Here is a 56,452-nt window from a genome sequence, read left to right as displayed (position 1 = left end):
TGGATTTCCTCAAACGCACCACGCTCAGCCAGATGACGCCGGAAGCGCTGCGGTCGATTGGACCCGCAGCCGAGCAACTGGCCCAGTCGGAAAGCCTGGAAGCGCATGGCCTGTCGGTCACTGCGCGGCTTAAACGTTTGAATGGCTGAACCACATATGGCCTGCCGGCCACAGCATCCTTCAATCTGATGTCTGGCGCGCCTAAAAGGCTTGAACCGTATCGCCGACCTGCGGCGCAGTCGCAGGGGCAATCTGGTGGAAGGAGTTGAACTTGGAGCGCGTGGCAACCCTCTGGATCGGCAAGAGGTTCAGTTTTCTTGAGCACCTGTGCCTGAAATCCTTTGCGGATGTCGATCAAAAGCTGATCGTCTACCACTATGGGGACCTTGAGGATATTCCGGACTATATCGATGTCCGGGACGCCCGAGAAATATACGATGCGCCAGAGATTTACCGCGATCCGATCAATCGATCCGTGGCGGTGCACGCAGACTTGTTCCGGCTGAAACTGCTTCAGAAAACCGACTATATCTGGGTGGATGCGGACATCTATGCCCTTCGCCCACTGACAGCAAAGGACGGCTACCTTTTCCCGCTTGGAAACAAAAAGAACCAGCGACTGATCAACAGCGTCATGGCCTTTCCAAACGACAGCCCTTCGCTTCAGGCCATGTGCGATTTTGCTTTTGACAGTGATCTGGTACCACCTTGGTGGCCGGACGCGCACAAACAGGCCTATCTGAAGCTATATGGAAAATCCACGTATTGGAGCTTGCCCCTGTTCAGCCTGGGGCCGCCTATGCTGTATTACTTCATTAGCCAGAGCGGTGAAATGTCACGAGGGGTCCCACGCGCGGAATTGTATGCTTTGCCTCCACGATTCCGGCATCTTTGGAATGACCCGGACATGTCCAAGCTGGATTTCCTGGATTGGCAGAACAAGATGTCGATCCACTTTCATGGATCGTGGTTTCGAAAAATATTTGCTGATGCTCAAAGCCTGAACCGTGGCGCGCTGGTGGATCACTTGTTGCGAAAGCACCAGATCGATCCGAATATGCACCCGATTTAGGTTATTCCCGCGTTGTTCATGGTTTTCAGTTGCGATAAGTCTGTCTCGACCCGAACGGACCTGACGCAAATGACCCGCATTTCGCATATCGAACTGGATGACCGAAACCTGCCCCCGCCGACCCCCGAGATCGAGCAGGAGCGCAAGGTTGCCATCTATGACCTGCTGGAAGACAACCGTTTTGCGCTGCCCCAGCGGGACGAGCGCGAGGTGCCCGAAGGGCCTTATCACGTCCAGCTGTCGATCCGGGACAAGCGGCTGGTGTTCGATGTCGCCACCGAGGCCGAGGAGAAAGCGGCCGAATTCCACCTGTCGCTGGGGCCGTTCAAACAGGTGGTCAAAGACTATTTCCAGATTTGCGAAAGCTATTTCAACGCGGTCAAGACCCTGCCGCCCAGCCAGATTGAAACCATCGATATGGCCCGGCGGGGCATCCACAATGAAGGCAGTCGCGTGCTGCAGGAGCGGCTGGAAGGAAAAGCGGATATCGATACCGACACCGCCCGCCGCCTGTTCACGCTGATCTGCGTGCTGCACTTCGGGGGCTGACGGGTGACGCCTCTGCCGCAGTCGGTCCTGTTTTGTTGCGACCACAACTCGGTCCGGTCTCCGATGGCCGAAGGCATCATGAAGAAATTCTATGGTACCGGCACCTATGTTCAGTCCGCCGGCGTCCATAACGACCTTGAGATCGACGGGTTTTGCATTTCCGTTTGTCACGAGATCGGCGTCGAGCTGTCCCGTCATCGCTCGCGGTCCTTTGATGAGATGCAGGAATGGGGCGATGACCTCAGTTCCTTTGACCTGGTGGTTGCCCTGTCGCCCGCAAGTCAGCGAAAAGCGCTGGAACTGACCCGGATTTTTCACCTGGATGTCGATTATTGGCCAATAATGGACCCTACCGGGCTGGGCGAGAATCGCGAAGAAAAGCTACATCACTACCGACAGACCCGCGATCAGATCATCGGGCATCTGAGAGAACGCTGGGGCGAACCAACGGAGTGACCATGAACCAGACCGTCAAGACCTATTTCGAGGCTTTCAACGCGGGCGATGTGGATGGCATGCTGGCCTGCCTGTCCGATGACGTGGCCCATCATGTAAACGAAGGCCAGATCCGTGTCGGCAAAGAGAAATTCGCCGCCTTCTGCGATCACATGAACCGCTGCTACCGCGAGAACCTGACCGATATCGTGGTGTTCGACGCCCAAGGCGGCACCCGCGCCGCGGCCGAGTTCATCGTCAACGGCACTTATCTGGAAACCGACGAGGGCCTTCCGCAAGCGCATGGCCAGACCTACCGTCTGCCCGCAGGGTCGTTTTTTGACCTGAAGGACGGCAAGATCACCCGCGTCACCACCTTCTACAACCTCGCCGACTGGACCAAGCAGGTCTCGAATGGCTGAGGTCACTGCCGTCCGCCCCCTGACCGGAGCGGCGCTTGAGGCCGCTCTGGATGACGTGGCACGTCTGCGGATCGAAGTGTTTCGGGCGTGGCCGTATCTGTATGACGGTGACCTGGACTATGAACGCAAGTACCTGCAATCCTACCGCGACAGCGACAAGGCGATTGTGGTCGGTGCCTTTGACGGCGACCGCCTGATCGGGGCCTCGACCGGGGCACCTTTGACCGAACACGCCGATGATTTTGCCGCGGCCTTCGATGGGTCCGGGCTGGATCTGTCCGAAATCTTCTACTGCGCCGAATCCGTACTGCTGTCGGACTATCGGGGGCAGGGTGTTGGCCACAAATTCTTCGACCTGCGCGAAGGGCATGCCCGCGCGATGGGGTTCAGCAAATGCGCTTTCTGCAGCGTGCAACGCCCGACGGATCACCCAATGCGACCAGAGAATTACCGGTCGCTGGATGCCTTCTGGCGCGCGCGGGGCTATGCGCCTCTGCCGGGTGCGGTGGCGCAGTTTTCGTGGAAGGATCTCGAGCAAGAGGATGAAACCCAGAAACCGTTGCAGTTCTGGATTCGGGATTTGTCGACGTAGCCCGTGCTAGCGTTTCAAGCCTGTCGCTTTCGGCTGAGCAGACCGTATTTGACGGCCCACCCTCTGAGGGACCGGATTTTGCGCTTTTCCTGTTTCACTGGCTTTTTGGTCTGTGCGCCGCCCTTTCGATTGAATTCGAATGCGTCGATAACGCGTTCCGCACAGCCACAGGCTTCGCCCATGCCAACTTTGGCGAAATAGAACTTTTCGAAGCTTTCCGGGTTTTTCATGGCCTTCCTCGCAGTCGCATTGAAACATTTCGGGTGTGTTCTGCCAATTCACTTTTCCGTCGATGAGGTCGGGGACGAACAATGAATCTGTACAGTTCGAGACATGCTCAATTAATCTCCCGCCAATCCAGGCCTGAGGAGCCCGCGAAATGAAAGTCGCAACCGCCGCCTATGACCTCGACTGGCTCGATAGCTGGGCACAGTATGAGGACAAGCTGAACCGCTGGGTCTCGGACGCCGCCGGGCAAGGGGCCGAGCTTCTGGTGTTCCCGGAATACGGTGCGATGGAGCTTTCCACGCTCGATGGCGCTGAGGTGGCCGGTGATCTGGAACGCTCGATCCGTGCGGTGTCAGATCGGATGGAGGATGCTCAGGCCCTGCATCAGCGTCTTGCGCGGGAATATAACACGTACATTTTGGGCGCATCGGCTCCGGTCGTGGATGGCCCGGGTCGCCCGGTAAATCGCGCTGCGTTCTATGCCCCCGATGGCCGGCAGGATCATCAGGACAAACAGATCATGACCCGGTTCGAGCGCGAGGATTGGGATATCGCACCCGGCGGTCCGCTGAAACTGTTCGATACCGCCTTGGGCAAAATCGGCGTTCTGATCTGCTATGACAGCGAGTTTCCCCTGTTGGGCCGCGCCCTGCACGAGGCCGACCTGATCCTCGTCCCCTCCTGTACCGAGGCACTGGCAGGCTATTGGCGCGTCCGGATCGGTGCGATGTCACGGGCGCTGGAAAATCAATGCGTTACGGTGATGGCGTCCTTGGTTGGCAACAATAACTGGTCCGAGGCGGTGGACATGAACACCGGCACTGGCGGCATTTTCGGTCCGCCGGATAAAGGCTTCCCAGCGACAGGCGTGCTGTCCGAGGGACCTCTGAACCGGCCCGGTTGGACCTATGCTGAGATCGATCAGTCGGCCATTGCCGAAGTCCGCGCCGACGGAAATGTCCTGAACCGCACCCACTGGGAAGAGCAGGCGCCCCGAGTCGATTCAGTCACAATATCGCGCCTTTAGGTGATTCCGCCCTTGAAATAGGGTAAAATTAGGCTCATCTAGGCGCATCCCCGCAGATTCTGCGAGTGCAACGTAATGATGGAGACAACATGGCCAAGGAAGATACGCTCGAATTTCCCGGTGTCGTGAAGGAACTCCTGCCTAATGCGACGTTTCGGGTCGAGCTGGAAAACGGCCATGAGATCATCGCACATACGGCAGGCAAGATGCGCAAGAACCGCATCCGCGTTCTGGCCGGCGACAAGGTTCAGGTCGAGATGACCCCCTATGATCTGACCAAGGGTCGGATCAACTACCGCTTCAAGTAACGCCTGCCGCAATGGCGTTTATCTTAGGATCGGGCAGCCCAAGGCGGCTGGACCTGCTGTCCCAGCTTGGCGTGCAGCCCGATGCCATCCGCGCCCCCGACATCGACGAAACGCCCCTGAAGGGCGAGTTGCCGTTGCCCTATTGCAGCCGCATCACGCGGGAAAAAGTGCAGGCGGTTCAGGCGGGTAATGACGATATCACCCTCTGTGCAGATACCACTGTGGCGCTGGGCCGTCGCATTCTGGGCAAGCCCGAAGACGCAGGGCAAGCGGCTGAATTCCTGCACGCTCTGTCCGGTCGGCGGCACCGTGTGATCACCTCGGTCGCTGTGCGGCGCGGAGACCGGGTGCTGCAGCGCGACGTGGTTTCTCAGGTCAAGGTCAAACGCCTGTCGGACGTAGAGATCAACGCTTATCTGGCCACCGGTGATTGGCAAGGCAAGGCAGGCGCCTATGCCATCCAAGGTCCGGCTGGCGCGTTCATCCCGTGGATTTCGGGTTCGTTCACCGGCATCGTCGGTCTACCCCTTTCCGAAACAGCCGCCCTTTTGCAAGGCATCGGCTATCCCCTGTATCGTGAGGCATCATGAAGGGTCGCACCATCGTTCTGGACCACATCGACAACCGCGAAGCCGCTGCTTTAATGGTAGACGGGAAACTGGATGATTTCCTGATTGCCGCAGACGCGCCCGCGCCGGGTACGATCTATCGCGCCCGTGCCGACCGCCCTGTGAAAGGGCAGGGCGGCATGTTCCTGACAACACCCGATGGCCCGGCCTTCCTGCGGCAGGTCAAGGGGCTTGCCCCCGGTGCGCTGATGCTGGTGCAGGTGACGGGTTACGCCGAGCCGGGCAAGGCGCTGCCTGTAACCGACCGGATCCTGTTCAAAAGTCGCTATGCGATTGTCACACCCGATGCACCGGGCCTGAATATCTCGCGTTCCATCCGCGATGAGGACGAACGCGACCGCCTGCTCGAGATCGCGCATGAGTGCATGGAGGGCAGCGATTATGGTCTGATCCTGCGGTCCTGTTGCGCGGGAGAGGACGCGGGCGAGATCGCTGAAGATATTAGCGCCATGCTGGCCCATGCCGATCAGGTAATGAACGATCCCGGAACCGAGCCCGAACTGCTGCTGGAAGGGGACGGCCCCCACGTTCTGGCCTGGCGTGACTGGACCGACCCGGCAGAGGTCGTGACCCAAGCCGGAGGGTTCGAGTCGCATGGTGTACTGGATGCTCTGGACGTGGCGCGCGGAATTTCCGAGCCGCTGCCGGGCGGAGGGCATCTCTATGTCCAGCCCACACGCGCGCTGGTCGCCGTGGATGTGAACACCGGCTCCGATACGTCTATGGCCGCCGGTACCAAGGTTAACTTTGCCTGTGCCAAGGCGCTGCCCCGCGCGCTGCGCGTGCGCGGTCTCGGCGGGCAAATCACCCTGGATCTTGCTCCCATGCCTAAGAAAGACCGCCGGGGATTTGAATCGACCCTGCGCGCTGCGTTCAAGGCGGATGGGATCGAGACCACTCTGGCCGGTTGGACCCCGCTGGGTCACTATGAACTGCAGCGCAAACGTGGCCGTATTCCCCTGACTGAGGTGCTGAAATGAGCTGTCCGATCTGTGGCGAAGACACGGTGATCAGATTCCGCCCGTTCTGTTCCAAACGCTGCGCTGACGTCGATTTGGCCAAGTGGCTGAACGGGTCATATGCCGTTCCGTCGCAGCGCGAAGAGGATCTGGATGCAGATGTCACCGAAGGTGAAACAGAGCAATCGCGCCCACATTGAAAAAATGTCAAAAAGCCTCTGGACACTGCCTGTGGCAAGTCATAGAAGGCCTCCACCCAACGATAAACATCGTTCCCGTGCCCGGGTAGCTCAGGGGTAGAGCAGTGGATTGAAAATCCTCGTGTCGGTGGTTCGATTCCGCCCCCGGGCACCACGTTCTCATGCGAACCCATTGATTGCCCTTAATTTTTGTGAAAACTGCGTGCACATGAAAATTTGGGCCCCTTTTCGTTCAAAAAGAACGGCAACTACTGCTTCGAGCGGCTAGTATGGCCGCGGTGGCGGCTTTCGGACAGTTTGGCGGGATTTCCCGGAAACAAATCAGGGTTGCGCGTTGGGTAACAGGCTATGGAAAAGAACAAGACTGCAAAATTGCACTTAGCTCAACTGGAAGGGTAGTGTCCGACCGTAAAGTGTGTTGCCTCGTTCTAGCGCTGCTCGGATGCGAAAAAGACCGAGGTGTTACTTTCGCCCCGGTCTTGCTGAAAATCGCTAGTAAAGAGTTAAGCGGCCGACAGATTATGTTCGTTTTCAATCACCGATGACGGATCGTTTCTCCATTCAGCAATTAAGTCTCTGATGCTGACTGCCTGCTGTTCGGTCAGACATTCGTGCACAATTGAAATCCTTTCCGCGCCATAGTCGGCAGTTACTGAAAAGCCGATCTTACCTTCCTTTTCAGCAGCCTGCTTTTTTGATTTGTAGTCAGAGGTGTATCTTCCAGTTTTGTAAGTGAAAGAGGTGTCGGGCGCTTGGGAATAGATCGTCTCCAAATCCGCGCGGTCATATGAGGTGTGCTTGGGCCAGCCGGGGGCGTCAATTCTGTCTCGGTGCAGAATAATTGTTGAGGCTGGAGAGCCTCTCTGAGTTCGGTTGTTCCAGACTTTTGCGCCCCAAATGAGCAATGCGATGACAGGTATGATCCAAACGGCCCAGAAAATTGGCCAGTTATATGAAGTTCCGCCATATGGTTTTTTTGTAACCGCGAAAAGAAAGCCTGGTATCCATCCGCCAAATACCCACAAAGCTGCAATCAGCCCAACAAACTGAGTAAGCCCTGTTTGAAAGCGGTTGCTTGGCTTGAAGTGGATAATAGCGTGATCGTCTTTTTTCTCGAGCTCAAACGCCTTCTTTGCCTTAACTGTTTCCATCTTATGCCCTTCGTTTTCCTACATCTTGAAAAACAAATTTTGGGTCGTAGGTCAATTAAATCAATGTGTTAAAAGTATGTCGACCTTGGCTGGTGCAACTGGATCTGACAGGCCTCGAAGCTGGGTTCAAATAACAGCTTCAACGACTGGCCCGCATAGCCCCCGCCATAGTTTTGCCGGTGTGTTTTCGGGCTGTCATATCATGCCAAAGAACTGGCGAATAAATAGATCGCTCAACATGTTCCAAATCGCATACAGCGCTTGCCGCTGGCGTGGGCCTAGCCGGTCATTCCACCAATAGTGCCGGGCATGGGCGTGCGGGTCGTATTTCATCGCCGTTCCTGCCAGAACGACCCAGTATTCCGGCACTGTTTTGGGTGCGGACGGCCATATCTCCTGCATCGGCGCGGAGTTTCAAAAGATGCCTCGATTTGCAAAAAAGCGAAATTAAATTACGATAATATCGCATAGCACGGATTGTCGCATGTAGTTCTTGAAGGGCGGCGTGCTGGCATGGTTCAATTTTCTGGCCAACCCGGCGCAGCAAGCCGCTGGCCAAGAAAACGGGGAAGTTTTGCGTTCCCGCTAATGTTCGCAAGGTGCGCCAACGTCCAACCAGGACATAAAAAAGCACCACGGACAACCAACATGGAGATTTCAGATGAAAAAACTTGCAACGCTTTTGGGAGGCGCATCGATGGCGGTCGCCGCACCGGCGATGGCTGCAGATATCGTGATCGGCGTGCCGAACTGGCCGTCGGTGAATGCCACGGCGCATATTCTGAAGGTGGCGATCGAACAGAACCTCGGGCTTGAGGTCGAGCTGCAGAATGGGACCAATCCGATCGTGTTCGAGGCGATGGATTCCGGCGCCATGCATGTTCACCCCGAGGTCTGGATGCCGAACCAGAAAAACCTGCATGATACCTATGTCACCGACAAAGGTACTGTTGCCTTCAATCCCAACGGTGTTGAGGCGTTCCAGGGCATGTGCGTCGACAAGGCGACTGCGGATGCCAACGACATCCGTTCAATCGAAGACCTGACCAACCCCGACGTTGCCGCGCTGTTCGACAGCAATGGCGACGGTCAGGGCGAGGTTTGGATCGGTGCGCCGGGTTGGGCCTCGACCAATGTCGAGAAAATCCGCGCCAAGTCCTATGGTTATGATCAGGTGATGGAGTTGACCGAGATCGACGAGACGGTGGCTTATGCCAACCTCGATAACGCCATCAAGGCGGGCGATCCGTGGGTCGGGTTCTGCTATACGCCGCACTACGTCTTTGCCCTGCATGACATGCAGATTCTGGAAGAGCCGGCCTATGACGCGTCCAAGTGGAACGTGTTGCAGCCCACCGACGACCCGGATTGGCTTGAGAAATCCGAAGCCGGTGTGGCCTGGGACTTGGCATATCTGCACCTGCACTATGCAAAATCCCTTGAGGATGAGTTCCCCGAAGTTGCCCAGTTGCTGGCGAACATGAAACTGGACACCGACACGGTCTCGGCCATGACCTATGCGCTGGTGATCGAAGGCAAAGAGCCCGCGGCCTATGCCGAGGAATGGGTGGCAGCTAACGAAGATGCTGTTCTGGATTGGATGTCTCAGTGATTGACGCCAACCGGATTTGAAAACCGGACAGGCCGTCGGACATGTCCGGCGGCCTGTTTTGCATCAAAGGGACAGGTATGACCGAAACAGTCGTAAAACTGACGGATGTATGGAAGATATTTGGCGCGCGCGCCGAAGAAGCCATGGATGCCGTGCGGAACGAAGGCATTGGAAAGCCCGAAGTTCTGGAAAGATTCAATTGCGTCGTGGGCGTCCAGGGGGCCACCTTCGATGTGCCGCGGGGCGAGATTTTCTGCATCATGGGCCTGTCGGGTTCGGGTAAATCGACGCTGGTGCGGCACGTGAACCGACTGATCGAACCGACCTCGGGCAAAATCGAGATTCTGGGCCATGACGTGTCGCAGATTTCCGAGGCCGAGCTGCGTCGCATCCGGGCACAGCAGATCGGGATGGTATTTCAACACATGGCGCTGATGCCGCACCGCTCGGTGCGCGATAACGTGGCTTATCCGCTGGAAATTCGCAAAGTGTCCAAGTCCAAGCGCTGGGCGGTCTCGGATCACGCGCTGGGTCTGGTGGACCTGACCGGCTATGAAGACCGCCTGCCCAAAGAGTTGTCGGGCGGGATGCAGCAACGGGTCGGGATTGCCCGCGCGCTGGCATCGGACCCGGAAATCCTGCTGATGGACGAGCCGTTCTCGGCCCTTGACCCGCTGATCCGTCTGCAACTGCAGGACCAGTTCAAGGCGCTGGTGGCGCAGTTGCAGAAGACGACGCTGTTCATCACCCACGATCTGGACGAGGCCATTCGCATCGGCCACCGCATCGCCATCATGAAAGACGGGGTGATCGTGCAGATCGGAACGCCCGAGGACATCGTCATGAACCCGGCGGATGATTATGTGCGCGAGTTCGTGCAGGGCATCTCGAAACTGAAACTGGTCAAGGCGCATTCGATTATGGAGCCGATGGGCAGCTATTCCGGCCCGCTCGACGGGGCGCCGCGCGCCGATGAGGGCGCGGATCTGGACCAGCTGATCGATCTGGCCGTGAACACGGACATGCCGGTCGTCATAACCGATTCCGGCAGCGACGTAGGTATCGTGACCAAACCGCGTCTGCTGCGCGGAATTCAGGGAGGCAAAAATGACTGATGCAGCAATGGAAATGAAAGTCACGGCCGCCTCCGATATCGAGGTCGACCGCGAGGCACTGGACCAGTCCATTCACGAATTCGTCGGTCCGAATGGTGACTACTACGTCACCGCGTTTCACAAGATCCACGATGCCACCAGCGCATTGCCCAATACGTTCAATGTCTGGGCGGCGGTGCTGGGGCCGTTCTGGTCGGCGTCTCGGGCGATCTGGGGCATGTTCTGGACCTTCCTGATCCTTGAGATCATCGCCTGGGTTCAGATTGGGCGCGGCGCCTGGGGGAACCCCGGTGCCGATCTGGCCGAACGGGCCGAACGTCAGCAGACACGCGCCAACGAGTTGTTGGACCGAGCAGCGGCCGCAACCGAACAAGCGGATATCGACCGATTCAACCGTCTGGCTGAAAACATCCAAAAGGCGGCAGACAGCAGTCTGGCGCAAGCTCAGGCGGCTCAGGCCGAGGCATCGGGGATCCTGATCACCGGGCTTCTGATGCTGCTCGTGTTCAAGCTGGCACAGGGGTTCTACGCGGACCGGGTCTATGAAAAGCAGTACTCGAAATGGCGGATCGATCCGACCAGTACGGAAAGTGGTCGGTCGACGCGGAACACGGTGCTGGGCGCGGTTCTGGTGGCCGCGATTGCGCCGCTGATCATCTACAAGTTTACGGTGAATGCCTCGCTGGCGATGCTGGATGCTTTCCCGGAACAAGAGGTGTCTGCGTTGATACTGGGTGAGGGCGAGGGCACGATCTTCTCGAACCTTGCCAATTGGATGGAGGCGCAGATCGACGCTGCTGCCGCCGCAGGGGGCGATGTGTTTGACGGCATTGTCGCTGGTGTCCGCTCGGTTCTGGATGCTTTGACGATCGCTCTGATCGGATCGCCGTGGCCGGTGGTGATGCTTGTCATCTGCGTGACCGCGTGGCGCGCGGCTGGGCCGCGCGTGGCGATCTTCACCGCGTCCTCGCTCGCCTATATCGCCCTGTTGGGCTATTGGGATGTGGCGATGGAGACAGTAGCCCTGGTCGGTGCAGCGGTGTTGCTGTGTGTGGTGTTCGGCATCCCGCTGGGCATCTGGTTCGGCAAATCCCAGCGAGCCTATCGCGCGGCGGAACCGGTGCTGGACCTGATGCAGACACTACCGGCCTTCGTCTACCTGATCCCGATCATCGCCTTCTTTGGCACCGGTAACCCGCCGGGCATTCTGGCCACGATCATCTTTGGGATGCCGCCGGTGATCCGCCTGACCGCGCTGGGGATGCGAGGTGTACCGGAAAGCATCAAAGAGGCAGCGGTCGCCTTTGGGGCCTCCAAATGGCAGTTGCTGAAGGATGTGGAGATTCCGCTGGCCCTGCCATCGATCATGACCGGCGTGAACCAGACCATCCTGATGTGTCTGTCGATGGTGGTGATCATCTCGCTGATCGGCGGCGGCGGTCTGGGCAAGGAAATCCTTGAGGCGCTGCAATATGCGGCCAAGGGTCCGGGTCTGTTGGGTGGATTTGCCATCCTGTTCTGCGCGATGGTCATCGACCGGATCGTGCAGGGCGCCTTCCGGCGAGAAGACGAGAAAATCTAAAGCACACGCCCCCGGTTGCCGCCGGGGGCGTTTTTCTTGGACCGGGGAAGTCAATGACCGATCGCTATGAACAGTCCATGATGGACAATCTCTATTGGTGGGGCGTGCCCACCTTGTTCCGCTGTCCTAATGAGGGGCCCGAGGGGAAAGACATCGCGCTGGTGGGCGTGCCTCATTCAACCGGTAACGGCACGACCGAGCGGGATCAGCATCTGGGCCCCCGCGCCTTGCGCCATGTCTCGGCGGTGCAGCGCAGGGTGCATTCGGTGTTCGGGATCGATCCGTGGAACAGCGCGCGGATTGCCGATGTGGGCGATGTGCCGTTTCCGCGTGCGAACGACAACGAAGACTGCATCGAACGCATCACGGCCTTTTACAACGATATCGACGCGGCAGGTGCGCGGCCGGTATCTGTCGGAGGTGACCATTCGATCACTGGAGGGATCGTGCAGGCGCTGGGCAATGGCAAGCTGGCGGGTGGAGAGCCGGTCAGTTTCCTGCATCTGGACGCGCATACGGATGTGTTCACCAAAGTTGACCACTTTCTGGGCGCCAAGAAATCGGCGGCCCATTGGGGAGCCTATCTGGCCGATCAGGGCCAGGTCGACCCGACGCGTTCAATGCAGATCGGACTGCGGGGGCATCCGCGCAGTCTGGACTGGCTGCAGCCCTCCTATGACTATGGCTATAACATCGTCACCATGCGCGAGTTCCGTCAGCGCGGGCTAAAGGACGTGGTGGCGCAGACGCGCGAGGTTCTGGGTGACCGGCCGGTCTATATCACCTTCGATCTGGATTGCCTCGACCCAACCGTCGCGCCTGCCGTGTCCAATCTGGAACCCGGCGAGAAAGGGTTCGACATTGACGAGGCGGTCGGCATTCTGCGGGCTGCGCGGGGTCTGAATATCGTGGGCGGAGATGTCGTCTGCATGATGCCCACCAAGGACAGCCCGAACAACATCACCGCCCTGACGGCGGCGGCGGTGATGTTCGAGATGATCTCGATGATCGCGGAAAACGTCAGTTAGCGCCGCGCATCCACGGCCTGCGCCAACACGCAGAGCAGTTCGAACATCAGCGAGATGCCCAGCCACGCTGTGCCGCCCTCGGGATCGAAGGGCGGCGCGACCTCGACCAGATCGGCCCCAACTAGATTGATGCCCGCCATCTGGCGAATGACCTGCTGCGCCTGAAAGCTGTTAGGCCCGCCTATTTCGGGCGTGCCGGTGCCGGGGGCGTAGGTCGGGTCCACAAAGTCGATGTCATAGGTGCAATAGGTGGGCGCGGTGCCAACGATGTTGCGCACTTCGGCCATCACGTCATTGATACCGCGGTCGAACAGCTCCTCGATCCGGATGACGCGGATGCCCTGTGCCTCGCCCCATGCTATGTCTTCGGTGTTGTAGGCGGTGCCGCGAATGCCGACCTGCACAAAGCGTTTGGGATCCACCAGCCCTTCCTCGACCGCGCGGCGGAAGGGGGTGCCGTGGGTGAATTTGTGGCCTCCGAAATAGGTGTCGAAAAGATCGGTGTGGCTGTCGAACTGGATCAACCCCAGCGGGCCGGATTTGGCCAGTGCGCGCAGGACGGGCAAAGTTGTTAGGTGGTCGCCCCCAGCGGTCAGCGGAGTGATGCCGCGCGCTGTCAGGTCAGTGTAGAAGCTGGTCACCCGCTCCAACGTATCCTGAATATCCACCGGGTTCGGCGCCACATCCCCCAGATCGGCGCAATTGAGCAGCGAAAAGGGCGCAACCCCGGTCACCGGGTTCATCGCGCGGATCATCGTCGAGTAATCCCGCAACTGGCGCGGCCCGTGCCGGGCGCCGGGGCGGTTGGTGGTGCCACCGTCCCATGGGATGCCGACCAGACCCAGATCAACCTCGGCAATGCGGTCGTGATCCAGTGTCATGCTGGGCAGGCGCATGAAGGTGGGGATGCCGGCGAAGCGGGCCAGCTCCATCGCCGAGACCGGTTGAAAAAACGAATTGGTCATGTGGTTCCCCCTTCTGGTTCTGGCGCAAGCCTAGTGGCAGTTTCGAGACTTGGGAATGGGTCGGCGCCGTCAGATCAGGATGCGAAAGCGTTTGCGGATTTCGACGTCCTGTTCAGGTGTCAGGTATGCCGGGTGATGGGTGGCCAGAACCTCTTTGGCCTTTGCGCGCGCGGCGGACCACGCGTCGATTGCACCTTCCTCTTCCCATGTGCGCGGCTCGTTCCTGTCGGCGAGGGAAGGGTAGAAGTAATCCCGCTCCATCGCCTCATAAGTATGGGTGCTGCCAAGGAAATGGCCGTCCCCCAGAACCGACTGGCAGATCGCGTCAAAGCCCAGATTCTCTTGGGTCACTTCGATCCCTCGCAAGACCCGATAGGTGTGAGAGTGCATTTCGTCGTCCAGAACAAACGCTTCGAAACTGGCCCCCAGCAGCGACGCCGTCATGCCCGAGCTTTCATAGATCAGGTTGCCCCCGGCCAGCGCGGCGGCCAGAGAGGTCATCGCCTTCTCGGCCCCGTATTGCGCGTCTATGGCTTTGGCGTCGGTCATCGACGCGGCCACGCCCGAGGGCAGGCCCAGCCAGTTGGTAATCTGCGCCGAGGCGGCGTTCAGGATGGCGGTTTCCCCGCTGCCCCCGGCAAAGGACCCCGTGCGTAGGTCCACGATGAACGGCCAGTTGGAAAACACCATCGGAAAACCGGGCTGGATCGCGTTGACCATGACAAGGCTGGCCAGCGTTTCGGCCAGAGACTGCGCCAGAAACCCGGCCAGGGTCGCCGGGGCAGTGGCCCCGGCCTGCGCTGCGGTAATGCAGGACATGGGAATGTTGTGGGCAACGCATTCATAGACCACGTCCACCGCATCTTCACCATAGCGCAGCGGAGAAATAACCGGGCTGATATGGGCCTTCAGAAAGGGCCGCTTGGCAAACTCGCCCGGTCCCCCGGCCACGATATCCAGCATTTCGACAATGGGCGCGACGTTTTCGGCCAGCGTGAACGAGGAGGCCACCGGTTTGGTCGTGTTGCGCACCAGCGCATAGGCCGTGTTGATGTCCAGATCGCGCACATCGGGCACATCGGTCGCCACGCAGCAACGGGTAAACCAGCTGACATTGGCCAGCGTATCCTGCAATCGGGTGAAGTCATGCAGATCGACCAGTGTGGACGGCCGGTAAAGCCCGCTGTCGAGGTCCAGCGTCTGCACGGCCGCGCCTCCGGTACCAAAAAAGACGCGATCACCGCCAACCTCGATCGAACGGGTTTCGTCGCGGCCGTGGAACGTGAATGTCTTGGCAGCGGACCTGATCAACCGTTCCACCATTTCGCGTGGGAAAACCAGCCGGTCCTGTTCTCCCGGCTGGGCGCCCGACGCCCGCAAGTCAGCGGCCAAACGGTCGGGCACATTGCCCATGCCCAGCGTCTGGAGCAGGCGCAGGGCGGTGTCGTAGATTTGCTCAAGTTCAGTTGGGGACAGAGGATTGAGCGCCCCCCCTTTCTGGCCGGGCGGGCAGGGGTCGACTACAGGTTTGGCCGCGCGCTGGGCGTGCCTGGCCTGCCGACCGCTTCGTTTGCCACCTTCCAAGGACATGCCGCTCCTTTCCCGCTCTCCCTTCGGGCACACTAAGCGGCGACTCTGCCCCGCGGCAAAGGGGAACTGCGAATTTCAGAAACCTCAAAAGCAGTTTCGATTTTTCCATACAGTCATTGCCCCTATTGTCGGCTCAACCCGTTCTTACGCAAGACTTGTTCCGGACCAAACGGAGCAGAGCCAATGAAATCGCGCACCAAAGTTGTTGTTATCGGGGGCGGGATTGCTGGGTGTTCAACGCTGTATCACCTGACGCAGGAGGGGTGGTCAGATGTGGTTCTGGTCGAGCGCAACGAGCTGACCTCGGGCACGACATGGCATTCTGCGGCGCAGGTGACGAATTTCGGCATGAACCAGACGATGGTCGGTTTGAAATCGCACTCGATCCAACTGTACAAGGACCTGGCCGAAGACCCGGACTATCCGATCAATTACCACCACGGAGACGGCGGAATCCGTCTGGCGAATACCGAGGCGCAGATGCAGGGGTATCGCCATTTTGCCTCGATGGCGCGCGGGATGGATGTGCAGTTCGAGGTGATCGACGCCGAAGAATGCGCCCGCCGCCATCCGCTGATCTCGACCGAGAACCTGATCGGCGGGCTGTGGGACCCGATGGATGGCGACATCGACCCGGCGCAGCTGTGTCAGGCGCTGGCGCGTCGGGCGCGCAAGGCCGGGGCTGAGGTTTACCGAAATACACCGGTCGTCGGTCTGAGCCAGTACAGCGACGATACCTGGACTGTTCGCACCGAACATGGCGATATCGACTGCGATATCGTTGTGAATGCCTGCGGGTACCGGGTGAACGAGGTCGGCGCGATGATGGGGGTGCACCATCCGGTCGCGTCCATGGAGCACCAGTATTTTCTGACCGAAGAGATCCCTGCCATTCGGGATGCGGGCCACAGGATGCCTCTGCTGCGGTGCCCGATCAGCGACTACTATTGCCGACAGGAAAAGAACGGTTTGCTGCTGGGGTTCTATGAACAGGACTGCAAGACATGGGGTATGGACGGGATTGACCCGAATTTCGTCAACGCCCTGTGCCCGGATGATCTGGACCGGGTGACCGATGTGCTGGAGGGCGCATTTGCCCGCATGCCCGCGCTGATGGAGGTCGGGGTCCACACGGTCGTCAACGGGCCTATCACTTATACGATCGACGGTGCGCCTTTGGTCGGGCCAATCCCCGGCAAGCGCAATGCGTTCTGCATTATTGGCCTGCGCGCCGGGTTGGGCGAGGGCGGCGGTCACGGCTGGCTGCTGGCCCAGCAGATTGTGCATGGTGAGGCGTGCTATGACACGTGGTGCCTCGATCCGCGGCGGTTCACCGGCCATGCGAATGTGGAGCTGACGTCGCTGAAGGCCATCGAAGACTATCAGAACGAATTTCGCTTTCACTTCCCGCACGAACACCGCCCTGCAGGACGACCGGCGAAGACAACGCCTCTGACCCCCGTTCTGGCCGCTGAGGGTGCGGAGTTCACCGTGGTCAATGGGTGGGAGAGGGTGGAATACATCAAGCCCACCCCTGATTTCTCGCCGTCCCTCAGTTTCGATTTTGACGAAACATTCGATCTGGTCGCGGCTGAGGTCGCCAATGTTCAGAACGGCGTCGGGCTGGCCGAGGTGAACGGGTTCAACCGGATTGAGATCACAGGCGCGGACCGGCACACCTTTTTGGATCGGATGTTCTGCGGCATGGTCACGCGGCGCGATGGTCGGGTCGGGCTGGGCTATCTGCTGAACCATCACGGTATGGTCAAGGCCGAGGCGACTGTCGCCAACCTGCCCGCCAGCGACCGGGGTCCGCATCGGCTGTGGTACGGGTCCGCCGCGGCCAGCGAGTTCCATGACATGGACTGGCTGACCCAGCACTTGCGGGCCGACGAAGACGTGCACCTGCGCAGTCTGACCAACGACCAGACCATTCTGGTGCTGGCCGGGCCCAACGCGCGCAATGTCTTGTCCGCCTGTGCGCGCGGCGACTGGTCGGCTGAGGCTTTCCCGTGGCTCAGTGTGCGCGAGTGTTTCGTCGGGATCGCTCCGGCGACAGTGATGGGCGTCAGTTTCTCGGGTGAGCTGGCCTATGAAATCCATGTCCCCAACGCCTCGCTTTACGCTGCTTATCTGGCGTTGCGGCAGGCCGGAGAGGTCCTTGGGCTGAAACTGTTCGGTTCGCGGGCGGTGGAATCCATGCGCATGGAGAAGAGTTTTCTGCATTGGAAAGCAGACCTGATTACTGAATTTGATCCTTTCGAAACCGGTCTCGACCGCTTTGTGAAGCTGGAAAAGGGCGATTTCATCGGACGGGATGCCGTGTTGAAGCGACAGGCCGTAGGGGCACGCAAAAAGCTGGTCGTGTTGCAAGTCCACGCTACGCAGCAACCTGCCCATCCCGGGGCGTCGTTGATGCAGAGTGAACGAGTTGTGGGCACGATTACCTCGGGGGACTGGGGGCATCGTACCGGCCTGAACCTTGCGCATGGCTTTGTGCAGCCCGGTCTGGCCGATATCGGAACTGAAATGGAATTGGATTGTTGCGGTCAGGGCGTGCGCGTGACGGTTATCCCTCGGTCACCTTATGATCCGGGTTTTGAACGTATAAGAGCGTAATCCCCTGGCTAACTTCCCCATTGCCGTTTGCTCCATTCTTTGCTTGGGTTGTTTCGAGGAAACCGAAACAACGGGTGCACGGTGTCCAAATCTCTGAGCCTTCGCTGGCTGGAAGTCTTTCGGTTGGTTGCCAAGTCGGGTTCGATCCAACAGGTCGCGTCGGAAACGGGGCTGTCGATCAGCACAGTCTCGAACCATTTGCGCAGTCTTGAGGGCGCGCTGGGCGTTGACCTGGTTGACCACGGGCGCCGCCCGATGGGGTTGACCCCGGCGGGCGAGGTGTTTGCGCGCTATGTCCGTGACGGGTTGACGGTGCTGAAACGGGGCGAGGCCGAAATCCGTTCCGGCAACTGGAAGCACGCGACAGACTTGCGGCTGGCCCTGATCGACGATTTCGACAATCAGATCGCGCCTGACCTGTTCCGCTTTCTGGCGCACGCTCTTCCGCGTTGCAGCTTTCGCCACTACACGCGCCCCAGCCACGAGATCCTCACCAATCTGCAGGAACATAAGCTGGATGCCGGGGTCGCCACGCGCCCCTCGGAACGGACTGACGGCCTGATCGAATACCCGCTGATGCGCGATCCGTTTATCGTGATCCTGCCCAGCACGTTCAGCGGCGAACCCGAAGACCTGCTGAAACCGGATGCGGAATTGCCCCTGCTGCGCTATTCGCGGGACTTCATGATCGGCAAGCAGGTCGAAATTCAACTGACCCGCAGCAAGTACAACCTGCCCAACCGCTTTGAGATGGAGTGCAACCACTCGATCATCGGTCTGGTCGCCGAGGGCAGCGGCTGGGCGATCACGACCGCCGCCTGTTTCCATCGCGCGCAGAGGTTCCATGACAGCGTCCGGGCGCTTCCGTTCCCGGGGCGCAACTTTGTGCGAACAGTGTCCCTGTTCACGACCGAGGTGTACCCCGAGACGACTTCGAAGCTGATCCAGAAGGTGATGACAAAGCTGATCCGGCAGCATTTCACCGACCCGATGTGCGAGGCGCATCCCTGGTTAAGGGATGACTTTCGCACCATGGAGGCTGAGGCCGCCTAGGCGCTGGACGGTGGTCCGAGGGATTGACGCTCGACAATATGCGTGTTCAGCCGCGTGCCGGTGCCTGGGGTCTGGTTTTCCAGCATATCGACCAGTTCCAATGCGGCCCGGCGGCCCATTTCCCGGTGCGGCACATGCACGGTGGTCAGCGCAGGGGTGGCGACCTGGGCCAGCTCGATATCGTCAAACCCGGTGACTGAAACATCCTTGGGCACATTTAATCCCATCTCACGCGCCCGATGCAGCGCGCCGACCGCCAGAACGTCGTTGCCGCACAGTATCGCTGTGGGGCGAGCGTCCTGCGACATCAGCTTGGAAAAGGTATTGGCGCCGTTTTCGATCTGATAGGGGGTTTCGAGGATCGTCAGATCCGACGGGGAAAGCCCGCTGTGCTGGACCGCGTCCCGTATTCCTTCGACCCGCAGACGTGCGCGATCATTGCCTGCGGTGATGCCGGAAATCACTCCGATCCGCTGATGGCCCAGCCCGATCACGCGGTTTGCCAGTTCCGCCATCGCCGCGCGATTGTCGAAACCGACCGAGGCAACCTGCGCATCCGCCAGAAAGGACCATGCGGTCATTACCGGGATGTTGCGGCGCGCGAGGTCCTTGCAAATCTTGGGGCTTCGGTCATGCCCGATCAGCAGCAGCCCATCTGCACCGCGCGCGACCAGAGTCCGTATCTGATCTTGTTCAAGGTCGGGGTCGTAGGCCGAGCTGGAAACCAGCAGCGTATAACCGCGTTGATGCAGTTCTTCCTGAAAAGCTTGCAGGCCGCGTGCGAAAATTGCGTTCTCCATGGTGGGAATGATCGCGCCGATCGTCCAGCTCCGCTTGGCTGCCATCACCCGCGCGGCAAAGTTCGGCGTGTATCCCAGCCTGTCCACCGCCGACAGAACGCGCTGACGCGTCGCCTCGACCACCCGGTCGGGATCATTCAGACAGCGCGACACGGTCGCTGTCGAAACGCCTGCCAGCCTGGCGACATCATCCAGTGTGGGCGCGGATCGAAGTTTCGGCATTTTCAAACCTGAGATTTGCTTTTGTCAATAAGTCTAAGCTCAAGTGAAACTTAAGAAAAGTGAAAATGTAAGCGCTTGCATTTTTGATGTAAGCGCTTACAAATCTCGGTGAGTCGATTCCGGGAAAAAGGCCAGAGAATAGGAACCGCTGCCCATGCCTCGTGACTATTTGAAAAAAGCGACTTTGACGGCGCAATCCCATGCCTCAGAGGTGCATGATACGGTCAGGACCATCCTTGCCGATATCGAGGCGGGCGGCGATGCCAAGGCGCTGGAATATGCTGCCAAGTTTGACAAGTTCGACGGCAATGTCCTGATGACGCAGGACGAGATTTGCGCCGCCATCGCAAAGGTTCCGGAAAAGCTGAAGGCCGATATCCGCTTTGCCCATGACAATGTGCGCCGCTTTGCCGAAACACAGAAGGCAACCGTGGCCGATGTGCAGACCGAGATTGTTCCGGGGTTCGTTGCCGGTCAAAAGGCAATCCCGGTGGGCGCGGCGGGCTGCTATGTGCCCGGAGGGCGTTATAGCCACATCGCCAGCGCGATCATGACAGTCACAACCGCCAAGGTCGCCGGGTGCCGCCACATCACCGCCTGTTCCCCGCCGCGCCCGGGCGAGGGGGTTGCGCCCGCGATTGTCTATGCCGCGCATATTTGCGGGGCCGACAGCATTCTGGCCATAGGTGGGGTGCAGGGTGTGGCGGCGATGACCTATGGCCTGTTCGGCCTGCCGCGCGCCAATATTCTTGTGGGGCCGGGCAATCAGTTTGTGGCCGAAGCCAAACGCATTCTCTACGGCAAGGTTGGCATCGACATGATCGCGGGCCCCACCGATAGCTTGATCCTTGCCGACAGGAGTGCGGATGCGCATGTGGTGGCCACCGATTTGGTCAGTCAGGCCGAGCATGGGTATAACTCGCCTGTCTGGCTGGTGACTGATGACAGGGGGCTGGCGCAAAATGTGTTGAACCTGGTGCCAGTGCTCATCGACGATCTGCCCGAGTTGAACCGCGAAAACGCCGCCGCCGCGTGGCGCGACTATGCCGAGGTGATCGTCTGTTCGGATCGTGAGGAAATGGCCGCCTGTTCCGATGAATACGCGCCCGAGCATCTGACCGTTCAGGCCGAGGACCTGGATTGGTGGCTGGGCCGGCTGACCTGTTATGGGTCGTTGTTTCTGGGGGAAGAGACCACCGTATCTTATGGTGACAAGGCGACCGGCACCAACCACGTTCTGCCGACCTCGGGCGCGGCCAGCTATACCGGAGGGTTGAGTGTGCACAAATACATGAAGATCGTCACCTGGCAGCGGGCCACGCGGGAAGGATCGAAACCCGTCGCTGTTGCCACCGCCCGCATTTCCCGGCTTGAGGGGATGGAAGGTCACGCCCGCGCCGCGGATGTGCGTCTGGCCAAGTATTTCCCGGATGAGCAGTTTGACCTGCGCGCAGATGGGTGAGCACCGGATGCCCTTCAGCCAGACTGCAGGGGTGCTTTGGGCCAGAATCATGCCGCAATATCTTGCGGGAAATCACTTTTTTCGGCACCGTATACACTTACGGTCGAGAATTTCCGGCAGACAGCACAGGCCATTTTAACGGCCGTCTGTGGGCCATGGCCCGGCAGAAACGGAGGGACCCATGTATAAGAAAATTCTTGTTCCCATGGCGCTGGATCACGGCATTTCGCAGCACACGCTGGAAGTGGCCCGGGCGCTTTCGGCAGAGGACAGCGAAATTATTGCGCTGCATGTCTACGAGATGCCGCAGGGCTCGGTCAGTGCCTATCTGGATAAGGGCGCAGTGGCCGACGGGTTTCGCGCGGCGACCAATTTACTGCGCAAAAAGACCGAGGAACTGGAGGGCATTCAACCCGAGATCGTCAAGGGTCATACCGCCCGGACCATCATCGACTTTGCCAACCACAACGATTTTGACTGCATCGTTATCGGCTCGCACAAGCCGGGCCTCAGCGACTATTTCCTGGGCTCGACCGCGTCGCGTGTGGTCCGCCACGCCGGATGCGCCGTGCATGTGCATCGCAGGATCTGAACCCAAAATCGCGCCCTAGGCGCCCCAAGCAGGACGGACTGACGGTTTATGAACATAGACAGGAAGATCACCGATGATCTGGTCGCAAACGAAATCTCGTTTGTCACCACTGTGCCGTGCAAACAACTGGCCGGGGTCATCGATGAAATCGACAATCGCGATGGTATCTATCACATCCCCTCGAACAAGGAAGACGAGGGCATGGGTCTGTGTGCGGGGGCATGGATGGGTGGCAAGCGCCCCGCCATCATCATGCAGAACACCGCCATCGGTGTGACGATCAACGCGCTGGCGACGCTGATCCAGTATTACCGGATGCCGCTGCCCATGCTGATTTCCTATCGCGGAGAGCTGCGCGAACCCATCGCCTGTCAGGTGGAAATGGCGGTGCACACCAAGGCCCTGCTGGCGCAGCTGAACATCCCGACCTACCATTTTCATCACCAATCGGATGTCGCCGAGCTGGATGCGATCCTGAAATACACCTTCATGTGCAACAAGCCGGTTGCCATCCTGACCGACGCCAATTTCTGGGGAGGCTATGGCGACCAATGATCCGTTCTGAAATCCTTAAGGAAATCGCCCCGATCCTGCGTGATCAACTGGTTGTCTGCAATATCGGCATCCCCAGTCAGGAACTGCACGCCATCGATGACCGGCCCACTAATTTCTACATGCTGGGTACGATGGGTCTGGCCTCGTCTATCGGGCTTGGGCTGGCCTTGTCGCAGCCGAAGCCGGTGATCGTGATCGACGGGGATGGATCCATTCTGACCAACCTGGGCACACTGCCGACCATAGCGAACAACGTGGCCGACAATTATATCCTGCTGATCATCGACAACGGCTCTTACGGGTCGACCGGGGATCAGCCGACCTATGCGGGGCGGAAAACCTCGCTGGCGAAAATGGCTGAGGCTGCGGGCTGCGACCGGGTGATCGAATGCCCCGCCGAAGACACTGGCCGCGTGCTGCAAAAGGCGCTGGATGCCAGGCAGATGACCGTGATCGTCAGCAAGTGCGAAGGCGGCAACGCCAAGATGCCACCGATCACCATGGACCCGGTGGTGATCCGCGACCGGTTTATGAAGGCCGTTCAGGCGTGAGGGATTCGAGGCGCGGATTTGGGACTCCTTAACCGCGCCTTCAGGGACGTTTTACCTCGGCCTTTCCAACAGTTGCCCGAACCCTGAGACGGGCTCTTTGATATCCAACAGTTGCAGCGCCTGAAACAGCATCGCCTGATTTGAGCTGATCACGGGTTTGCCGACCGTCTCCTCAAGCTGGGCCAGAGCCTCGACACTGCGCATGTCAGTGCAAGACAGAACCAGCGCGTCGGCCTCGGGGTGATCCGCCGCGCGGCCCAACTCGAAAACCGCCTCGGGGCCCAATGCGCCCTGGCCTTCGTTGTCCAGTGCCTCGTTCACCTCGGAGCGCTGGATGGTCTCGAACCCCAGCTTGGCCAGAAATCCGATCGCCATGTCGTTGATTGCTGGAACATAGGGCGAGGCGAACCCGATACGCCGGGCGCCGAGCGTGGTCAGAGCATGAACCAAAGCCCCGGCCGCAGTGACCGTTCTGGCACCGATTGCGGCGCTGATCCGGATGGCCAGTTCGCGGTCGAATTCCGGACCGTGGGTCAGGGTGGCCGAGGTGCATCCGTATAGGACCACATCCGGCTTTGCACCCATCAGCAGGCGCAGGGGGGCGTCAAGATCGGTGGCCCCAAGATCGTGCATTTGGGCCTCGTCCGGGATCTCATCTTCATCATACCCGCCCATTCGGGCCACGTGCAGCGAAACACCCGGCGGGGCCATCAACGCCAGATCGGGTTCAAGATTGGTATTGGTAAAAGGGACAAGTACCCCGAACCGGGCGCGGCCTCGGGACGTGCTCATAGCTGACCCTCCTGTTTCCATTGTGTCAGGATGTCTATTGCTGTGTTCATTGCATCCAGTGACCCGACGGTCATGCGCAGTGTATGCGGCAGGCCCGCGCCGCCCTGCGGGCGCAGGAAGACGCCTTCGGAGCGCAGCTTTCGGTCGGCACTTGCCGCGGCCTTGGGGCTGTCCATGTTCAACAGCAGGAAGTTGGTAAAACTGGGGTAAGGGGCGAATCCTGCGTCCCTCAGGCTGGTTGCCGCCTGTTCGCGCAGAGCAGCCGTAATCTCGCAAGTCTCCCGCATATAGGCGTCGTCTCGCACCGCCGCCGTTGCAGCGATTTGCGCGCTGGCGGGAATGTTGTTCGGGTTCATAACTTTACGCAGTTGCCCTGCTATGCCCGGCGGGAACAGCCCCCAACCGACGCGGAACCCGGCCATGCCATAGGCCTTTGAAAAGGTGCGCAAAACGACCGTGTTGCCCTCGGCGACCATATCGAAACACCGCTCGCCCAGGTGGTCTGAAAATTCACCATAGGCCTCGTCGATCACCAGCAGGATGTCGGGCCGCAGACCTTGCCGCAGGCGGATGAGGTCGGATTTCGGGATGCGCGTTCCGGTCGGGTTGCCCGGGTTCGCGACAAAGACGATCCCGGTGTCCGGTTGGACCGCCGCCAACAGAGCATCAACGCTGACGGTGACATCCCTTTCCCGGGCGGTATCTAACCGCGCATCGGCCATGCGCGCCGCCGTCTGAAAGAACGGGTAGGCATGGGCCGGGGCCAGCACCGCCCGTTCAGGCCCCGAAAACACGCGGGCAAGGCAGCCGATCAGGTCAAGCGATCCGTTGCCGCACAAAATCCCATCCGCATCGATCCCGTGCAGATCTGCCAAGGTGTTTCGCAGGTCCGTCCAGTCCGGATCGGGATACAGCATCGACGTCCCCATGGCCTGCGCCGCCGCCCCGATCGCCTTGGGGCTGGGCGGGCGAAGGCTCTCGTTCTGGGAAAGCGAAATCAGGGATTTGCCCTCGGGCGTGCTCAGGTCAGCCAGCGCATAGGGCGACATGCGCGCGATATGTGGGTGCGGGCGGGTCATGTCTGCCTCCGGTATTGGGTCCGGGCCATGTCCTGAGTGATCAGGCCTGCGCGAAGGTCGTTTTGCACCGCGTCGTCCGAGCGTTCCTCAGGCCGACCGAACCCACCGCCACCGGGCGTTTCGAACATCAGCGTTTCACCGGCTTTGATCCGAACCTCACCTTTGCCGGGCAGTTGGCGGTTGCCGGGCTGCACGGTGATACGTCCGGGCGCGCCGTCCGACCCGCCGTCACGGCCCTTGGCGGGGTTCTTGATCCGCTCGACCGACAGGAACAGCATCAAGTCCTGATCCTTGGATGCGCTGAGTTCAATCTGCTGCCCCAAACCGCCCCGCTGACGCCCGGCACCGCCCGAATCCGGTCGTAACTCGCGACGGTGAAACAGCACCGGCGCGACGGCCTCGGTGATTTCGACCTGACTGCCCCAGACGCCGCTGGGAAAAGCCGTGGCCGACAGACCATCCAGCCGGGGTCGAGCGCCGGTGCCGCCGTTGAACACAAGCTCCAGCGCAAACAGGTCATCGCCGCGGTCAACCGCCTCGGGCGCGTGGCGCAGGGGCAGGTCGTACATGCACGAGGACCCCTCGGCCGGGACCCTGTCGGGCAGGGCCTGCGACAGGCAGCCATAAACCAGATCAGGTGTCATCTGCCCCAGCGTGTGTCGCATTGCGACTGGGGCAGGGGGCTGCGCGTTCAGAATACAGCCCTCGGGGCCGGTCACCCGAAACGGATTGAGCGAGCCCGCATTGTTCGGGATATCCGCCCCGATGATGCAGCGCAGGGCAAAAACGGAATAGGCCGTGGCATAGTTCAGCGGCACGTTGATTCCCTTGCCGATACAGGCCGCGGTGCCGTCGAAATCCAACAGCAGGTGGTCATCTGCGATGGTAAGAGCGGCGTGCAGTTCGATCTCTTCATCATAGCCATCGACCTTCAGCACATGGTGCCACGTGCCCTTGGGCAGAGCAGCGATGGCGTCCAGAGTGCCGCGATTGGAAGTGTCGATGATGTAGTCGGCCAGCGCATTCAGATCAGTGAGATCGAATTCCTGCAGCATCTGCACCAGCCGCGTGGACCCGGCCTCGCAACAGGCGATCAGGGCATAGATGTCGCCTTCGTTGGCGATAGGCTCACGTGAGTTGGCTTTGACGATGTCCAGCAGCAGCGCGTTGACTTCGCCTTGACTGACCAGTTTGCAGGGCGGGATCAGCAGGCCTTCGTCATAGATGTCCGAGCCTTCGGGTCCCATGCCCAACCCGCCCAGATCGACCAGATGCGAGGTGCAGGCGGTGTAGCCGATCACCGTGTCCTGAAAAAACACCGGCATCATCAGCAGAAAGTCGTTCAGGTGCCCCGAGGCGATCCACGGGTCGTTGGTCATGTAGATGTCGCCGGGTTTCATGTCGCTTTGGGCAAAGCGCGCGCACAGGGTTTTGACCGCCTCCGCCATGGTGTTGATATGCCCGGGGGTGCCGGTGACGGCCTGCGCCAGCATCCGGCCTTGCGCATCGAATATCCCGGCCGAGATATCGCCGCATTCGCGCACGATCGGGCTGAAGGCGGCGCGGATCAGCGCTTGTCCCTGTTCCTCGACCACGGCCAGAAGGCGGTTCCACATCACCTGCAGGCGTGTATCTGATTGGATCATGGCTGGACCTCCTCTTGCCGTGTCAGCCAGATGTTGCCTTGGCCGTCCAGGGTGGCGCTGAAATCGGCGCTGACGAATGTGGTCGTTTGGGCCTCGACGATCAGCGCCGGTCCGTTGAGGGCTGCGCCGGGTGCCAGGTCAGAGCGGTTGAACACGCCCGCAGGACGCCACGCGCCGGTGACGTCGCACAGGACCTGGCGGTGTTCGGTTGCCATGGCGGCGTGTTCCGCCGGGCTGTCAGGACAGCGCTCAGGTGCGGGGGCAGGGGATGAGACGGACAGCCCCCAATTCAGGATTTCGATGGTCATGCCGGGCACGATCCGGCTGAACTGGTGGCTGTATTCCGTTTCAAAGGCCCCGCGCAAAGCGTCAAGGTCCGTAGCGGCCAAAGCCCGGTCGGGCAGGCGGATTTCGATCTCGTGACCTTGCCCGTGATACCGCATGTATGCGACCCGACGTTGCAGCAACGCGCCTTCAGGTGCGCCGGCGCGGACGACCTGTTCCGCCTCGGTCTGCATGGCGCCGAAGAACCGGTTCAGCCCGTCGATATCCAGACCGTCCAGCCGGGCATAGCGTGAACGGATGACCTCATACGATACGGGCGCAAACAGGAAGCCGACCGCCGAACCCACACCCGGATCACGCGGGATCAGCACCCGCCGCATCTGGGCGCGTCGGGCCACGCGGGTGGCGTGCAGCGGGCCGTTGCCGCCAAACGCGATCATCAACCGATTGCTTAGGTCCTTGCCGGCTTCGACCGCGTGCATCCGGCCTGCGCTGGCCATGCTTTCATCGACAATCTCACTGACCGCAAAAGCGGCCAGACCGGGGCTGAGGCTCAGCGGGTCACCCACATCCTGCACCATCGCTTGCGTGGCGGCATCCGGATCAATCCGCAGCCGCCCTTCGGCAAAACGCCCCGGCTCGATCAGGCCCAGCGTCAGATCGGCATCCGTGACCGTGGGTTTGTCACCACCCTTGCCAAAAGCTGCGGGGCCGGGGTCTGATCCCGCGCTGTGCGGCCCAACCTGAATGCGGCCCAGACGATCCACGCTGGCGATCGAGCCGCCCCCCGCTCCGATCTCGATCATCTCGATCACTGGGATGCGCACCGGCATCCCTGATCCCTTGATGAAACGCTCGGCCCGCGAGATTTCGAACTTGCGCGCGGTCTGCGGGCGATAGTCGTCGATCAGGCACAGCTTGGCGGTGGTGCCGCCCATATCGAAGGACAGCACTTCGGCCTCACCCGTGGCCTCGGCGATGCGGGCGGCCAGAACGGCCCCCCCGGCCGGGCCGGATTCCACCAGACGGATGGGCAGCCGGGCCGCGGTATCCAGCGTGGTCATGCCGCCCCCCGCCGTCATCATCAGGATCGGGCAGGTCAGTCCCATCTGCCGGAACCGAGTCTCAAAATCCTGCAGATACCCGGCCATCAAGGGCTGCACATAGGCGTTGGCAATCGTGGTACAAAGCCGGTCGAACTCGCGCGCCTCGGGGCTGACCTCGTGGCTGAGCGAGATGACCAGGTCTGGCATGTGCTGCGCCAGCAGTTCGCGCAGCGCCAGCTCATGCGCCGGGTTGGCATAAGCGTGCAACAGGCAGATGGCGACGGCCTTAACCTCAAGCGCCCTCAGTTCAGCGACCAAAGGCGCGATGCCGGCTTTGTCCAGCGGCTCCAGCTCTTGCCCGCTGGCGTCCATGCGCCCGCCGATGGTCAGCGATCGGGTGCGCGGCACGATCAGGTCGGGTTTGACCAGATCGATGGCATACTGGCTGTAGCGCCGCTCATACGCGATTTCGAGGATATCGCGGAATCCGCGTGTGGTGATCGTGGCCGTGTCGGCCCCGCGGCGTTCGATCAGGGCATTGGTGGCCAGCGTGGTGCCGTGGATGAACCCGGTCACCTGATGCCAGTCGGCACCAGCGGCCTTTAACACATGCGAGGCGCCAGCAACCGCGCCAAGGGCGGGGCGATGCGGCGTGGTGGGCGTTTTGGTTGTCGCCACCACCCGAGACGCGTTGTCCAGCAGGACGGTATCGGTGAACGTACCGCCGATGTCGATTGCCATGCGCAATCCAACTGTTTGATTCATAAGGGTATCAGCCTGCAAGGGTGGAACAGACCCGAAGGCGGGTCAGGTGAAAACGGACTGTTCCCCGCAGGTCAGGCGACCAGATCGCACCCGGTTTCGCGACGCATCATCGGTTGTCGAAGGTTGGCTGTCACAGCTTCAGTTCCCCATCGTCTGAGTGCCACGACATTGGGTGAGGAAAGCCCCCTCCGTCAACACTTCATTCGGAGGAGGCGCAGGTTTGGTGCAATACCCGGAAAATGATAAAACGATGAGCGCGGCGCATCCCATTTTGAAATGTCACTCAGTTTCATCATAAGGGGGTAAGTCATAAAACTCATTCGTTAAAAACAAAGCATTCTGATCGCCACGGGCCTGATCCTGGCGGGCCTGTCTCCGGTGCTGGCACAGGACCGCGAGGAAAGTCAGGGCATGGTGCTATTGCGCGGGCTGCCGACGCTGGACACCAGCCACAGCATTGCAGTCATCGAACTGGACCCGGAATCGGAGCGGTTCGGAGAGATCCTCAGTGAGGTAGAACAGCCCGAGATGGTGCATCCGCTGCACCATCTTTATTACAGCCCCAGCGGCCGACTTTATGCCACGGGGCTGGATCCGTCCTGCAGCCTAGCCGAGGTCGGGCTGTCCCCCGATGCGGGCGGTGCGCCGGTGATGTCGGGCTTTACTTGTCTGGACACGCAGGGGCAGATGGTTGGTGAAGACATCATGTGGACCAACTCGAACGGGCAGGAATATATGTTCGTGACCTTCCTGGGTGGCACCGGCGGGGATGACGGTGGTTCGGTGAGTGTGTTCGACGCGCAAACCAACGAAGTCGTCAAGGTCATCGAAGCGCGCAAAAGTCAGGTTGGCGAGGCGCACCATGTATCACCATATATCATGTACCCGCACGGCATCACGGCTTTTGACGACCGTATGGTGGTGACGACGACGGTGCATCCGGACCTGACCACCGGTGTTGGCAATGTGCTGACGATCATTGATCTGAACACGCTGGAGCCCATCGAAAACATCACCGTCGAGAAGGAAAAGCCGCTGAACTTCCCGTCTTCTCCGGTCGAAGTGCTGTTTGCACGCCCCGACATGCACCCGGATATCGAACCCGCCATTCTGGCCAACACAATGTTCGGGTTCGAGACATGGAAAGTACTCTACGATGCCAGTTCCAAGACCTTTGGTGAGGCCGAGGTGATCTATAGCGGCGTTGCCAATGAAACCGCCGTGCCGCTGGAATTCTACGGCACCGAGGATGAGCTGTTCATCTCACATGCTCTGCACGGTGTGGTAAAACGCTATGATCTGGCCTCCCTGCCCGAGCTGGTCTCCAGCGGGCCGGATATCGTGGCCGATCCGGGGGCGCATCACATGATCTTTTTCACCTCGGCTTCGGGGCGTGATCTGATCGCGGTGCAGAACAGTCTGCTGAACTTGGGCAATGGCGCTGACAATGACCCGACGGATGTGGATTTCATTGCAGGTCTGAACAGCCATACGATCTCGGTCCACGATCTTGAAACCGGTGAGCGTTTGGCCACGGTCGATATCAAAGATCGTTACAACAAGGGGATTGAGAACCTGGAAGGCCTGTTCGGATCGGGCTTTGTCCATCACCATTAGCGGCCCGGAGGGGGTTATGCGCTGGGTGCTTTGATCCTCGCTACCGCAGGGCTTTCGGTGGCGGGGTGGGTCGTCTGGGATCGCACGCGCGACCCGGTGGCAACGCCGATTGCCGATTTCTCGGCACCGTTTGTGTTCGGGCGCTTTGCCATTCCGTCCGACAATCCGCTGACCGAAGAGGCCTTCGCGCTGGGTCGGCACCTGTTCTATGACCCGATCCTGTCGGGCAACAATCAGGTGTCCTGCGCCACCTGTCACGTGCAGGCGCTGGCCTTTACAGACGGGCGCGCGAGATCGCCGTCCTTGTCGGGCGGTGAACTGGATTTCAGCGCCATGAGCCTTGCCAACCTTCTGTGGGGGCAAGAGCGGTTTTTCTGGGATGGCCGCGTGACTTCTCTTGACGAACAGGCGTTGCTGCCGATCCAGCACCCGGATGAGATGGGGCAGGATATCGACGCCCTGATGGTCGAGCTTGAGGCATCAGGCCCTTATCGCGGGATGTTTCGTCAGGCCTATGGCGCGGTCGCGCCGGAAAACACCGCCAAGGCGCTGGCCACCTTCATGCGGATGCTGATTTCGTCCGAGTCGAAATACGATAAATACCTGCGCGGCGAAGCCCGTTTGACAGTGCAAGAGGAACACGGGCGCAAACTGTTCATGGCGCATCCCGACACCAAGGTTTTGCTGCGCGGCGGCAATTGCATCGACTGCCACAGCCAGTTCCTGACCTCGGGGTTCCGCGATGCGCTGGACGGGTTCGCCAATAACGGTCTGGACCCGGATGAAACCCTGCCTGATGGCCTGATGGCCGTGACGGGAAACCCGGCGCAAAAGGGGTTCTTCAAGGTTCCGACCCTGCGCAACATTGCCGTCACCACGCCCTACATGCATGACGGCCGGTTTGAAACGCTTGAGGACGTCATGGCCCGCTACAATGACGGCATCGTGGTCAGTGACACGCTCAGCTCCCTGATCCTTGAAGCCGATAATGCCCCTGAGGTTGCAAAGGGCACGGTCGGGCTGCGTATGACACCCGAGGAAATGCAGGCCATTATCGCCTTTCTGCACACGTTGACGGATGAGGCGTTTCTGACCAACCCGAAGTTTTCCGACTCGTTTGACGGAGGTTCCTGATGAGAGCGATCCTTGGACTATTGGCCGCCGCAGCCGTGATCGCAGGGTGGTTCATTCTGACGTCCGGACAGCGAAAAACCACGCCGGTCACACGGACATTTCATGCGCAAATGGGGGATGAGCCTCTGGTCTGTGATCAGTTGGTCTATGACAACCCGGGTGGGGACGGGCAGTTCAGGGTTCGGGATTTCAGGTTCTACCTCAGCAACCTTTCTCTGGGGCAGGGTGATGAAACCTTTGCCGAACCGGACAGCTATCACCTGTTGCGCTTTGATAATGAGGACAGGACGCACTCGATCACGCTGCCCGAGGTGCCCCTGAAATCCGTCGATACCGTGCAAATCCTGATCGGGGTTGATCCCGCGGCGAATGGCTCGATCGAGGTGCGCGGGGATTTGGACCCCAACAGCCAGATGGCGTGGAACTGGGAGGTCGGGTATAAATTCGTGGTCGTGGAAGGCGCGCTGAAACTGGGGGAAGACGTAGTCCCGCTGGTTTACCATGTCGGGTTCTCGGAAAATGCCCGCGAGGTCGAGTTCATGTTGCCGCCGGATGTTTTCGCGGATGGAGACCATGAGGTGCACCTGATCGTCGATCTGGCGAAGTTCTTCGACGGGACGGCGCAGATCGACATGCAAGCGCTGCCGTCGGTCAAGTTCAACCGAGCAGATGCCGAGATACTGGCCGACAACTACGCCATCATGATCACTCTGGCCTTCTGAGGCGGCTCATTTTTTGGGGAAATTCAGCGGTTCAGGTCGAAATCGCCCTCGACGGCGGGGGTGTGATCGGTGATTGTTTGGACGATTGACCGGGGGAAAAGGCCGCTCAGTCAAAGAAATAGACTAAACGCCGTGAAGGCGGGCATAAGTTGCGTCGAAAAGACCAGTGAGGGGAGATGAAGATGAAGAAGTTTTTAGCAGCCGCTGCGGTTTCCGCGCTGTGCGCCACCGGTGCGCTGGCCGAGGTCAAGGTCGGGATGATCACCACGCTGTCTGGTGGTGGTGCCGGGCTGGGTATCGACGTGCGTGACGGGTTCATGCTGGCCATCGCGCAATCGGGCAGGGATGATATCGAGGTCGTGATCGAGGACGACCAGCGCAAGCCGGACGTCGCCGTGCAACTGTCCGACAAGATGATCCAGTCCGAACGTGTCGATGTACTGACGGGCATCATCTGGTCCAACCTGGCGATGGCGGTTGTGCCGGCTGCTGTGAACCAGAATGTGTTTTACCTGTCGCCCAACGCGGGCCCGTCGCCGCTGGCCGGAAAAGGCTGTCACAAAAACTACTTCAACGTCGCCTGGCAGAACGACAACCTGCACGAGGCCGCAGGTGCCTATGCCAACGGCGCGGGCTACAAGAACAGCTTCATCCTGTCGCCGAACTACCCGGCGGGTGTGGATGCGCTGACCGGCTACAAGCGGTACTTCGAGGGTGATCTGGCCGGTGAGGTCTATACCGAACTGGGACAGACCGACTATGCCGCCGAGATCGCGCAGATCCGGGCCAGCGACGCGGACAGCGTGTTCTTCTTCCTGCCCGGTGGCATGGGGATTTCCTTCCTCAAGCAATATGCCGACAGTGGCATCGACAAGCCCGTGATCGGCCCGGCCTTCAGCTTTGATCAGGGCATTCTGCAGGCGGTTGGCGATGCGGCGATGGGAGTGGTGAACACTTCGCAATGGAACAAGGACATCGACAACCCGACCAACGCGGCGTTTGTGGAAAGTTTCCAGGCCGAATATGGTCGTCTGCCCTCGCTCTACGCCAGCCAGGGGTTCGATACTGCCAATCTGCTGCTGTCTGCGCTGGACAAGGCCGATCCTTCAGATGCGAGGGCCTTCCGCGATGCGCTGCGTCTGGCCGAGTTCGACAGCACCCGCGGCGATTTCAGATTTGGCCCGAACCATCACCCTGTTCAGACCATCTATGCCCGCGAAGTGATCAAGGAAGGCGATGTCTTCACCAATAAGATCATCGGCGTCGCGCTGGAAGAACACTTTGACGCCTACGGGGCCGAGTGTAAAATGTAACGACCTTCTGCCTGCCCCGGTCAAAGGGGCGGGCAGACCACCGGAGTTTCCATGTCCTCGATCCTGATTATCGAGCAGATCCTCAACGGGCTGCAGTTCGGCGTCATGCTGTTCCTGATGGCGGCTGGCCTGACGCTGATTTTTGGCGTCATGGGGCTGATCAACCTCGCGCATGGCTCGCTGTATATGGTGGGGGCCTTTGCGGCCGCCGCTGTGGCAGGGGCCACAGGGTCTTTCCTGTTGGCTTTGGTTGCTGCATTGGCGGCAGCGGCGCTGGCCGGGGCGATTGTCGAGATGGTGGTGATCCGACGATTGTATAACGCGCCGCATCTGGATCAGGTGCTTGCCACGTTTGCGTTGATCCTGATCTTTTCGGAAGGCACACGCTGGGTTTTCGGGTCTTTCCCGCTGTTTCTGGACATTCCCGACGCGCTGTCGGGGCCGGTTACTTTGCCCGGCGGCATCGAATACCCGCTGTATCGCCTGACCCTGATCGGCGTCGGGCTGGCCGTGGCCGTTGGTCTCTGGGCGCTGATCGAGCGCACCCGGCTGGGCATCCAGATCCGCGCCGGGGAAAATGACCGGGAAATGATCGCGGCGCTGGGTGTCGATATCTCTAAACTCTACACGCTGGTCTTTGCGCTGGGCGCGGCGCTGGCCGGGCTGGCGGGTGCCCTGGTCGGCGCGATCCAGTCGGTTCAGGTCGGGATGGGAGAGCCGGTTCTGATCCTCGCCTTCGTGGTCATCGTTATCGGCGGCATCGGCTCGGTACGCGGAGCCTTCATCGGCGCGCTGTTGGTCGGGCTGACGGACACGCTGGGCGGGGTGTTCCTGCCCGAGATGTTCAAGCTGTTCATGGACAATGGCGCGGCGCAGAAAACCGGCTCGGCGCTGGCGTCTATGGGGATTTACGTGCTGATGGGGCTGGTGCTGATCTGGCGGCCAACCGGCCTGTTCGGAGCACGCGCATGAGGTTGAATGAAAGGTATCTGAACGCGCTGGTGATCGCGGGCTTGCTGGCGTTGCCGCTTTGGGCGGTTGTGGCGGACCAGCCGTTCACGATCACGCTGGTGACGCGGGCGGTGATCCTTGCGCTGGCGGCGGTGGGGCTGAACATCATCCTCGGGATCGGTGGCATGGTCAGCTTTGGCCACGCCGTGTTCTTCGGGATCGGAGGCTACGCGATGGGCATCCTTGCCTACCACGCACAGACCTATACGGCGCTTGATCTTGGGCTATTCAGCACCGATGGGACCAAGTCCATGCCGGTGATCTGGCTGGTTGCCATGATCCTGTCGGCACTGGTGGCGTTCTTTATCGGCTTGCTGTCGCTGCGGACGTCCGGCGTGTATTTCATCATGATTACGCTCGCCTTTGGGCAGATGTTCTTCTACTTCGCCATCTCCTGGTCGCAGTACGGCGGAGAGGACGGGCTGTCGATCTATGTCCGCAACGGCTTTCCCGGCCTGAATACGCTGATCCCGATCCAGTTCTACGCTGTCTGTTTCACGCTGCTGTGCATCGTGCTGTTCCTGTTCGCGCGTCTTCAGGCCTCACCCTTCGGGCTGGCGCTAAACGCTGCGCGTCAGGCAGCCACTCGGGTCGAAACCGTAGGGCTGAACCCGATGCGGTTGAAGCTGCTGGCCTTTGTGATCTCGGGCGCGGTCACCGGGCTGGCGGGGGCGTTGTTTGCCGACCTGAACCGCTTTGTCTCGCCCTCGATGTTCAGCTGGCAACTGTCGGGGGAATTGATCGTGCTGATTATCATCGGAGGGGTTGGCCGCCTGATGGGGCCGGTGATCGGGGCCTGTGTCTTTGTCGCGCTGGAGCATTTTCTGGGCGAACTTACCGATTTCTGGCACGTCTATCTGGGTGTGGCCCTGTTGTGCATCGTGCTGTTCGCTCGAGGCGGCCTGATCGGTCTGCTGACCGGGAAGGAAGGCGCGCATGTCTGATCCCGTTCTTGCTACGCTGAACCTGAACAAGAGCTTTGGGGCGCTCAAGGCCACCGACGATGTCTCCATCGATTTGAGGCCCGGAGAAATCCACGCCATCATCGGCCCGAACGGTGCCGGTAAGTCGACATTGATCCAGCAGGTATGCGGCGGGCTGGTCCCCGATTTTGGGCAGGTTCTGCTGAATGGTCAGGATGTCTCGGGCCATTCTACACAGGCACGGGCGCAGGCCGGGCTGGGGCGCACTTTCCAGATTTCTCAGCTTTGTATGGAAGATACGGTGCTGGAAAACGTGGTGCTGGGTGCAATGGGTGCAGAACGCATGGCATGGCGGTTCTGGCGTCCCGCCCTGAAACGGCCTGAACTGCGTGACCGAGCCGAGGCCGCGCTGGAACGCGTGGGCCTCAGCGATGAACGCGACACGCGCTGCGCCAACCTTAGCCACGGCCAACGGCGGCAGTTGGAGGTCGCGGTGGCGCTGACACTATCGCCAAAAGCCTTTGTCATGGACGAGCCGATGGCGGGGCTTGGCGCCGAAGGATCAAAACGGCTGACCGGCTTTCTTGATGGTTTGCGGCAGGAAGCGCCAATCCTGTTGGTGGAACATGACATGGACGCGGTATTTGCGCTGGCCGACCGGATCAGCGTGCTGGTCTACGGCAAGGTCATCGCCACCGGTACGGCCGACGAAATCCGCTCCAGCGCCGAAGTGCGCGACGCCTATCTGGGGGATGAGGCATGACCCTGCTGCGGCTTGAAAATCTGACTGCCAGTTATGGCGACAGTCAGGCGCTGTTCGGCGTCGACCTGCAGGTGGCACAGGGCGAAGTGACCGCCCTGATGGGGCGTAACGGCATGGGCAAATCGACCACAGTAAAAGCGATTTGCCGGATGATCCGGTCGCAGGGCGCGCTGAAGCTGAACGGGCAGGACCTGCACGCGCTGCCCAGCCACAAGGTGGCCCGCAAGGGGGTGGGGCTGGTTCCCGAAGGCCGCCGCTGTTTTGCCGATCTGACCGTGCGCGAAAACCTGATTGCGGCGGCACGACCCGGCGACTGGACCCTGCGCCGCGTGACCGAGCTGTTCCCCCGGTTGGGCGAGCGGAAGGGCCAGCGCGCCGCCTCGCTGTCAGGGGGCGAACAACAGATGCTGGCGATTGGCCGGGCGCTGATGACCAACCCACGCCTGCTGATACTGGACGAGGCCACCGAGGGCCTTGCCCCTATTGTCCGGCAGGAGATCTGGGCCGCTCTTCATCGTCTCAAGCAAGAGACGAATGTGGCGATCCTGTTGATCGATAAATCGCTGAAAGAACTGGCGGCGGTGTCTGACCGCGCAGTCATTCTGGAACGGGGCCGCACGGTCTGGTCCGGTGCAATGGCGGAACTGACCCCGGAGGTTTCCGAGAAATACATGGGGGTCTGATCGCCCCTTTCAGAACCTGTAGGTGGCGCCCAGCACAGGCCCGGATTGATCGAATGTGTAGTCGTTGCCGTCAATGTTGTGATCGAACGAGATATAGCGATACCCGCCGCGCAGCAGCCATCTGTCGTTGATGGCGTAATCGGCCGTCAACAGGACAGACCAGGTCTGGCTGCCGCTGCGAAACCCTCCGTAGTCCACATAGGCCGTGCTGGTCCATGCGTCGGACAGGGTGAACCGGGCGCGGACACCGACCACCGGATCGAACCAGCTGGCATCGGCAGAACTGGTCTGCGATGGCGCTGCGCCCGGGGTCAGAGTGAATTCCGTGTCGGTGCTGTACCACCTGAAGCCACCCGCCAGATCAACCTTTGCGGACGGGTCATTACGCACCCGGTATCCCAACAAAGCAGTCAGAAACTGCGTCTTGACCGAGGTCTCCAATTCTGAACCCGCTGGACCGGGCGCGGTATTTCCAAAGGTCAGGTTTGTGTAATTATAGTCGGCCAGCACGCTCCATTGACCGTTTGTTGCGGCCAGTGCGCCCATGAAGGCAAAATCCAGATTCTCCAGCGCATCGGAGAAGCTGAGCGTCCCGTCAAGCGTGCCGGACGGGGTTTGAATGCTGGTCTCGGTCTCGGGCATGAACAGATAGATCGTGGCCTCGTAGGACCATTCGGATTGCTGCGCCGAAGCCATCGGTGCCACTGAGGCAAGCAGGGCCGCTGCCGTGCTGCCGCTCAACTTTTGTTTCAGTGCCATTCTTTCCCTTCCTTTTGTTATCGTCGGTGTTGTCCGGTGCGTGTGGGGTTACGCGGCCACGGTACCAGCTGTTTCCGCGCGCTTGCCCACACGATTGATGTCAGTGTTCGGGAAAAACTCGGACCAGACATGCCAGAACACACCGGCGCGCAGGGTCTCGACCCGGCGCAATTGCCCCTGATCCGACATACCCCAGAAATCGCAGCAGGTGACGGGTTGGCCGTTGTCATTGTACCAGACCCAGAGGCTTTCGTAATCCGGGTCCAGACTGACAGCGACATCGCGCCCGCCAACGGTGGCGTTGACGATCCAGTTGTTGTCCACGACGAAATCATCGGTCCAGCAGGCAGTGTCGGTGCCGATGGTGATCCCTCAGACATGGGTCTTGTTCGGCAACCGGTCGTCCGAGCGATCCATGTTGTCCATCAAGGGCGCGCCTTCCTGATGCTGGCGGCCGATGCCCCAGTCAAAGGTGATTTCAGTCACCATGTCCAAAAGTCGCAGCAGAGGGTTGGTCGAAGACATGTTCAGAAACACCTCACCATCGGGAAAGGCCTTTTGGCACCCACGGAACGTCATCCGATAGGTCGGCCAAGGCTTCAACTGCGCCACACGGGTCGGGGTGCAGGACGGCTCGATATACATCCGCACCATCCGCATGGCCTGATCTGAGAAAACGTTGATGTTCGGCGTCGCATAGCTCCGTACGGCATTGAACTCGGGGATGCCCATGTCGCCGAACCCCATATCGTCAATCAGCACAATGACGATGTTCAGAGGCTTGCCCCCGTTGCTGTCCCGAAACGCGGCCAAGGCCTCATCGACGGCGGCGTCATCCTGCGCCCATTGCTCACCGTTTTGGGCCTGAAGGATGTAAAACTCGGCATCGTGTTGGATGGGATTTTCCTGTGCCAAAGCCGGTGCGGCCGCAAGACCCGTAGAAAGTGCAATCAACCAGTTCAAATTCATTTCATGTCCCCCCTAGCCAAATGCGCCCTGTCGCCGGTGATGAAGGGTGATCTCATATTGAAACATTATGATGTTTGCGCTGAAATTTCTACGGACCTGCGTTTCTGCCGTTACCCAGGCATGTTGCGGGTCAGCGCAGGGCCACAGCCGCGCAGAAAAGCCGCGCGGCTGTGGGAAGGTTGGGGGCAGAGAGGTCGCTTAAGCGGCGACTTCTTCCATCGGCAGTTTGCGCGGGTACGGATCACCGCGCTTGTACGAGCCAGCCGCCGTAAACAGCACGTCGGTGGACGAATTCAGCCCGGTTTCCGCGGAATCCTGCAGGACGCCGATGATAAAGCCGATGCTGACCACCTGCATGGCGGTTGCGTTGTCGATGCCGAACAAGCTGGCCGCCATCGGGATCAGCAACAGAGACCCGCCTGCCACGCCCGAGGCTCCGGTCGCGGCAATCGATGCAATGACGCTCAGGAGCAGGGCCGACAGGAAATCGACCTGAATACCCATGGTGTGCACGGTCGCCAGCGTCATCACCGTGATGGTGATCGCGGCACCGGCCATGTTGATCGTGGCACCGATGGGAATGGTGACCGAGTATGTCTCCTCATCCAGGTTCATGCGGCGGCACAGTTCCATGTTGACCGGAATGTTGGCGGCCGAGCTGCGCATGAAGAACGCGGTGATGCCGGATTCCCGCAGGCAGGTGAAGACCAGCGGATAGGGGTTCTTGCGGATGCGCAGGAACACGATCAGCGGGTTCACGACCAGCGCCATGAAGGCCATACAACCAATCAAGACCAACAGCAGGTGACCATAGCTGGCAAGCGTCTCAAAGCCGGTCTCGGCAATGGTCGAGGCCACGATGCCAAAGATACCGATGGGGGCCACGCGGATGATGGCAGCCACGATCTTGGTGATCGCGCCATCCAGATCCGACATCAGCGTTTTGGTCGAGTCGCTTGCATGGCGGAACACCAGCCCAAGGCCGACGGCCCAGGCCAGAATGCCGATATAGTTGGCCTGCGCCAGCGCATTCACCGGGTTGTCCACGATTTTCAGCAAGATGTTCTTTACCACTTCGGCCAGACCGTCCGGGGCGTCCATCAGGTGGGGGGTGCCGGTCAGATGCAGAGTGACCGGGAACATGAAGCTGGCCACCACCGCAATCAGTGCGGCCGCGAAAGTGCCGAGGATATACAGCAGAACCACAGGCCCCATGCGGGCCTGACTGTCTTTCTTGTGGTTGGTGATTGCGGCGCAGACAAGGATCAGCACCAGTACGGGCGCGACGGCTTTCAGCGCGTCGACAAAGAAGTCACCCAATAGACCAGCAGCCGAACCAGCGGCGGGCCAGAGGGTGGCAAGTAAGGCACCGGCCACAAGGCCGATGATGATCTGAGTAACCAGGCTACTGCGTAGAATAAAATTCATCGGGACCATCCTGTTTGACTGGGGCCTGCCGGGGATTGGATGCTCCGGATCAGGCGCGGTTAAGTTTCAAGATTGGGCGCAATATGGGCGCTTTGGATCCAATTTAAACATCTGGACTTAACAAATAAGTCCAGATGGAGTTTTGCGCTTAACGTTCGGGTGTCTCACATGGTCTGACTTCGGGGGTATCCGTGGACACCCGTCTAAGGCTCCATGTGCAGGTCTGAACGGTCAGGCCGGGAAGATTCGGCACCTGATCCGAGGCCCAGACGCTGGTGATTGAAAAGCTGAACGGCGTATCTGTGGCGGCAGGGAACAATCGGGCGAGTTCTTTTGATGGAAAAGTGCCGCCGCAGGATTCAAAATACCCGCTGACCAGCTTACCATCAGGCGCCAGAGCAACCGAGCCGGTATAAAGCGAATACTCGGCCCCAAGCTCTTGTTTGTCGGTGTAAAGCAAGTCGATGGACATGCGATCGCCGTCCTGAACAATTCCGGCACGCATCGGGTCAGCCCAGCTTGACGGCACGCCGCCCGTGGTGCTGTCGCAGGCATACATGCCTTCATACTGGCCGGTCAGTGAAAAGCTTTCTGCGTGCGCTGGTGCGAGACCACCGGCCAGTGCAAGAGTAATGGCCGTACTTAAAGGAATGTGTTTCGAGGTCATAATGGGCTTTCCTCTCCAATGCGGACAGGGATTGCGCCGTCACAAAATATCCGAGTGCTTCTCAATCACCTGGCCAAAATGATGCCGCCAGAGGTCCACGCCCAACGCGCCGCTGCGATCCAGCGAAGACCCGACGACCGTATCCGCAATTATGGCCGGTTGCAGGCCCACGTCAAACAGGGCGAATCCCGCGGCCAGAACGCAGGTATCGGCCTGAATGCCGCAGACCAGAACCCGGTCGACCTTCCAGGCGTGGAACTGGTCGATCACCTCGGGCGGCGGGCCGTAGCCGTATTTCAGAATGGTGCGGTCGGCGTGAACAAGGCTGTCATCGACCGATCGGGGTTTCCATCCCAGTTGACGGAAAAAGGGAACTTTCGCCTCGTCATGGCGTTCGACCGTGGCAATTGACGGGAAATGCGACGCCAGTAACTGGCTGCGCTCGATCAGCCAATCCGGCGGATCAAAGCTGGGCTGGACATCGACAACCAGTACGGCCTGTTTCAATACGCGCCTCCGACGTTATTCATACCGCCTGATGGACCTCGATGATATTGCCCTCGGGGTCGTGAAAGAACAACTGATGCCATTCTTTTGCGAAGGCGGTGCCATAGTCCGAATAGGGAATACCGTTATCATCCAGCAGAGTCTTGAATGCCTCGATATCGTCGGTGCGAAAGGCGATATGGCCACGCTCGACCGGGTTGATCGCCTCGCCATGTTTGAACGCGACGTCGAGGTTTCTTTCGGCCAGATGCATCTGCATCCCGCCATCGGTCGCGAACCGGATCTTGCCGCTGTAGCCTTTGTCGTCGGTCTCGTCGGGCCGGGGGAAGTTCTCAATCGGGATATCGTCCAGCCCAAGGACCTGCGTGTAGAACCGGTGCAGCCGGTCAACATCATCGGACACAAAGTTGATGTGGTGGAATTCAAGCTTCATGCAGGGCCGGCCCTTTTGGTTGGTGCGCGGCGCCAGAAAATCGCAAGAACCGGCAACTGGCAAGCCCTTCGTCAAAGGGTTTGATATGGCAGGAAAATGCGCAAGCGGGCGTGCCCAGAAAACCGTTGCGCCAGCGTGGGGATGCGGGGATAGTTAGGAAATTACAAACTCCCGAGGGTCTCATGAAACCTTCTGCCCTGTTTGTTTGCGTATTGATCCCCCTGTTTCTGCCCGACCCGGCAGCGGCCCAGTCCGATGCGCCGCCCAGTGTGATGGTCGCGCCGGCCACTCTGGAAAACCTGCAGAAACAGGACAGGTTCGTTGGTCGGGTTGTGGCGGATCAAAGTGTCGACCTGCAGGCCCGCGTCGAGGGGTTTCTGGAAGAGGTCAACTTTACCGAGGGCGGGACGGTCGCCAAAGGTGACATGCTGTTCCGGATCGAGAAGAAGAAATACGCTGCCAGTGTGGCCAGCGCGCAAGCGGCACTGAAAAGTGCACAGGCCAGTGCGCAGTTGGACAAGGCGGCGTTGGACCGGCAGCAGGAGTTATTCGACAAGGGCGATATTCCGCAGGCCGTTCTGGACACGGCTTTGGCGACCTACGCCGCGGGACAGGCCGCTGTGGATGAGGCACAGGCGGATCTGAACATCGCGCAGATTGAATTGGACTATACGGAAATCCTCAGCCCGCTTGATGGGCGTATCGGGTTGTCAGCAGTGGATGCGGGCAATCTGGTCAGCTCGGATACCGGCGTTCTGGCGACCGTCACCAACGTTGATCCGATACTGGTCAGCTTTTACGTCAGCGAGCCGGTTCTGCTGCGCGAACGGCGCAAAGGTCGGATCACGCCGGGTGACATCAAGCTGACCACAGATATCAAACTGGCGGACGGTGCGACCTATTCCACCCCGGGCAACGTGATTTTTGTCGGCGACAGCGTCAGTCAGGACACCGACACGATCGAACTGCGCGCCAGTTTCGCCAACCCCGACGGGGTGCTGATCCCCGGCCAGTTTGTGACTGTCAGCCTGACGGGGTCCGAAGACCCCAAGGTGCTGACGGTACCGCGCAATGCGGTGCAGTTCGACAAACAGGGGTATTTTGTGTTTTCGGTCGACGGCGACAGCAAGGTCCACCGGCAGGATATCGAGATTGGTACCCAGACCGCGACCCGCACGCAGGTCACATCCGGTCTGTCCGAGGGCGACCGCGTGGTGGTGCAAGGGCTTCAGAAAATACATGACGGGCTGGTCGTGAAAGCGGTCGACAGTCAGGGATAGGCCGGTTTGATCGCGCGCTATTTCATCAACAGGCCGCATTTCGCAGCCGTCATCGCAATCCTGATGCTGCTGTTTGGTGCGGTCTGCGTGCGTCTGATCCCGATCACCGAATACCCCCACATTACGCCGCCGCAAATCTATGTCGACACCTCGTACCCGGGGGCGGACGCGCAGGTCATTCTGGAATCCGTCGCCACCCCCATCGAAGAACGTGTGAACGGCATTCCGGGCATGTTGTCCCTGTCCTCCAAAAGCTCGAATGACGGCAGCTATATGCTGAACGTGTCGTTCGAACTGGGCACCGATCCCGATGTAGCCGCCGTTGAAGTGCAGAACCGGATCGCGCTGGCCAGTTCCGAATTGCCCTCGGCCGTGTTGCAGCAGGGGGTCGAGGTGACCAAGCGGTCGGGCAACATGATCATGGTGATCAACCTGACCTCGCCCGACGGATCGCGGGATGAGCTGTACCTGAGCAATTTTGCCGCCGATTTCCTGCATGACCCGTTGCAGAGGCTACCGGGGGTGGGGTCGGTCTCGCAATTCGGTCAGTTGGAATACAGCATGCGGGTCTGGATCAACCCGGTCCGGATGGCGGCGCTGAACATCACCGCAGCCGAGGTGGCCGACGCGATCAAGGATCAGAATGTTATTGCCGCCGCGGGGCAGGTCGGGGCGCCCCCGTTCGCGAAAGGGCAAACCGATTTCCAATTCAAACTCCGAGCCGAAGGGCTACTACGCGATGCCGAGGAGTTCGGGCGGATCATCGTCGCTTCGGACCCCAGCGGTTCGGTCACCCGGCTTGAGGATATCGCCCGAATTGAACTCGGCGCGGCGACCTATTCCGGCACGACCACGCTGAACGGCAAGGACTCGGCCACTGTTGCGGTCTATCAGGAAAGCACCGCCAACGCGCTTGAGATTTCCGACACTCTGCGCGCGCTGATGAAGCGGCTTTCAGCAAAGTTTCCCGGCGGTGTCTCGTATGAGGTTACCTATGACGTCACCGATGCGGTGCGTGTGTCGATCCGCGATATCATGACCACGCTGGCGCTGACGGCGGGGCTGGTGATCGGCGTGACCTTCCTGTTTCTGGCCAGCCTGCGCGCGACTATCGTACCCGCCATCGCCATACCGGTGTCGCTGCTGGGCGCGGTAGCGCTGATCTATGCCATCGGGTTCAGCGCCAACATGATTACCCTCTTTGCGCTGGTTCTGGCGATTACTCTGGTGGTGGATGACGCGATCATCATCATCGAAAACGCCGAACGTATTCTGCGGGACGAAGGGCTGGACTCGCGCGATGCGACGCTGAAGGCGATGTCGCAGGTCAACCGGCCGATCATCGCCACGACCTTTGTTCTGGCGGCCGTGTTTGTTCCGGTGTGTTTCTTCCCCGGCGTGACCGGCACGATCTATTTCCAGTTCGCGCTGACGATCATCTTTGCTTTTGTTCTGTCGGCTGTGAACGCTTTGACTCTGGCCCCGGTTCTGTGCGCGATGATGCTTAGATCTGACAGCAAGCCCATCGGGCCGCTGGCAATCGTTCCGGCGGTGATCGTGTGGGTGCGGCGCCAGTACCTGCGCCTTGTGTCGCTGATGCTGCGCTATATGGCGGTGTCGCTGTTGGTCTTCGCCGGGGCCGTGGGTCTGACGGTGTACCTGTTCAAAACTGTCCCCACCGGCCTGATCCCGCAGGAAGACAACGGGGTTCTGATGGCGTCGATGGAGTTGCCCGACGGGGCCTCGTTGCAACGCACACAGGCGTTCATGGCCAAGGCAGGCGCGCTGATCGCACAGACACCGGGGGTCGAGGACGTGACCGTCGTATCCGGCCATTCCATGCTGGCCGGAGGGCGCCCGAACGCAGGCATGGTCATCGTCACGCTGACGCCCTGGGATCAACGCAGCAGCCCGGATCAGCAATGGTCCGCGATCATGCACCGGCTGGAACATCAACTGGCCGCGCTGCCCGAAGGGGTTTCCTACGTCTTCCCGTTCCCGACCATTCACGGGTTGGGTTCGACCGGGGGGATTTCAGTTGAACTGCTGGACCTTGGCAATGGGGACGGGGCGCAACTGGATGCCGTGATGAACGGTTTTGTCACCGCCCTGAACGCCGCGCCCGAGTTTTCCCGCGCGCACGGCAATTTCTCGGCCCAAAGCCCACAATACAAGCTGTCCGTTGACCGTGACCGGGCCGAGACGCTGGGCGTCAGCGTGGCCGATATCTTCACCGCGTTGCAGGCCAATCTCAGCTCGTATTTCGTGGACAACTTCATCCTGAACGAACGTGTCTACTGGGTGGTGATCTCGGCCGATGCCGAGTTCCGTCAGACGCTGGACGATGTGGACAATATCTATGTCAAAAACAGCGCCGGAGAGTCTCTGCCCCTGCGCAACTTTGTCAGCAACGAACCGGTTCTCGCGCCGGATACGGTGCCGCGCTACAACCTGTTCACGGCGGCCTCGGTCAGTGCACAGCTGGCGGATGGGATCAGTTCCGGCGATGGCATCATCGCCATGCAGGCGATAGCCGACAAAACCCTGCCCGATGGGTTCCGGATCGACTGGTCGGGCGTCACTCAGCAAGAGGTGAAAGCACAGGGGCTTGTACCTTACATCATGCTGTCGGCACTGGTGCTGGCCTACCTGTTCCTTGTGGTGCTGTATGAAAGCTGGATTTTGCCGTTTTCGATCATCACCTCGGCCGTCTTTGCGCTGTTGGGTGCGCTGATCCCGCTGGTTCTGCTGCCTTTCGTGAACAGCAACATCTTTGCTCAGGTCGGGATGGTGCTGCTGATCGGGCTGGCCGCGAAAAAGGCGATCATGGTGGTCGAGTTTGCCAATCAGCAACGCGAAGGCGGTGCCGGCATCCGGGACGCAGCTCTGAAGGCGGCGGAAATCCGGTTCCGGCCCGTCACCATGACCGGCCTGTGTTTCATCGTGGGTGTTCTGCCCCTTGTTCTGTCCAGCGGGGCAGGGGCGGCTGCGCGGGTTTCCGTCGGTTATCCGGTTTTGTTCGGTATGATCCTCGACAGTACGCTGGGGCTGCTGATGATCCCGGTGCTGTACGCGGCGTTCCAGAGCCTGCGCGAATGGCTGGTCAATCTGGGGCAGGTTCGCCGCAAGACCTGAAAATTGTTGCAGTATTGCAGGGTTTGCCGGATGCTGAACGGCACCGGAACCGAGGCGGGCCCAAGCAACATGTCGCTGCAAGACCCCTTTACGGACCTGAAAATCGAACGGCAGGACAGCGGGTTCTACAAGGGCTACAACCTGCCGATCGCGCTGGTCAGCAAGATCGCCGTGTCGCTGCTGGTGCTTTGGGCGCTGGTCTGGCCGCTGAGCGCAAACGACACGCTGCGGTCGTGGAAATCGGGGCTGCTGAGCGAGTTCAACATCTTCTACGACCTTTCGGTTGCGCTGTTTGCATTCTTTCTGATCGTCCTAGCGATCATTCCGGCAACCGGACGGATGCGGCTGGGTTGTGATGACGAACGGCCCGAATTCACCAACTTCTCATGGTTTTCGATGATGTTCGGGGCCGGGCTAGGTGTCGGTCTGATGGTTTATGCCACCGCCGAACCGCTGGGCTTGTGGGAAACCAATCCGCTGACCGTTTCGGGCGAGGTTGCCGCCAAAAGCCAGGATGCGATTACGGGGGCCTATCGATACACGTTCCTGCACACCGGGTTTCACGCCTGGGCGATCTATGTGGTGACGGGGTTGAGCCTGGCTTACTACGCCTATACCCGCGATATGCCGCTGACGATCCGCACCGCGTTGACGCCGTTGTTGGGAGAGTATTCCAACGGCGTGGCGGGGCACGTGATCGACATTCTGGGCGTTGTGGCCACGATCCTCGGGGTGGCGGTGACCATCGGATACGGGGTGTCGCAGCTGGTGGACGGCGCATTTCTGATCACCAGCGCCGACTGGCTGATGGACGGGGTGATGAAACCATCTACTGCAGGTCTGATCGTGGCTCTGGCGACCGTGATGGTGATGTCGACCCTGTCGGCGGTCTCGGGTGTGGGGCGCGGGGTGAAGTACCTGTCGAACCTCAATCTGATCCTGTCGCTAGTCCTGCTGGCGGTGTTCATTGTCTTTGGCTCATTTGCCTTTGCCCTGACGACCTATGGGCAGGCGTTGGTGGATTACATCATCAATTTCGTCCCGCTCAGCCTGCAGGCCTATGGCCCGATGTCCGAGGTCGAGTTTGCCTCGGCCCTTCCCCCCGAGGCTGCCCCTTTCGTGGCCGAGCTGTTTCCCGCTGCAACCGACGCCTGGGGCACGCGCGACAGTTTTCTGGCCGGGCTGAGCGGTGAAACAGCAGCCTTGCCCGACACCGCGAAACATGCCGCCTATGAGGCCGGAATACCGGGGCGTCTGTTTGGCTGGCAATCGGGCTGGACCACGTTCTACTGGGCGTGGTGGATCGCCTTTTCCCCTTTTGTCGGGCTTTTTCTGGCCCGCATCTCACGCGGGCGCACGGTGCGCGAGTTCATCCTGGGCGCTGTGATCGCGCCGTCGCTGGTCTGTTTCGCATGGATGACCATTCTGGGCGGTTCGGCCATTGATCTGGAACTGAACGGAGACGCCAATGGCGCGATCCTGTCGGCCTCAACCACGGCCACATTGTTCGTGACCCTCAGCCAGATGATCTCGGGGCATATGTTGGTGATCGTCAGTTTCATGTGCGTGGTTTTGACGATGACATTTCTGGTCACCTCGGCGGATTCCGGGATACTGGTGATGAACACGATCATGTCTGGCGGGGTCGAGGAAACCGGGGTCATGCATCGCATCCTGTGGGGCGGTTTGCTGACGCTGGTGATCGGGACGCTGCTGATTGCGGGCGGTGGCGGGCTTGAGGCGCTGACCAACTCGATGATCATCGGCGCGTTGCCCTTCAGCGTCGTCCTGCTGCTGATGTGTGTCGCGCTGGGCAAGGCCATGATCAACGACCTGCGGCGCGCGCGGTACGACGAAAGCCCTGCTAAACGTTAAGCTGGTCTGAGGTTTTCTTAATCTTCCCCCCGGGGCACGCTTCATGAAGATTGCGTAACTTTGCATGGACTGTCCCGTTTGGGGCGACAGGATCGGAGGTCTCGGGCATTCCCGGCAATACGTAGGAAAGGGGCGCGTCATGGCGGACGTTCAAGGATACGCACCACTTTTTGAGCCCATTCGTCTGGGGCCAGTTACTGCGAAAAACCGGTTCTATCAGGTGCCCCATTGCACCGGTCTGGGCCATGTGCGCCCCCGGGCCGAGGCCGCCCTGCGCGGGATGAAGGCAGAAGGCGGCTGGGGCGTCGTTTCCACGCAAGAGACTGAGATCCACCCGACCTCGGACTTGGCCCCCTTTGCCGAAGGGCGCCTGTGGGACGCGCGCGATATCCCGGCGTTGCGGCTGATGACTGACGCGGTGCATGATCATGGCGCTTTGGCGGCTGTTCAACTGGTCCACAACGGCAGACATGCAACCAATCTGCTGTCCCGCGCGCCGGTACTTGCGCCCTCGGACATGGCGATCTCGGCCTGCCAGCCGAAACAGGGTAGGGCGCTGGACAAGGCCGACATCCGCGCGTTGCGGCGCTGGCATCGTGAGGCCGCCCTGCGGGCCAAGGACGCCGGGTTCGATATCATCTATGTTTACGCCGGCCACGGGATGACGCTGGCACAACAGTTCATGCTGCCCCATCTGAACGGGCGCAGCGACGAATATGGCGGATCGCTGGAAAACCGCGTGCGCCTGACCCTTGAGCTGTTGGAAGACACCCGCGATGCCGTGGGGGACACCTGTGCCGTGGCCTTCCGGTTCGGCATAGATGAGATGCTCGGCCCCGACGGGATGCAGGCGGCTGAAGAAGGCCGGGGCGTGGTCGAGCTGTTGGCTGATCTGCCCGATATCTGGGACGTGAATGTCTCGGACTGGGCCAACGATTCCGCGACCACCCGGTTCCAGCCGCAGGACGGGTATCAGAACGACTATCTGTCTTACGTCAAACAGGTGACCGACAAGCCGGTTGTGGGGGTTGGGCGGCTGACCTCGCCGGACATGATGCTGTCGATGCTGCGCAAGGGGATCGTCGATCTGATCGGCGCGGCCCGCCCGTCGATCGCCGACCCTTTCATCCCGCGCAAGATCGAAGAGGGCCGCATTGATGAAATCCGTGAATGCATCGGCTGCAATATCTGTGCCGCCTCGGACGGTTTGGGCATTCCGATCCGCTGCACCCAGAACCCGACCATCGGCGAGGAATGGCGGCGCGGCTGGCATCCCGAACGCATCGCCGCCCAGGGGCAGGCGACGCAGACGCTGGTCGTCGGCAGTGGCCCCGCCGGGCTGGAATGCGCCATGCAACTGGCGCGGCGTGGATACGAGGTCACGCTGGCCGAAGGCGCGATGGACTTTGGCGGGCGGGTGTTGCGGGAAAGCCGGTTGCCGGGGCTTGCCGCGTGGGGGCGGGTGGCCGATTACCGGCTGAACGACCTGCGCCAGCGCGCCAATGTTCAAATGTTTGCGGAAAGCACGCTGGATGCGGATCAGGTGATCGAACTGGGCATCGAACATGTGTTTCTGGCCACCGGAACCGCATGGCGTGCCGATGGAGTGGGGCGCAATACGCGCCGCTCACCGCCGCTGACCGACCCGTCGGCCTTTGTCTACACGCCTGACGACATCATGGCCGGGTCCGAGCCCGAGGGCCGGGTAGTGGTCTATGATGATGACCACATCTATCTGGCCGGTGTGATCGCCGAGAAACTGGTGCAGCTGGGATGCGAGGTTGTCTTCGTGACACCGGAAAGCACGGTGTCGAGCTTCTCGGCCTATACGTTGGAACAACACCGCATTCAGGCGCGGCTGATCGAACTGGGCGTGGATATTCGCTGCAACCAAACCTTGGGCCGCATTGCACCCGATTGTGTGACCACGGCCTGCCTCTATTCCGGGCGGGTGTCGCGGGTTGAATGTGCGGCGACCGTGCTGGTGACCGAACGCCAGCGCAACACCACCCTTTTCGAGCAGTTGCAGGGTAAGGGGCTGATAACGCTTGAACTGGTCGGTGACGCTGCCGCGCCGGGCCTGATTGCCGATGCGGTATTCGACGGCCACCGCGCTGCGCGCGACTTTGAACGCCCCAAGGACGCGGCCGAACAGGACTGGTTCCGCCGGGAAATCACTGATCTGCGGGAGGAGGCACCATGACCCAGACTATCGTTCCCAAAACCCGCCGTCGCGGCGGCGGTCGCGCGGCACGCATCGCGCAGCAGCAGGCCGGCACCGGAAACCAGGCGGTTCACGGCGGGCTGGCCGGTGGCCGCTATCGCCCTCTGTCTCAGGCCGATATGCAGGCCATCCATCACGCGGCCCTGACTGTGCTGGAGCAAACGGGACTTGCCGATCCGTTCCCGGAACTGTTGGATCTGGTGCTGCCGAAAGGCGCGGTTCTGAACGACCACAATCGCCTGTGCTTCCCCCGCGCGCTGACCGAAGATCTGCTGTCCGACGCCGCGCGGGAGTATTATGTCCACGCGCGGGGTGCACGTGCGGGCAAGGATGATATGCACTGCACGGCGCAAAGCGTGTATTTCGCCAACTCCGGCACCGCCGTCACAACCTTTGACGCGCAGACCAAATCCTATCGCCCGTCCACGCTGTGCGATATTTACGATTTCACCCGGCTGGTCGATAAGTTGGACAATATCCACATGCTGGGGGCCACGGTGCTGGCCACCGATGTGACCGACGATTTCACCCATGACATGAACATGGTCTACGCCATGCTGTCGGCCAGCCAGAAACCGGCCTGTCTGGCCTTTCGGAACCGCCGCCACATTCCGCAGGCCATCCGCATGTTCGATCTGGCCTCGGGGGGTGAGGGGGCATTTCTGAAAAAGCCCTCGGTGGTGTTTGGCGGCTGTCCGATCGTGTCGCCCTTGCGCATCGGTCGCGAGAATATGGAGATCCTGATCGACACCGCCAAACTGGGCCTGATCGTCGATCTGGCCGTCCCGCCGCAGGCCGGGGCCACCGCACCCGCGACACTGGCCGGGACGCTGGTGCAAGCGGTGGCGGAAACACTGGCCTGCGTCGCCATTGCCAACCTGATCACGCCGGGCTGCCCGGTCAGCTTTGCGGCCTGGCCCTTCATCACCGATCTGCGGAGCGGGTCGTTTACCGGTGGCGGCGGCGAGCAGGCGTTGATCGGGGCCGCCGCCGTACAGATGGGCAATTTCTACGGCCTGCCGACCTCGGTCGGGGCGGGAATGACCGACGCCAAGCTACCCGATGCGCAATATGGGTTGGAAAAGGCGCTGACATTTTCTCTGGCCGCCCATGCCGGGGCCAATCGGGTGTGCGAGTTCGGTGGTATGCTGGGCAGTCTGATGGGGTGCAGCTTCGAAAGCATGGTCATCGACGATGAGGCCGGCGGCATGATCCTGCGATCCCTGCGCGGCATCGAGGTGACCGACGAAACCATGGCCGTTGACGTGATCCACAAATGCGCCATCGACCCGGGTCATTTTCTGGGCAACCCGCATACGCTGAGCTTTATGAACTCGGAATTCCTATACCCTCAGCTGATGGACCGCGAACGCACCGATACGTGGGAGAGCGGGGGCAAGGTCGATCTGCTGCAGCGTGCGCAAGACAAGGCGCAGGCTATTCTGGGGGCGCATTTCCCCAACTATTTCGGCGCCGAGGACGCCCGGGTGCGCGATGAATTCCCCATCGTTCTGAAACCGGAACAGATGCGAGGCCGCCGGAGTTAGGGCGCAAAACGGCCTCGGCCTATCTGAGCTCGAACCGGATCGAAAACGCAGCGCCGTCCGGGACGGGCAGCAGGGCAATATCTCCGCCATGCGCGCGCAGCGTGTTGCGGACGATGGCCAGTCCCATGCCGGTTCCGCCCTGATCGCGTTTCGTGGTGAAAAACGGGTCAAACACGCGGGCCGCGTTTCCGGCAGAGATGCCTTGCCCATCATCGCACACCGTCAGGGCAATCTGCGTCTCGTCTGGCGCAGCGGACAGTTTCACGACCTGCGCGCCATGCTCCGACGCGTTGCTCAGCAGTTGCCGCAGCACGACTTGCAGACCTTTGGGGCCAATCGGGATGGTCACGTCACCACCGTCGATCCGCAGGTCGAGGCCGGGGAAGTCGCGGCCCAGCCCGTCCTGCAAAGCGTTCAACGAGGTCACCCCGTCATGACGCGACTCGCGCGCGCGGGCGACCTGCCGCATGGCGTCGATCTGGTGCTCCATCTGCACGCCCGCGCTGGCGATCTGATCAACCAGACGCAGGTTCTCGGCCGAGAGGGTATCATCATCGCGCAGCAGTTCCGTCGCCGCGCGGAGGGTCGCCACAGGGGTTTTCAGCTCATGCGTGACATGGTCCGAGAAACTGCGGATCGTTGTCTCGCGATTGCGCAGGGTTTCGGCCATGTCGATGACGCTTTGGGCGGTGGTGCCAAGTTCCCGGGTGCCGAACCGCGCAGGCGGCGACAGGGGGTCGGCGGGGTGCCGAACGACCTGGGTGGCAAACCGTTCCAGCGCAAAGATCGGCCGCAGCAACAGCCGGACCAGCAGCCAGCCCAGAACACCCGTGGCGGCGGTGATGAGCAGTCCCAGTAAAACGGCGGCATTTCGGTAGCCCAGTTCCGGCCCCAGATAGCGAAACGCCACCAGCCCGGTCAGCGACAGCAGCAATGTGCCGCACAGGGCTCCACCCAGTACGAACCCAAGGCCCGGACGCCACTTGCGCCTCATGGCGTGGCGCCCTGAATGCGGATGCCGACGCCGTGCACGGTTTCGATCACGCCGGAACAGCCCGCCTGCGCCAGCTTACCCCGCAGGTTTCTGAGGTGGCTGTCCAATGTACGGTCCGAGACCTGAGACAGTGCGCCCCAGACCGCCTGGATCAGCTGCGCCCGGCTGTGTACCTGGCTGGGACGCTCGATCAGCGTGGCCAGCAAGGTGAACTCGGTTGCGGTCAGAGGCACGGTGGCCTCATCCAGCCTGCAGATATGCGCACCGGGATCCAGCGTGATCCGGCCGTGGCTTAGGACCGCGTTGGATCGTAGCCCGGTCGAGCGTTTCAGGATCGCGCGCACCCGCGCCACCAGCTCACGCGGGCTGAAGGGTTTGGTGACGTAATCATCAGCGCCCATTTCCAGGCCCAGTACCCGGTCGATCTCATCATCCCTTGCGGTCAGGAACAGGATCGGCACCTCGGATCGGGCGCGGATGCGGCGGCAGACCTCGAACCCGTCCATCTCGGGCAGGCCGATATCCAGAACGATCAGATCAGGCGCTTCGCGGGCGGCGTGGGTCACTGCGATCTGGCCGTCGCTGGCGGTGACCACCTGAAATCCCGCCCGTTCCAGCGCCAGACTTACCAGCTCGCGCAGGCGGGGGTCATCATCAACCAACAGGATTTTCATTGCGCCTCGCTTTGCGTGTTTGCTGCAAGATAGCCATTCACGCGCGCGGTGCGAAAGTCCCATTCGCGCCAGTTCGGATCGGTTGGGTCGGGATGCACACAGCTATGCGCCCAGTCCGGAATATGCGGGATGGGTTGCAGCGCCACCTGTGTCGACATCGCTTTGGCCGCGGTGTGCCCAAGGCTGCACAGGTAGAGCCAGTCCGTCGGGATATTGATGTCCGAATCCGCCGCGCGCGACAGTGTGTCGGTTGCGATCAGGGCCGCGAAATTGATGAATGCGCAGGCATAGAGCGTCCCCGCGCCCAGTGCGGCGACCCGCAGCATCAACCACGCCGAGGACCGGCCCCGCTGTACCTGCCATGCCACCATCGCCAGACCGATCGCGACCAGCCCCATCCAGATCACTGCATGGACACGCAGATAGGTCAGGCCATAAAAGTCGATATACAGGTCCAGCCGGAACGCGGCCGACAGGGTCAACAGCACGTTTTGCGCCAGCCACAGCAGCAGCATGGATTTCAAGGCCGGGTTTCGTTCCGAAAACGGGCGCGCCGCCAGCGCAAACCCTCCGGCCAGCAAGGCGGTCGCCAGCAGAGGGTAGGCGCCGCGGTGTGCATAGGTGGCATAGCTCATCCCGTCGGGCAGGGATGCGCCGCCAAACAGGATCGAGAAATCCAGCACGCTCTGCAGGGCCAGCATGAGGTTGAACAGAACCAGCGCCCGAAAGACCGACCCGGCATTCAAAAAACGCGGTGCACCCAATTCGGGTAGGGTCAGCGCGATCGCCTCGTCCGGAGCGGGGGCGGTCAGGACCGGCCAGATCAAAAGGGCCAGCCCGATCCAGAACATTGCCCGCCGGACGAATACCAACAGATCGAAATCCACCCGAAGCATTCGTACCAGCATATGTTCGAGAACAGGGTTCGCGCTGATCAACAGGGCGCTCAGAATCATTACGCCGCCCAGCGGAAACGCCCAGTTGCGGAGGAACGTACGTACCGAAGTTCCGCTGGAAGAGCTGTGAGAGGCGGCCCGAGTGCGCCAGTCCCGGATCTGGGTCACACAGGCTAAAACGCCAGCAGTTGGAACCCGTTTGATCAGGCCGAAGACGGCGCTTGCGAGCCAGAGCAGGCTCTCACGGGCTTTGAGCTCGGGCGGTACGCGCAACAGGGCTACGGAACCAAGTAACCCGGTAACAAGGAAGACCAATGACAGAAGTTGGACATGTTCCAGAACGGGCAGGGTGGCCAGCAGCAGCACCCCTTCAGAGACCAGCAATCTGCTGCGGGCCGGGCTGCCAAACCTGACCGCCACAAAGATGCCCCAGGTAAAGAGGGCCAGCGAAAGTCCGGGCCAGTACCCCCAGAACAGATAATCCCCCAACAGTACAAGCAGGATCAGCGCGGCAAATCGGGGAAACCTGCGTATATGATCCATAATGTTGCCCGGTGGTGTCGAAGGGGGCGTCTGGTCCAGCGATGCGCCGCCTTCACTGGCCAGCCACCAGCCGTCATGGGCAAGCGACCGGGGCAATCCACGGATGATGAGTTCTTTGGGCATGTCGTTCTCCTGCTCGGGTTTCCCCAAGCGTGAACGCGCGGCCTGCAGATAATCCGCACCAGTTGTGCAGATTTCGTGCAGACATGCAGAAAACCGCCTTGTGCCTTAGCGAGGTCGGCGATCCGACAATTCCCCTGCAAAACGCTGGTTTCGTACGTCTGCGGTGGTCAGGTTATACCGCGCCCGAAACGCCCGCCCCAAGGCAGCGGCGGATGAAAATCCGGTGGCCGTGGCAATCTCGGATTGCGGCATGTTGGTGTGTCGCAGCAGGCTGTGGGCACGCTCCAGCCGAAGCTCTCGATACGTGATCAGAAGCTTGACGCCCGTCTTGCCCAGAAACCGCCGCTGCAGTTGGCGGGTGGATGCGCCAACGGCGTGTGACAGATCGGTGATTTTCAACGGATCTTCCACGTTATCCAGCATGGTCTCGATCGCCTGCCGCACCATCGGATCGGCCCCGGACCGTTGGATCAGGCGGGCGGCAAGCTGGCTGGAACAGGTACGTTCCGGCTCGGTCAGGCCGATATAGCCGCGCAGGGTATCGGCCAGATGCTCTCCGTGATCCAGCGCCGCGCAGTCCGACAACAGCCGCAGTGCGCTCAGCTTGGTTGCGGCGCTGTGCACGCGGTTGTCGGGTGATCTATGCATGCCTGCTTGACAGTCAGCAAGGCCGATTTCCTGCGCCGCTGCCGCAAAGTTCGGGTGGATGGCGGCGGTTGTTTCACCGGCCCGCCCGGTCTGTGCCAACAACAGCACCGCCCCGCCGACCAGTACCGACCGCGACGCCAGGTTCAAAATCTGCGATATCCGGGCTTTGTCCGCCGCGCCGCAAGGCCAGGCTTTGTGGATGTCCCCCCAGAATATCGCCGTACGACCCGCCCAATGCAGAGGGTCGCCCGCGGCGCCTGTCGCAGCAGAGCGGACCTTCACGACATAGATGTGGTCTTCGACCAGATCGTTCAAAGCGTCGTAAAACTCGGCAATCAACTCAGCTGACGCTTTTGCCTTGGGATCATTCAGAAAAACGTCGATGTACCTTGTTCTTTCTGACGTCGTATTGGCCGGCCGCGCGTGGTCGTTTCCGAGGACATAATGTTTCATCGTTCCTCCACCTGCCATTCATGGGGTTGTCCCCCGCCGGTGTCCCGGCGGGGGTGATTTTCACTCAGCTGCGTCTTGGTATGCGTCCATTGGGGGGCATGTGCAGACGAGGTTTCGGTCACCGTATGCGTTGTCGACGCGGTTGACGGGGGACCAGTATTTGTCGACGCCCATCGAGCCCGGCGGGAAGCAGGCTTGCT

55 protein-coding genes and 1 tRNA gene (1 of these 56 cut by a window edge) are annotated in these 56,452 nt (G+C 60.5%); 35 read left to right on the top strand and 21 right to left on the bottom strand.

Annotation, left to right across the window (positions count from 1 at the left end; all coding sequences use genetic code 11):
- The 6 genes from hisD (ACOQFT_RS03165) to ACOQFT_RS03140 all read left to right on the top strand — a co-directional run.
- A protein-coding gene (gene hisD / locus ACOQFT_RS03165) for a histidinol dehydrogenase (protein ID WP_421596613.1) crosses the window boundary here: on the top strand, window positions 1-149 show its 3' portion. 1,153 nt of this gene lie to the left of the window's left edge; 149 of the gene's 1,302 nt are visible here — the last part of the coding sequence; its start codon lies off the left edge, out of view; it ends in the stop codon at window positions 147-149.
- Window positions 150-271: 122 nt separating this feature from the next.
- Window positions 272-1,072, top strand: coding sequence for a hypothetical protein (locus ACOQFT_RS03160; RefSeq protein WP_421596612.1), 801 nt, complete (start codon window positions 272-274; stop codon window positions 1,070-1,072).
- Between the two features lie 69 nt (window positions 1,073-1,141).
- Entirely contained in the window at window positions 1,142-1,621 is a 480-nt protein-coding gene (locus ACOQFT_RS03155; RefSeq protein WP_421596611.1) for a UPF0262 family protein, read from the top strand.
- Window positions 1,622-1,624: 3 nt separating this feature from the next.
- The gene (locus ACOQFT_RS03150; protein WP_421596610.1) at window positions 1,625-2,077 is read left to right on the top strand and encodes a low molecular weight phosphatase family protein; all 453 of its coding nucleotides are present in this window, start codon (window positions 1,625-1,627) and stop codon (window positions 2,075-2,077) included.
- A 2-nt stretch (window positions 2,078-2,079) separates the two neighbouring features.
- Window positions 2,080-2,478 carry a ketosteroid isomerase-related protein gene (locus tag ACOQFT_RS03145; protein ID WP_421596609.1) on the top strand — a complete coding sequence of 133 codons (399 nt, stop codon included), beginning with the start codon at window positions 2,080-2,082 and terminating at the stop codon, window positions 2,476-2,478.
- Window positions 2,471-3,070, top strand: a complete 600-nt coding sequence (locus ACOQFT_RS03140) for a GNAT family N-acetyltransferase (protein ID WP_421596608.1) — start codon at window positions 2,471-2,473, stop codon at window positions 3,068-3,070. The genes ACOQFT_RS03145 and ACOQFT_RS03140 overlap by 8 nt, the downstream gene beginning before the upstream one ends.
- 14 nt (window positions 3,071-3,084) lie before the next feature.
- On the opposite strand, the gene ACOQFT_RS03135 is transcribed toward ACOQFT_RS03140, so the two are convergent.
- A complete protein-coding gene (locus ACOQFT_RS03135) occupies window positions 3,085-3,300 on the bottom strand; it encodes a hypothetical protein (RefSeq protein ID WP_421596607.1) in 216 nt (71 codons plus the stop codon).
- Window positions 3,301-3,449: 149 nt separating this feature from the next.
- Here ACOQFT_RS03135 and ACOQFT_RS03130 point away from each other — a divergent pair, with 149 nt between their 5' ends.
- From ACOQFT_RS03130 to ACOQFT_RS03105, 6 genes are all read left to right on the top strand, one after another.
- Window positions 3,450-4,325 (top strand): carbon-nitrogen hydrolase family protein, encoded by an 876-nt coding sequence (locus tag ACOQFT_RS03130; RefSeq protein WP_421596606.1) that lies wholly within the window; start codon window positions 3,450-3,452, stop codon window positions 4,323-4,325.
- Between the two features lie 89 nt (window positions 4,326-4,414).
- Entirely contained in the window at window positions 4,415-4,633 is a 219-nt protein-coding gene (infA, locus tag ACOQFT_RS03125; protein WP_005978431.1) for a translation initiation factor IF-1, read from the top strand.
- Between the two features lie 11 nt (window positions 4,634-4,644).
- The gene (locus ACOQFT_RS03120) at window positions 4,645-5,223 is read left to right on the top strand and encodes a Maf family protein (RefSeq protein WP_421596605.1); all 579 of its coding nucleotides are present in this window, start codon (window positions 4,645-4,647) and stop codon (window positions 5,221-5,223) included.
- Window positions 5,220-6,242, top strand: a complete 1,023-nt coding sequence (locus ACOQFT_RS03115) for a ribonuclease E/G (protein ID WP_421596604.1) — start codon at window positions 5,220-5,222, stop codon at window positions 6,240-6,242. Before ACOQFT_RS03120 ends, ACOQFT_RS03115 begins: the two co-directional genes overlap by 4 nt.
- A complete protein-coding gene (locus tag ACOQFT_RS03110) occupies window positions 6,239-6,421 on the top strand; it encodes a DNA gyrase inhibitor YacG (RefSeq protein ID WP_421596603.1) in 183 nt (60 codons plus the stop codon). The genes ACOQFT_RS03115 and ACOQFT_RS03110 overlap by 4 nt, the downstream gene beginning before the upstream one ends.
- Window positions 6,422-6,500: 79 nt before the next feature.
- Window positions 6,501-6,575, top strand: a tRNA-Phe gene (locus tag ACOQFT_RS03105).
- 349 nt (window positions 6,576-6,924) lie between these two features.
- Here ACOQFT_RS03105 and ACOQFT_RS03100 read toward each other — a convergent pair.
- Both ACOQFT_RS03100 and ACOQFT_RS03095 read right to left on the bottom strand, forming a co-directional pair.
- Window positions 6,925-7,572 carry a hypothetical protein gene (locus ACOQFT_RS03100; protein ID WP_421596602.1) on the bottom strand — a complete coding sequence of 216 codons (648 nt, stop codon included), beginning with the start codon at window positions 7,570-7,572 and terminating at the stop codon, window positions 6,925-6,927.
- 195 nt (window positions 7,573-7,767) lie between these two features.
- Window positions 7,768-7,974 carry a hypothetical protein gene (locus ACOQFT_RS03095; RefSeq protein WP_421596601.1) on the bottom strand — a complete coding sequence of 69 codons (207 nt, stop codon included), beginning with the start codon at window positions 7,972-7,974 and terminating at the stop codon, window positions 7,768-7,770.
- Window positions 7,975-8,233: 259 nt separating this feature from the next.
- Here ACOQFT_RS03095 and ACOQFT_RS03090 point away from each other — a divergent pair, with 259 nt between their 5' ends.
- From ACOQFT_RS03090 to ACOQFT_RS03075, 4 genes are all read left to right on the top strand, one after another.
- Entirely contained in the window at window positions 8,234-9,184 is a 951-nt protein-coding gene (locus ACOQFT_RS03090) for a glycine betaine ABC transporter substrate-binding protein (RefSeq protein WP_421596600.1), read from the top strand.
- Between the two features lie 77 nt (window positions 9,185-9,261).
- The gene (locus ACOQFT_RS03085; protein WP_421596599.1) at window positions 9,262-10,299 is read left to right on the top strand and encodes a quaternary amine ABC transporter ATP-binding protein; all 1,038 of its coding nucleotides are present in this window, start codon (window positions 9,262-9,264) and stop codon (window positions 10,297-10,299) included.
- A complete protein-coding gene (locus ACOQFT_RS03080) occupies window positions 10,292-11,881 on the top strand; it encodes an ABC transporter permease (RefSeq protein ID WP_421596598.1) in 1,590 nt (529 codons plus the stop codon). The genes ACOQFT_RS03085 and ACOQFT_RS03080 overlap by 8 nt, the downstream gene beginning before the upstream one ends.
- Before the next feature lie 53 nt (window positions 11,882-11,934).
- Entirely contained in the window at window positions 11,935-12,909 is a 975-nt protein-coding gene (locus ACOQFT_RS03075) for an arginase family protein (protein ID WP_421596597.1), read from the top strand.
- On the opposite strand, the gene ACOQFT_RS03070 is transcribed toward ACOQFT_RS03075, so the two are convergent.
- Entirely contained in the window at window positions 12,906-13,874 is a 969-nt protein-coding gene (locus ACOQFT_RS03070) for an agmatinase (protein WP_421596596.1), read from the bottom strand. The two genes, ACOQFT_RS03075 and ACOQFT_RS03070, sit on opposite strands and share 4 nt — an antisense overlap.
- A gap of 69 nt (window positions 13,875-13,943) precedes the next feature.
- The gene (locus ACOQFT_RS03065) at window positions 13,944-15,464 is read right to left on the bottom strand and encodes a trimethylamine methyltransferase family protein (protein ID WP_421596595.1); all 1,521 of its coding nucleotides are present in this window, start codon (window positions 15,462-15,464) and stop codon (window positions 13,944-13,946) included.
- A gap of 183 nt (window positions 15,465-15,647) precedes the next feature.
- Here ACOQFT_RS03065 and ACOQFT_RS03060 point away from each other — a divergent pair, with 183 nt between their 5' ends.
- Together ACOQFT_RS03060 and ACOQFT_RS03055 are read left to right on the top strand one after the other, a co-directional pair.
- Window positions 15,648-18,083, top strand: coding sequence for a GcvT family protein (locus ACOQFT_RS03060; protein WP_421596594.1), 2,436 nt, complete (start codon window positions 15,648-15,650; stop codon window positions 18,081-18,083).
- A gap of 81 nt (window positions 18,084-18,164) precedes the next feature.
- Complete coding sequence (locus ACOQFT_RS03055) at window positions 18,165-19,136, top strand: LysR family transcriptional regulator (RefSeq protein ID WP_421596593.1); 972 nt, start codon at window positions 18,165-18,167, stop codon at window positions 19,134-19,136.
- Here ACOQFT_RS03055 and ACOQFT_RS03050 read toward each other — a convergent pair.
- Entirely contained in the window at window positions 19,133-20,158 is a 1,026-nt protein-coding gene (locus ACOQFT_RS03050) for a LacI family DNA-binding transcriptional regulator (protein ID WP_421596592.1), read from the bottom strand. The two genes, ACOQFT_RS03055 and ACOQFT_RS03050, sit on opposite strands and share 4 nt — an antisense overlap.
- 154 nt (window positions 20,159-20,312) lie before the next feature.
- Between ACOQFT_RS03050 and hisD (ACOQFT_RS03045) the strand changes: the two genes are divergently transcribed.
- From hisD (ACOQFT_RS03045) to comE, 4 genes are all read left to right on the top strand, one after another.
- Window positions 20,313-21,620 carry a histidinol dehydrogenase gene (gene hisD, locus ACOQFT_RS03045; protein ID WP_421596591.1) on the top strand — a complete coding sequence of 436 codons (1,308 nt, stop codon included), beginning with the start codon at window positions 20,313-20,315 and terminating at the stop codon, window positions 21,618-21,620.
- A 181-nt stretch (window positions 21,621-21,801) separates the two neighbouring features.
- A complete protein-coding gene (locus ACOQFT_RS03040; protein ID WP_421596590.1) occupies window positions 21,802-22,212 on the top strand; it encodes a universal stress protein in 411 nt (136 codons plus the stop codon).
- Window positions 22,213-22,260: 48 nt separating this feature from the next.
- Window positions 22,261-22,767: a sulfopyruvate decarboxylase subunit alpha gene (comD, locus tag ACOQFT_RS03035; RefSeq protein ID WP_421596589.1), complete on the top strand. Its 507-nt coding sequence runs from the start codon at window positions 22,261-22,263 to the stop codon at window positions 22,765-22,767.
- Complete coding sequence (comE, locus tag ACOQFT_RS03030; protein WP_421596588.1) at window positions 22,764-23,318, top strand: sulfopyruvate decarboxylase subunit beta; 555 nt, start codon at window positions 22,764-22,766, stop codon at window positions 23,316-23,318. Before comD ends, comE begins: the two co-directional genes overlap by 4 nt.
- Window positions 23,319-23,369: 51 nt before the next feature.
- Here comE and ACOQFT_RS03025 read toward each other — a convergent pair whose 3' ends face one another.
- From ACOQFT_RS03025 to ACOQFT_RS03010, 4 genes are read right to left on the bottom strand one after another with little or no spacing between them, the layout of a single operon-like run.
- On the bottom strand, window positions 23,370-24,110 hold the full coding sequence (locus ACOQFT_RS03025) for a maleate cis-trans isomerase family protein (protein WP_421596587.1): 741 nt from the start codon (window positions 24,108-24,110) through the stop codon (window positions 23,370-23,372).
- The gene (locus ACOQFT_RS03020; RefSeq protein ID WP_421596586.1) at window positions 24,107-25,189 is read right to left on the bottom strand and encodes a pyridoxal phosphate-dependent aminotransferase; all 1,083 of its coding nucleotides are present in this window, start codon (window positions 25,187-25,189) and stop codon (window positions 24,107-24,109) included. The genes ACOQFT_RS03025 and ACOQFT_RS03020 overlap by 4 nt, the downstream gene beginning before the upstream one ends.
- Entirely contained in the window at window positions 25,186-26,835 is a 1,650-nt protein-coding gene (locus tag ACOQFT_RS03015; protein ID WP_421596585.1) for a hydantoinase B/oxoprolinase family protein, read from the bottom strand. Before ACOQFT_RS03015 ends, ACOQFT_RS03020 begins: the two co-directional genes overlap by 4 nt.
- Window positions 26,832-28,907 carry a hydantoinase/oxoprolinase family protein gene (locus ACOQFT_RS03010; protein WP_421596584.1) on the bottom strand — a complete coding sequence of 692 codons (2,076 nt, stop codon included), beginning with the start codon at window positions 28,905-28,907 and terminating at the stop codon, window positions 26,832-26,834. Before ACOQFT_RS03010 ends, ACOQFT_RS03015 begins: the two co-directional genes overlap by 4 nt.
- A gap of 402 nt (window positions 28,908-29,309) precedes the next feature.
- Between ACOQFT_RS03010 and ACOQFT_RS03005 the strand changes: the two genes are divergently transcribed.
- The 8 genes from ACOQFT_RS03005 to ACOQFT_RS02970 all read left to right on the top strand — a co-directional run bounded on the left by ACOQFT_RS03005 (window position 29,310) and on the right by ACOQFT_RS02970 (window position 37,097).
- Window positions 29,310-30,548, top strand: coding sequence for a hypothetical protein (locus tag ACOQFT_RS03005; protein WP_421596583.1), 1,239 nt, complete (start codon window positions 29,310-29,312; stop codon window positions 30,546-30,548).
- Window positions 30,549-30,578: 30 nt separating this feature from the next.
- On the top strand, window positions 30,579-31,682 hold the full coding sequence (locus tag ACOQFT_RS03000) for a cytochrome-c peroxidase (protein ID WP_421596582.1): 1,104 nt from the start codon (window positions 30,579-30,581) through the stop codon (window positions 31,680-31,682).
- Window positions 31,682-32,404, top strand: a complete 723-nt coding sequence (locus tag ACOQFT_RS02995; protein ID WP_421596581.1) for an MbnP family protein — start codon at window positions 31,682-31,684, stop codon at window positions 32,402-32,404. The genes ACOQFT_RS03000 and ACOQFT_RS02995 overlap by 1 nt, the downstream gene beginning before the upstream one ends.
- A 182-nt stretch (window positions 32,405-32,586) precedes the next feature.
- Complete coding sequence (locus tag ACOQFT_RS02990; RefSeq protein WP_421596580.1) at window positions 32,587-33,717, top strand: ABC transporter substrate-binding protein; 1,131 nt, start codon at window positions 32,587-32,589, stop codon at window positions 33,715-33,717.
- 51 nt (window positions 33,718-33,768) lie between these two features.
- Complete coding sequence (locus ACOQFT_RS02985) at window positions 33,769-34,689, top strand: branched-chain amino acid ABC transporter permease (protein WP_421596579.1); 921 nt, start codon at window positions 33,769-33,771, stop codon at window positions 34,687-34,689.
- Entirely contained in the window at window positions 34,686-35,672 is a 987-nt protein-coding gene (locus tag ACOQFT_RS02980; RefSeq protein ID WP_421596578.1) for a branched-chain amino acid ABC transporter permease, read from the top strand. The genes ACOQFT_RS02985 and ACOQFT_RS02980 overlap by 4 nt, the downstream gene beginning before the upstream one ends.
- Window positions 35,665-36,414 (top strand): ABC transporter ATP-binding protein, encoded by a 750-nt coding sequence (locus ACOQFT_RS02975; RefSeq protein ID WP_421596577.1) that lies wholly within the window; start codon window positions 35,665-35,667, stop codon window positions 36,412-36,414. The genes ACOQFT_RS02980 and ACOQFT_RS02975 overlap by 8 nt, the downstream gene beginning before the upstream one ends.
- Window positions 36,411-37,097, top strand: coding sequence for an ABC transporter ATP-binding protein (locus ACOQFT_RS02970; protein WP_421596576.1), 687 nt, complete (start codon window positions 36,411-36,413; stop codon window positions 37,095-37,097). Before ACOQFT_RS02975 ends, ACOQFT_RS02970 begins: the two co-directional genes overlap by 4 nt.
- 9 nt (window positions 37,098-37,106) lie before the next feature.
- Here the strand turns inward: ACOQFT_RS02970 and ACOQFT_RS02965 are convergent, their stop codons facing one another.
- The 7 genes from ACOQFT_RS02965 to ACOQFT_RS02935 all read right to left on the bottom strand — a co-directional run bounded on the left by ACOQFT_RS02965 (window position 37,107) and on the right by ACOQFT_RS02935 (window position 41,860).
- Complete coding sequence (locus ACOQFT_RS02965; RefSeq protein ID WP_421596575.1) at window positions 37,107-37,856, bottom strand: outer membrane beta-barrel protein; 750 nt, start codon at window positions 37,854-37,856, stop codon at window positions 37,107-37,109.
- A gap of 48 nt (window positions 37,857-37,904) precedes the next feature.
- Window positions 37,905-38,180, bottom strand: a complete 276-nt coding sequence (locus ACOQFT_RS02960) for a hypothetical protein (RefSeq protein ID WP_421596574.1) — start codon at window positions 38,178-38,180, stop codon at window positions 37,905-37,907.
- Between the two features lie 48 nt (window positions 38,181-38,228).
- Complete coding sequence (locus ACOQFT_RS02955) at window positions 38,229-38,825, bottom strand: hypothetical protein (RefSeq protein ID WP_421596573.1); 597 nt, start codon at window positions 38,823-38,825, stop codon at window positions 38,229-38,231.
- Between the two features lie 198 nt (window positions 38,826-39,023).
- Window positions 39,024-40,253, bottom strand: coding sequence for a serine/threonine transporter SstT (sstT, locus tag ACOQFT_RS02950; protein ID WP_421596572.1), 1,230 nt, complete (start codon window positions 40,251-40,253; stop codon window positions 39,024-39,026).
- Window positions 40,254-40,401: 148 nt separating this feature from the next.
- Window positions 40,402-40,920, bottom strand: coding sequence for a hypothetical protein (locus ACOQFT_RS02945; RefSeq protein ID WP_421596571.1), 519 nt, complete (start codon window positions 40,918-40,920; stop codon window positions 40,402-40,404).
- Window positions 40,921-40,959: 39 nt separating this feature from the next.
- The gene (locus ACOQFT_RS02940) at window positions 40,960-41,427 is read right to left on the bottom strand and encodes an isochorismatase family protein (RefSeq protein ID WP_421596570.1); all 468 of its coding nucleotides are present in this window, start codon (window positions 41,425-41,427) and stop codon (window positions 40,960-40,962) included.
- A 19-nt stretch (window positions 41,428-41,446) separates the two neighbouring features.
- Window positions 41,447-41,860 carry a VOC family protein gene (locus tag ACOQFT_RS02935; protein ID WP_421596569.1) on the bottom strand — a complete coding sequence of 138 codons (414 nt, stop codon included), beginning with the start codon at window positions 41,858-41,860 and terminating at the stop codon, window positions 41,447-41,449.
- A 182-nt stretch (window positions 41,861-42,042) separates the two neighbouring features.
- Between ACOQFT_RS02935 and ACOQFT_RS02930 the strand changes: the two genes are divergently transcribed.
- The 5 genes from ACOQFT_RS02930 (at window position 42,043) to ACOQFT_RS02910 (ending at window position 51,921) form a co-directional block, all read left to right on the top strand.
- Window positions 42,043-43,140 (top strand): efflux RND transporter periplasmic adaptor subunit, encoded by a 1,098-nt coding sequence (locus tag ACOQFT_RS02930; protein ID WP_421596568.1) that lies wholly within the window; start codon window positions 42,043-42,045, stop codon window positions 43,138-43,140.
- Between the two features lie 6 nt (window positions 43,141-43,146).
- Entirely contained in the window at window positions 43,147-46,275 is a 3,129-nt protein-coding gene (locus tag ACOQFT_RS02925) for an efflux RND transporter permease subunit (RefSeq protein WP_421596567.1), read from the top strand.
- 69 nt (window positions 46,276-46,344) lie between these two features.
- A complete protein-coding gene (locus ACOQFT_RS02920) occupies window positions 46,345-48,150 on the top strand; it encodes a BCCT family transporter (protein WP_421596713.1) in 1,806 nt (601 codons plus the stop codon).
- A gap of 139 nt (window positions 48,151-48,289) precedes the next feature.
- A complete protein-coding gene (locus ACOQFT_RS02915; RefSeq protein WP_421596566.1) occupies window positions 48,290-50,353 on the top strand; it encodes an FAD-dependent oxidoreductase in 2,064 nt (687 codons plus the stop codon).
- Complete coding sequence (locus tag ACOQFT_RS02910; protein ID WP_421596565.1) at window positions 50,350-51,921, top strand: trimethylamine methyltransferase family protein; 1,572 nt, start codon at window positions 50,350-50,352, stop codon at window positions 51,919-51,921. Before ACOQFT_RS02915 ends, ACOQFT_RS02910 begins: the two co-directional genes overlap by 4 nt.
- 19 nt (window positions 51,922-51,940) lie before the next feature.
- Here the strand turns inward: ACOQFT_RS02910 and ACOQFT_RS02905 are convergent, their stop codons facing one another.
- From ACOQFT_RS02905 to ACOQFT_RS02890, 4 genes are all read right to left on the bottom strand, one after another.
- Window positions 51,941-52,915, bottom strand: a complete 975-nt coding sequence (locus tag ACOQFT_RS02905; RefSeq protein WP_421596564.1) for a sensor histidine kinase — start codon at window positions 52,913-52,915, stop codon at window positions 51,941-51,943.
- Window positions 52,912-53,589 (bottom strand): response regulator transcription factor, encoded by a 678-nt coding sequence (locus ACOQFT_RS02900; protein WP_421596563.1) that lies wholly within the window; start codon window positions 53,587-53,589, stop codon window positions 52,912-52,914. Before ACOQFT_RS02900 ends, ACOQFT_RS02905 begins: the two co-directional genes overlap by 4 nt.
- On the bottom strand, window positions 53,586-55,151 hold the full coding sequence (locus ACOQFT_RS02895) for a DUF4173 domain-containing protein (RefSeq protein WP_421596562.1): 1,566 nt from the start codon (window positions 55,149-55,151) through the stop codon (window positions 53,586-53,588). The genes ACOQFT_RS02900 and ACOQFT_RS02895 overlap by 4 nt, the downstream gene beginning before the upstream one ends.
- Window positions 55,152-55,256: 105 nt before the next feature.
- Window positions 55,257-56,252, bottom strand: a complete 996-nt coding sequence (locus ACOQFT_RS02890; RefSeq protein WP_421596561.1) for a helix-turn-helix domain-containing protein — start codon at window positions 56,250-56,252, stop codon at window positions 55,257-55,259.
- Between the last annotated feature and the right edge of the window lie 200 nt (window positions 56,253-56,452).

The sequence above is a fragment of the Ruegeria sp. MALMAid1280 genome, assembly GCF_049195285.1.
Taxonomy (GTDB): Bacteria; Pseudomonadota; Alphaproteobacteria; order Rhodobacterales; family Rhodobacteraceae; genus Ruegeria.
This window is presented reverse-complemented; position numbering and strand designations above follow the sequence as displayed.

Coding starts and splice junctions, on each gene's coding strand:
- ACOQFT_RS02910 (WP_421596565.1), top strand. CDS start 50,350: ATGACCCAGACTATCGTTCCCAAAACCCGCCGTCGCGGCGGCGGTCGC.
- ACOQFT_RS02890 (WP_421596561.1), bottom strand. CDS start 56,252: ATGAAACATTATGTCCTCGGAAACGACCACGCGCGGCCGGCCAATACG.
- ACOQFT_RS02905 (WP_421596564.1), bottom strand. CDS start 52,915: ATGAGGCGCAAGTGGCGTCCGGGCCTTGGGTTCGTACTGGGTGGAGCC.
- ACOQFT_RS02930 (WP_421596568.1), top strand. CDS start 42,043: ATGAAACCTTCTGCCCTGTTTGTTTGCGTATTGATCCCCCTGTTTCTG.
- ACOQFT_RS03100 (WP_421596602.1), bottom strand. CDS start 7,572: ATGGAAACAGTTAAGGCAAAGAAGGCGTTTGAGCTCGAGAAAAAAGAC.
- ACOQFT_RS03060 (WP_421596594.1), top strand. CDS start 15,648: ATGAAATCGCGCACCAAAGTTGTTGTTATCGGGGGCGGGATTGCTGGG.
- ACOQFT_RS02985 (WP_421596579.1), top strand. CDS start 33,769: ATGTCCTCGATCCTGATTATCGAGCAGATCCTCAACGGGCTGCAGTTC.
- ACOQFT_RS03025 (WP_421596587.1), bottom strand. CDS start 24,110: ATGAGCACGTCCCGAGGCCGCGCCCGGTTCGGGGTACTTGTCCCTTTT.
- ACOQFT_RS02970 (WP_421596576.1), top strand. CDS start 36,411: ATGACCCTGCTGCGGCTTGAAAATCTGACTGCCAGTTATGGCGACAGT.
- ACOQFT_RS03095 (WP_421596601.1), bottom strand. CDS start 7,974: ATGCAGGAGATATGGCCGTCCGCACCCAAAACAGTGCCGGAATACTGG.
- hisD (WP_421596591.1), top strand. CDS start 20,313: ATGCCTCGTGACTATTTGAAAAAAGCGACTTTGACGGCGCAATCCCAT.
- ACOQFT_RS03145 (WP_421596609.1), top strand. CDS start 2,080: ATGAACCAGACCGTCAAGACCTATTTCGAGGCTTTCAACGCGGGCGAT.
- ACOQFT_RS03065 (WP_421596595.1), bottom strand. CDS start 15,464: ATGTCCTTGGAAGGTGGCAAACGAAGCGGTCGGCAGGCCAGGCACGCC.
- ACOQFT_RS02935 (WP_421596569.1), bottom strand. CDS start 41,860: ATGAAGCTTGAATTCCACCACATCAACTTTGTGTCCGATGATGTTGAC.
- ACOQFT_RS03120 (WP_421596605.1), top strand. CDS start 4,645: ATGGCGTTTATCTTAGGATCGGGCAGCCCAAGGCGGCTGGACCTGCTG.
- ACOQFT_RS03070 (WP_421596596.1), bottom strand. CDS start 13,874: ATGACCAATTCGTTTTTTCAACCGGTCTCGGCGATGGAGCTGGCCCGC.
- ACOQFT_RS02975 (WP_421596577.1), top strand. CDS start 35,665: ATGTCTGATCCCGTTCTTGCTACGCTGAACCTGAACAAGAGCTTTGGG.
- sstT (WP_421596572.1), bottom strand. CDS start 40,253: ATGAATTTTATTCTACGCAGTAGCCTGGTTACTCAGATCATCATCGGC.
- comE (WP_421596588.1), top strand. CDS start 22,764: ATGATCCGTTCTGAAATCCTTAAGGAAATCGCCCCGATCCTGCGTGAT.
- ACOQFT_RS03135 (WP_421596607.1), bottom strand. CDS start 3,300: ATGAAAAACCCGGAAAGCTTCGAAAAGTTCTATTTCGCCAAAGTTGGC.
- ACOQFT_RS03130 (WP_421596606.1), top strand. CDS start 3,450: ATGAAAGTCGCAACCGCCGCCTATGACCTCGACTGGCTCGATAGCTGG.
- ACOQFT_RS03015 (WP_421596585.1), bottom strand. CDS start 26,835: ATGATCCAATCAGATACACGCCTGCAGGTGATGTGGAACCGCCTTCTG.
- ACOQFT_RS02990 (WP_421596580.1), top strand. CDS start 32,587: ATGAAGAAGTTTTTAGCAGCCGCTGCGGTTTCCGCGCTGTGCGCCACC.
- infA (WP_005978431.1), top strand. CDS start 4,415: ATGGCCAAGGAAGATACGCTCGAATTTCCCGGTGTCGTGAAGGAACTC.
- ACOQFT_RS03075 (WP_421596597.1), top strand. CDS start 11,935: ATGACCGATCGCTATGAACAGTCCATGATGGACAATCTCTATTGGTGG.
- ACOQFT_RS03110 (WP_421596603.1), top strand. CDS start 6,239: ATGAGCTGTCCGATCTGTGGCGAAGACACGGTGATCAGATTCCGCCCG.
- ACOQFT_RS02920 (WP_421596713.1), top strand. CDS start 46,345: ATGTCGCTGCAAGACCCCTTTACGGACCTGAAAATCGAACGGCAGGAC.
- ACOQFT_RS03020 (WP_421596586.1), bottom strand. CDS start 25,189: ATGACCCGCCCGCACCCACATATCGCGCGCATGTCGCCCTATGCGCTG.
- ACOQFT_RS03140 (WP_421596608.1), top strand. CDS start 2,471: ATGGCTGAGGTCACTGCCGTCCGCCCCCTGACCGGAGCGGCGCTTGAG.
- ACOQFT_RS03085 (WP_421596599.1), top strand. CDS start 9,262: ATGACCGAAACAGTCGTAAAACTGACGGATGTATGGAAGATATTTGGC.
- ACOQFT_RS02945 (WP_421596571.1), bottom strand. CDS start 40,920: ATGACCTCGAAACACATTCCTTTAAGTACGGCCATTACTCTTGCACTG.
- ACOQFT_RS02980 (WP_421596578.1), top strand. CDS start 34,686: ATGAGGTTGAATGAAAGGTATCTGAACGCGCTGGTGATCGCGGGCTTG.
- ACOQFT_RS02965 (WP_421596575.1), bottom strand. CDS start 37,856: ATGGCACTGAAACAAAAGTTGAGCGGCAGCACGGCAGCGGCCCTGCTT.
- ACOQFT_RS03080 (WP_421596598.1), top strand. CDS start 10,292: ATGACTGATGCAGCAATGGAAATGAAAGTCACGGCCGCCTCCGATATC.
- ACOQFT_RS02900 (WP_421596563.1), bottom strand. CDS start 53,589: ATGAAAATCCTGTTGGTTGATGATGACCCCCGCCTGCGCGAGCTGGTA.
- ACOQFT_RS03050 (WP_421596592.1), bottom strand. CDS start 20,158: ATGCCGAAACTTCGATCCGCGCCCACACTGGATGATGTCGCCAGGCTG.
- ACOQFT_RS02915 (WP_421596566.1), top strand. CDS start 48,290: ATGGCGGACGTTCAAGGATACGCACCACTTTTTGAGCCCATTCGTCTG.
- comD (WP_421596589.1), top strand. CDS start 22,261: ATGAACATAGACAGGAAGATCACCGATGATCTGGTCGCAAACGAAATC.
- ACOQFT_RS02995 (WP_421596581.1), top strand. CDS start 31,682: ATGAGAGCGATCCTTGGACTATTGGCCGCCGCAGCCGTGATCGCAGGG.
- ACOQFT_RS03090 (WP_421596600.1), top strand. CDS start 8,234: ATGAAAAAACTTGCAACGCTTTTGGGAGGCGCATCGATGGCGGTCGCC.
- ACOQFT_RS02955 (WP_421596573.1), bottom strand. CDS start 38,825: ATGAATTTGAACTGGTTGATTGCACTTTCTACGGGTCTTGCGGCCGCA.
- ACOQFT_RS02895 (WP_421596562.1), bottom strand. CDS start 55,151: ATGCCCAAAGAACTCATCATCCGTGGATTGCCCCGGTCGCTTGCCCAT.
- ACOQFT_RS03115 (WP_421596604.1), top strand. CDS start 5,220: ATGAAGGGTCGCACCATCGTTCTGGACCACATCGACAACCGCGAAGCC.
- ACOQFT_RS03040 (WP_421596590.1), top strand. CDS start 21,802: ATGTATAAGAAAATTCTTGTTCCCATGGCGCTGGATCACGGCATTTCG.
- ACOQFT_RS03155 (WP_421596611.1), top strand. CDS start 1,142: ATGACCCGCATTTCGCATATCGAACTGGATGACCGAAACCTGCCCCCG.
- ACOQFT_RS03010 (WP_421596584.1), bottom strand. CDS start 28,907: ATGGCAATCGACATCGGCGGTACGTTCACCGATACCGTCCTGCTGGAC.